The sequence below is a fragment of the Croceibacterium soli genome (assembly GCF_009828065.1).
Classification (GTDB): Bacteria; Pseudomonadota; Alphaproteobacteria; order Sphingomonadales; family Sphingomonadaceae; genus Croceibacterium_B; species Croceibacterium_B soli.
In genome coordinates this window covers 111,162-167,314 of record NZ_WTYK01000004.1, presented here as the reverse complement: position 1 = coordinate 167,314, position 56,153 = coordinate 111,162, and the positions used below count along the sequence as shown (strand labels likewise).

Below are 56,153 nucleotides of genomic sequence, written 5' to 3'. Positions count from 1 at the left end.
GGGCACGGCGGTGAACGGCGAGGACTTCATCGCGGCCGCGGTCAGCGGCGGCGCAGTCGCCGTCGTCGCCCGTCCGGAGGCGCAAGTGGAAGGGGCGGCGCACATCGCGGATGCCAATCCGCGCAAGGCCTTCGCGCGCCTGGCCGCGCAGTTCTTCCGCCCAGTGCCGGAAATGATCGTCGCCGTCACCGGCACCAACGGAAAGACCTCCACGGTCGAGATGACCCGGCAGATCTGGCGCATGTGCGGCGAACGCGCGGCCTCGATCGGCACGCTCGGCGTCACCACGCCGGACGAGAGCGTCTCCACCGGGCTGACCACACCCGACATCGTCACTTTCCTGGCAAACATGGCAGGGCTCGCGCGTGAAGGCGTGACTCACGTCGCCTACGAGGCTTCGAGCCACGGGCTCAGCCAGTACCGCAACGAAGGGCTGCCGGTCGCCGCAGGGGCGTTCACCAACCTCAGCCGCGATCACCTCGACTACCATTCCGACATGGAAGACTACTTCGCCGCCAAGATGCGGCTGTTCGGTGAAGTCGTGGGCGAGGGCGGCGCGGCCGTGGTTTGGGCCGACGATGCGTGGTCGGGCCGGGTGATCCAGGTCGTCCGCGAGCGGGGCCTGCAACTGGTCACCGTCGGCGAGCACGGAGACGACATCCGCTTGCTCGGCTGCGAGCCGGGCCAGCTTGGGCAGGAGCTCGAGATCGAGATCGGCGGGGAGAACTGCACGATCATGCTGCCGCTGATCGGCGCGTACCAGGTGGCCAATGCCCTTACCGCTGCCGGGCTTGTGCTCGCGACCGGCGGAGATCCGGCGCGGGTCGTCGACGCCATCGGCCGCCTGCAGCCGGTGCGCGGACGGCTCGAGCGGGCGGTCATCACCGCCGGCGGTGCGCCGGTTTATGTGGATTACGCGCACACGCCGGATGCCCTTGGCGCCGCGATCGCGGCATTGCGCCCGCATGTCGCCGGTCGCCTCATCACCGTGTTCGGCGCCGGCGGCGACCGCGACAAGGGCAAGCGCGGCCCGATGGGGCAGGTCGCGGCCGAGTATTCGGACATCGTGATCGTGACCGACGACAATCCGCGCGGCGAGGATCCGGCGGCGATCCGCGCCGCGGTCATGGAAGGCGCAGGCACGCGGGCACGCGAGATCGGCGACCGCCGGGCGGCCATCGCCGCCGCGATCGCCGAGGCCGGCAGCGAGGACATCGTCCTCATCGCCGGGAAGGGGCATGAACAAGGGCAGATCGTCGGCGCCGGGGAGGCGATGCGAGTCCTGCCGTTCGACGACGTTACGGTCGCGCGCGAATGCGCCGCCGCGGAAGGAGCCAAGTGATGAGTGCGCTCGAGAAGGTCCTCGCCTGGCCCGCGCGGCCGGCGGACAGCTACGGCCTGGCGCTGTGGACCGCGGCGGAGATCGCCGATGCGGTCGGCGGCACCGCGAGCGGACCGTTCCAGGTCTCGGGCGTGGAGATGGATTCGCGCGACGTGCGCCCCGGCGACTTGTTCGTCGCGTTGAAGGGCGAGAGCACCGACGGTCACGCGTTCCTCGACAAGGCTTTCGCCAAAGGCGCCGCCGCCGCGCTCGTGGAGCGCCCTGTCGACTGGCCGCACGTGCTGGTCGAGGACACGACGAAGGCGCTCGCCGCGCTGGCTGCCGCGGCGCGGGAGCGTTGCGCGGCGCGGGTGATCGGCGTCACCGGATCGGTCGGCAAGACCGGGGTGAAAGAAGCGATCTTCGTGGCGCTCGAGCGCTCCTCGCGCGGGGCGGCACACCGTTCGGTGCGGAGCTACAACAACCATGTCGGCGTGCCGCTGAGCCTGGCGCGCATGCCGGGCCGCGCGGCATACGGCGTGTTCGAGATGGGCATGAACCACGCCGGCGAGATCGCCGCGTTGACCGCGCAGGTCCGCCCGCATGTGGCCGTCATCACGACCATCGCGCCGGCGCATATCGAGAACCTCGGCAGCGAGGAGGCGATCGCCGACGCCAAGGCGGAGATCTTCGCCGGCCTCACGCCCGGCGGCACCGCCGTGATCCCTGCAGACAGCCCGCACAGCGGACGCTTGCGCAAGGCGGCCGAAGCTGTCGGCGCCAGGGTCCTCTCGTTCGGCAGGGCGGCCGACGCCGACGTGCGCCTGCTCGATGCGGTGCCGGTGGCGAACGGCGGATCGCTCGTGACCGCCGCACTCGGGGAGCGGCGGCTGTGCTACACGGTGGCGGAGCCGGGCGAGCACTGGATCGCCAACTCGCTGGCCGTGATGGGCGCAGTCTTCGCCGCCGGCGGCGACCTTGGCGCGGCCGGGCTAGCCCTCGCGGAGATGGGCGGGCTCAAGGGCCGCGGCGCGCGGCACAGGGTCGCCGTGCCCGGCGGCCATGCGCTGCTCATCGACGAAAGCTACAACGCCAACCCCGCCTCAATGCGCGCGACCCTGGCGCAGCTCGGGCATACGCCGGCCTCGCGCCGCATCGCGGTGCTCGGCAGCATGAAGGAACTGGGCGACTTCGCGCCCGCCTTCCACGGGCAGCTGGCGGAGCCGCTCGCGGAAGCCGGCGTCGATTATGCCGTGCTAGTGGGACCCGAGATGAGCGCGCTCGCGCGGGAACTGGGGAAAGCCGCACACAATCCGCTTGGCAAGGCGCTTGACTTTGACCATTGCGAAGGACCGGGCGAGGCCATCGCCGCGCTCGAGGAATTCGGCCTGGTTGGCGGTGACGCAGTGCTCGTCAAAGGCTCGAATTCCGTAGGTCTGGCGCGCCTGGTTTCTCACTTCGCCGCCAGGGAAGGCTGACGGGCACGAATGCTGTATCTGCTTGCGCAATGGCTTGAGTTCGAGGGGCTCTTCAACCTCGTCCGCTACCAGACATTCCGCTCCGGGGCGACGCTGCTGACGGCGCTGACGATCGGCCTCCTGATCGGCCCCAAATTCATCGCCATGCTGCGCGTGCGCCAGGGCAGGGGTCAGCCGATCCGCACCGACGGGCCGCAGACCCATCTCGCCAAAGTCGGCACGCCGACGATGGGCGGGCTGATGATCCTGAGCTCGCTGGTCCTGTCGATGCTGCTGTGGATGGATCCGCGCAGCCCGTTCGTGTGGGCGTGCCTGCTCGTGACGGTCGGCTTCGGGATGATCGGCTTCCTCGACGATTTCGACAAAGTGACCAAGCGCAGCCACAAGGGCGTGTCGGGCAAAGTCCGGCTGATGATGGAATTCGCCGTCGCCGCCGTGGCCACGTGGATGATCGTGGAGCCGACCGGGACGAACCTCTACGTCCCCTTCATGTCGGACCGTTACATCCCGCTCGGCCCGCTGTATTATGTGTTCGCGGCCACGGTGATCGTCGGCTTCGGCAATGCGGTGAACCTGACCGACGGGCTCGACGGACTGGCGACGATGCCGGTGGTCATTGCCGCCAGCGCGTTCCTGTTCATCTGCTATCTGGTGGGCCGCGTCGACTATTCGGCCTACCTGGGCATACCGCACGTCCCCGGCGCGGGCGAACTGGCGGTCCTGTGCGCGGCGATGATCGGCGGCGGGCTGGCGTTCCTGTGGTTCAACGCGCCGCCGGCGGCGGTGTTCATGGGCGACACCGGCAGCCTCGCACTCGGCGGGGCGCTCGGCGCGATCGCAGTGGCGACCAATCACGAGCTCGTACTGCTGATCATCGGCGGCCTGTTCGTGATGGAGACCGCCAGCGTGATCATCCAGGTCTTCTGGTTCAAGCGCACCGGCAAGCGGATCTTTCGCATGGCCCCGATCCACCATCACTTCGAGCAGCTCGGCTGGTCGGAAGCGACCGTCGTGATCCGCTTCTGGATCATCGCGATAGTGCTCGCCGTCCTCGGGCTGGCGACGCTCAAGCTGCGATGATCGTCTCGCCCATCTTCGCCGGCAAGCGCTACGCCGTTCTCGGCCTAGCCCGATCCGGCATGGCGACGGTCGAGGCGCTGGCCGCCAGCGGCGCCCAGGTCACCGCCTGGGACCGGCGGGAAGGCCCGCGCGAACAAGTGGCGGATAAGGCCGTGATCGCCGATCCGCTGGAGATCGATCTCGCCGGCTTCGACGGGGTAGTCGTCTCGCCGGGCGTGCCGCTCAACACCCATCCCATCACCGAGAAGGCGCGCGCAGCCGGCGTGCCGGTGATCGGCGATATCGAGCTGTTCGCGCTGGCCCGCCCCAGCCTGCCGGCGCACAAGGTCGTGGGCATCACCGGAACCAACGGCAAGTCGACTACGACCGCGCTGGTCCACCACCTGTTCGAACGCTCCGGCATACCCACCCGCATGGGCGGCAACATCGGCCTGCCGATCCTCGGCCAGGAGCCGCTGCCCGAAGGCGGGGTCTATGTGCTGGAGCTGTCGAGCTATCAGATCGACCTCACCCGCTCGCTCGCCTGCGAGGCGGCTGCGCTGACCAACATCACGCCCGACCATCTCGACCGCTACGACAGCTTCGCCGATTATGCCGCGTCGAAGGCGCGGCTATTCGCGATGCAGGAGGCCGGGCAGTTCGCCGTGTTCGGCTGCGACGACGCCCCCACGTGCGCCGTGTTCGAAGCGGAGACGGCGCGCCGGGCGGCCGGCCGGGCGGTCTGCGCCGAAACCGAGGCCATGGCTCAGCGCCAGACGGGCTGGCTCGGGCTGCAGGGCCCGCACAACCTGCAGAACGCCGCCATCGCCGAAGCGATCGCGCGCGAACTCGGCCTGCCGCAGGACGCCATCGAGGGCGGGCTAGCCGATTTCCGAGGCCTCCCGCACCGCATGGAAGTACTCGGCACGTTCGGCGGCGTGACGTTCGTCAACGACAGCAAGGCGACCAACCCGGCGTCGACCGCGCCGGCGCTGGCTGCCTATCCGCCGAATCCCGGAAGGCGGGTGCACTGGATCTGCGGCGGGCTGCCCAAGGGCGACGATCTCGACGATTGCGCTCCGGCCTTCGGCAATATCGTCGCCGCCTACACGATCGGGGAGGCCGGCCCGCGCTTCGCCGAGATCCTCGCGCCAGCCATGGCGGTCGAGCGCTGCGAGATGCTGTGCGAAGCCGTACCTCGGGCCATGGCCCGGGCGAAGCCGGGCGACGTGATCCTGCTGTCCCCTGCCTGCGCCAGCTTCGACCAGTTCAAGGACTACGAAGCGCGCGGCGAGGCTTTCCGCCAGATCGTCGCCGGTCTGACCGGCAGCGTAGCGCCGTCGCACGAGTTCGCGGCCAGGTCTGCCGCATGAGCGCCGCGCGCCCCTATATCCCCCGGCCCGGCGTGCGGGCGCCGGCCGCGCCGCGCTTCAGGCAGAACCGGAAGGCGGAGCTGCGGATCTGGTGGCGCGAAGTCGACCGGGTTCTGCTGGGGCTGGTGCTGGCGCTGATGGTGATCGGCTCGGTCGCGGTGGCGGCGGCATCCCCGGCGAGCGCCCGGCGGCTGTCCAGCTCTTCGGTGCGGCTCGACGATCTCTATTTTTACTGGGCGCACCTGCGCTGGCAGGTGGTCGGTCTGGCGGTCATGCTCGGCGCCTCGCTCCTCACGCGCGACACTGCGCGGCGGGGCGGGATCATCCTCGGTGCGGCGATGATTGCGGCGCTGGTGCTCGTGCCTGTCCTAGGTAGCGAAGTGAACGGCGCCAAGCGCTGGATCGATCTTGGGATCCGCTTCCAGCCGAGCGAGTTCCTGAAGCCCGCCTACGCGATCCTGCTCGCCTGGATCCTCTCGTGGAAACTGCGCGATCCGGACCTGCCGGTCATCCCTGCGACCATGGGCCTGATGGGCCTGGTCGGCCTGCTGCTGATGATGCAGCCGAACCTGGGTGACGCCATGCTGTTCGTCGGGGCCTGGCTGGCCGTGGCGATGCTGGCCGGGATGCCGATGCAGCGGATCATGATGGCCGGCGGCGCCGGCATGGCGGCGCTCGCGCTCGCTTACGTGTTCTACGACAACGCACGCCACCGCATCGACAGCTTCATCGGCGGCGGCACGGCCTTCGACCAGGTCGATCTCGCCAGCAAGGCCCTGCTAGGCGGCGGTTGGACCGGCGCCGGGCTGTGGCTCGGCCGCCGCAAGATGCAGCTGCCGGAAGCCCACACCGATTACATCTTCTCGGTGATCGGCGAGGAGTTCGGGCTGCTCATGTGCGGGCTCGTGGTGCTGCTTTACCTCGCCATCGTGCTGCGGGTGATCGTCCGGCTGCTGGAAGAAGAGAACGTTTTCGCCCTGCTGGCCGCTGCGGGCCTGGTGGTGCTGTTCGGCGGGCAGGCGTTCATCAACATCCTGGTGAACCTGCAGCTGTTTCCCTCCAAGGGTATGACCCTGCCGCTGATCAGCTACGGCGGATCCTCGACCATCGCCCAGTGCCTGACGATCGGGCTGCTGCTGGCGCTGACCCGGCGCAACCCGTTCCTCAGCCGCGATGGACTCGGCCTCAAGGCCGCCCTGGCGCGGCAGGAGAAGCTACGATGACCGGCCCTAGCCGCCACTTCGTCCTTGCCGCGGGCGGCACGGGCGGGCACCTGACGCCCGCCTTCGCGCTTGCCCATGCGCTGGAACGGCGGGGGCATCATGTCGCGCTGATCACCGACAAGCGCGGCGCGGCGATCCCGGGGAAGCCCGACTTCCTGACCGCGCACGTCCTTCCGGCGGGCCGCTTCGGCAAGAACCCGCTGCACTGGTTCAAGGGCGTTGCCGCGGTGCTCGAAGGGCGCCGCATGGCGCTGCGCCTGTTCGAAAGCTTCCAGCCGACCGCGGTCGTCGGGTTCGGCGGCTATCCGGCGCTCCCGGCGCTGCTCGCCGCGCGGGCGGCAGGCATAGCTTCGGTGATCCACGAACAGAATGCCGTGCTCGGCCGAGTCAACCGCCTGCTCGCCGGCCGGGTCGATGCGATCGCGACCGCCTATCCCGAAGTCGAGCGGCTGAAGCCGAGCTGGGCCGAGAAAGTCCACCTCGTCGGCAATCCGGTGCGGCCGCAAGTCCTGTCGCTGCGCGAGGAGCCGTTTCCCGCATTTACGCAGGACGGCCTCCTGCGCGTGCTGGTCACCGGCGGGAGCCAGGGGGCGCGCGTGCTGTCGGAAATCGTGCCCGATGGGCTCGCGATGCTCCAGCCGGCCTTGCGCAGCCGCCTGCAAGTCACCCAGCAGTGCCGCGCGGAAGACCTCGAAGCCGTGCGCCAGCGCTATGCCAACCACGGCATTCCTGCGGAGCTCGGGACCTATTTCGACGACATGGCCGGGCGGCTCGCCGATGCGCACTTGTTCATCGGCCGCGCAGGCGCTTCGACGATCGCGGAGTTGACCGCGGTCGGCCGTCCGGCGATCCTGGTGCCGCTGCCGATTGCCACCGACGATCACCAGGCTGCCAATACCCGCGAGATCGTCAAGGCCGGCGGCGCGCGGGCGATCCGCCAGCACAAGTTCACCGCCAAGGAGCTCGCTAAGCAGATCCAGGCCATGGCCCAGCACCCGGAAACCCTCGCCACCGCCGCCCATGCGGCCTGGAACTGCGGCCGGCCCAAAGCGGCCGAGGACCTGGCCGACCTGGTCGAGAGCTTCGGCGGCGCGCCGATCCAGGACGTGATCCGCGTCGGGCGCACCGCTCCGGCGGCCTCGGGCGCGACAGCTTCGGCAGGCACGGCACGGATGGAGGGCGATGAGACGGTCTTCGGCCCGCTCGCCCAGCATCTCGCCCAGTTCGCCGGTGGCCGCTCGTGAAGGGCGTCGGCACCGATATCGGCACGATCCACTTCGTCGGCATCGGCGGGATCGGCATGTCCGGCATCGCCGAGGTGATGCACAACCTCGGCTACACCGTGCAGGGCTCCGACATCGGTGAAAGCGCGACGGTCGAACGCTTGCGCAAGCGCGGGATTGCCGTGTTCATCGGCCACGATGCCGCGAACCTCGGCGATGCGGCCGTGGTCGTGACCTCGACGGCGGTGAAGCGCTCCAATCCCGAAGTCGCCACCGCGCTGGAGCGCCGCATCCCGGTGGTCCGCCGCGCCGAGATGCTGGCCGAGCTGATGCGGCTGAAGAAGACCGTCGCCGTCGCCGGCACGCACGGCAAGACCACGACGACCAGCATGGTCGCCGCCCTGCTCGATGCGGGCGGGATCGATCCGACGGTGATCAACGGCGGCATCATCGAAAGCTATGGCTCGAACGCCCGGCTCGGCGACAGCGAGTGGATGGTGGTCGAGGCGGACGAGAGCGACGGCAGCTTCCTGCGGCTCGACGGCACGATCGCGGTGGTCACCAACATCGACCCGGAACACCTCGACCATTACGGCTCTTTCGAAGCGGTGAAGCAGGCATTCGTCGAGTTCATCGAGAACGTGCCGTTCTACGGCGCGGCGGTGCTGTGCATCGACCATCCCGAGGTGCAGGGCGTCATCGGCAAAGTGCGCGACCGGCGCGTGATTACGTACGGGTTCTCCGCCCAGGCGGACTTGCGCGGCGAGAACATCCGCAGCCACGAAGGCGGCAACCTGTTCGACGCCGTCCTGCGCGAACGCGACGGCAGCACACGCCGCATCGCCGACATTTCGCTGCCGATGCCCGGTCGGCACAACATCCAGAACGCCCTCGCCGCCGCCGCCGTGGCGCTGGAGATGGGTTGCAGCGATGAGGTGATCCGTTCCGGCTTCGCGCAGTTCGGCGGGGTCCGGCGCCGCTTCACCCGCGTGGGCACCGTGGCCGGCGCTACCGTGATCGACGATTACGCGCACCACCCGGTGGAGATCCGCGCGGTCCTGTCGGCGGCGCGGGAAGCGGCGCGGGGCAGGGTGATCGCCGTGGTCCAGCCGCACCGCTACACCCGCCTGCGCGACCTGATGAGCGAGTTCCAGGCGGCCTTCAACGATGCCGACATCGTCTATGCCGCGCCGGTCTATCCCGCTGGCGAGCAGCCGATCGAGGGCGTGGATTCCGCGCGTTTGGTCGAAGGCATGCGCGCCGCCGGCCACCATTCGGTGAACGAAATCGCCGGGCCGGACGAGCTGGCGGCGGAACTCGCCGGCATCGTGCAGGCGGGCGACATGATCGTCTGCCTCGGCGCGGGCGACATTACCAAGTGGGCCGCCGGCCTGGCCTCCGCCATCGAGGCGCGGCGGGAGCGGGCGGCATGACCCGGCAGCAGGGCGACGACCTCCGGGCCTGGACCCGCGCTCCCGCCTCCGAAGACGCGAGCGCGCCCGCGGGCTTCGCCGGCGGCAAAGTGCGCGGCAAGCTGACCCGCGACGCGCCGCTGGCCAAGCTGGTCTGGTTCAAGAGCGGCGGCACGGCCGACTGGCTGTTCGAGCCGGAGGACCGCGAGGACCTGCTGGCCTTCCTTGCCGGGATCGATGAGGGGACGCCGCTCATGGCGCTCGGCCTCGGCTCCAACCTGATCGTCCGTGACGGCGGCGTACCCGGTGTCGTGGTGCGGCTCGGCAAGGCGTTCTCGCAAGTCGAGGTTCTCGGCGAATGCGAGCTGCGCTGCGGCGGCGGGGCGAGCGGCATCCTCGTCTCCTCGACCGCGCGCGACGCGGGGATCGCCGGGCTCGAGTTCCTGCGCGGAATCCCCGGCACTGTCGGCGGTTTCGTGCGCATGAACGGCGGCGCCTATGGGCGCGAGGTGGCGGACGTCCTGGTCGATTGCGAGGTGGCGATGCCCGGCGGCAACGTGGTGACGCTGCCGGCCCGCGAGCTGCAGTACACCTATCGCCATTCGGCGCTACCGGAAGGCGCGGTCGTGATCTCGGCGCGGCTGCGCGGAACGCCGGGCGATCCGCAGCAGATCGGCGCGGAGATGGACCGTATCGCCGCCGCGCGCGAGGCATCGCAGCCGCTGCGCACCAAGACCGGCGGATCGACATTCAAGAACCCTCCCGGTGACAAGGCCTGGCGCCTGGTCGACGCGGCGGGTTGCCGCGGGCTCGTGATGGGCGGCGCGCAAGTGAGTGAGAAACATGCCAATTTCCTCATCAACACCGGCGATGCGAGCAGCGCCGACATCGAAGGCCTGGGCGAGGAAGTGCGCCGCCGCGTGGCGGAGAGCCAGGGCGTGAACCTCGAATGGGAAATCCAGCGGGTGGGGCGGCCGTGAGTGCGCATTCCAAAATGCTCCCCCTCTGGGGGAGCTGGCAGCGCGAAGCGCTGACTGAGGGGGCTTGCCACGCACTGGCCCCCTCCACTACCGGCCTGCGGCCGGCGGTCCCCCTCCCCCAGGGGGGGAGGATCTTGTGAGCCGTCTCCCCAAACTCCACGTCGCCGTGCTGATGGGCGGCTGGGCGAGCGAGCGCCCGGTCTCGCTGATGAGCGGAGAAGGCGTGGCCGAGGCGCTGATCGAGCGCGGCCACCGCGTCACGCGCATCGACATGGACCGCCAGGTCGCGGCGCGGCTTGCCGATGCCGATCCCGACGTCGTGTTCAACGCGCTGCATGGCGTTCCCGGCGAGGACGGCACCGTACAGGGCATGATGGACCTGATGGGCGTGCCCTATACCCACTCGGGCCTCGCCACTTCGGTCATCGCGATCGACAAGGAGCTCACCAAGCACGCGCTGGTGCCGCATGGCATCCCGATGCCCGGCGGGCGCATCGTGCGGAGCGAGGACCTGTACCAGGGCGATCCGCTGCCGCGGCCTTACGTGCTGAAACCGGTAAACGAGGGATCGTCGGTCGGCGTGGCGATCGTCACCGAAGGGGGCAACTACGGCAATCCCATCAACCGGGACAGCAAAGGACCCTGGCAGGAGTTCCCCAGCCTGCTGGCCGAACCGTACATCCGTGGGCGCGAGCTGACCACGGCGGTACTGGGCGAACGTGCGCTGATGGTGACCGAACTCGTGCCCAAGAGCGGGTTCTACGACTTCGACGCGAAGTATACCGACGGGATGACGCAGCACGTCTGCCCAGCGGAAATCCCCGAGAACATCGCCCGCCTGTGCCTCGACTATGCGCTGCGCGCCCACCGCCTGCTCGGGTGCCGCGGCACGAGCCGCTCCGATTTCCGCTGGGACGACGAGCTGGGCGAGGAAGGGCTGTTCCTGCTCGAGACCAACACCCAGCCGGGCATGACCCCGCTGAGCCTGGTGCCCGAACAGGCGCGCTACTGCGGTATCGAATATGGCGAGCTGGTCGAGATCATCATCGAGGACGCGCTGCGCCACTTCGGCAGGCTGCCGGAGGGGCAGGGCTGATGGCCCAGACGATCCGCCGCAAGCCCACCGGCGTGCGCCGCCAGGCCCGGGCCCAGGGAACGCAGCAGCAGGTCCGCAAGGCGCGGGCGAAGACCAACTCGGCGGTCGACGCCCTGATGCGCGTGCTGCCGTTCACCGAGGAGCAGCTGCACCGCTTCTTCCTGATCGTGATCCTCGGCGCGGCGGCGGTGCTGGCATGGCTGGTCGCCAGCCTGGCCGGGCTGACAGCGCTGATCGATCACAAGATCGCGGTGGTCGCTGCCGATGCCGGCTTCGAGGTCAACCGGGTCGAAGTGCGCGGGGTCGAGCGGCTGAACGAGCTCAAGGTCTATGAGCGCGTGCTGGGCGAGCGGGACCGGGCGATGCCGCAAGTGGACCTCCACGCCCTGCGGGATTCGGTCATGGAGCTGAGCTGGGTCGAGGATGCCAGGGTGTCGCGCCAGCTGCCGGACCGGGTGGTCATCGACATCGTCGAACGCACGCCGCATGCCGTGCTGCGCAAGCCGGGCAAGCTGGTCCTGATCGACGCCGCGGGCCATGAACTGGAGCCGGTTTCCGCTGCCGAGGCCAAGGGCAAATTGCTGATTTCCGGCCCGGGCGCACAGGCGCAGGTGGGGGCGCTCTCGACGCTCCTCGACGCCGCGCCGGCGCTGCGCCCGCAAGTTACCGAAGCCGAATGGATCGGCAACCGGCGCTGGAACCTCACCTTCAAGACGGGCCAGGTGCTCGCGTTGCCGCAGGGCCCCGAAGTGGCGGCGGGCGCGCTGATCAACTTCGCGCGGCTCGACGGCCTGAACCGCCTGCTCGGCGGCAAAGTCGTGGCGTTCGACATGCGCACGCCGGAGCGGATCTACATGCGCTGCCCGGACTGCGCGGGACCGCCGCAGATCGCGGAGGGCACCTGATGGCCAGCCAGCCCCGCATCACGCGCGTATTCGGCGCGGTGAACATCGGCAGCTTCCGCGTTTCCGCGATGATCGCCGGGATGACCGAGAACGGCGAGATGACCGTACTCGGATCGGGCCACCGCGCGGCGCAGGGGATCAAGCGCGGCTATGTCACCGACATGGCCGCGGCCACTTACGCTGTGCGCGACGCGCTGGAGCGGGCCGAAAAGCTCGCCGGAACGAGCGTCACGGACGTATGGATCGGCGCGTCCGGCGCCGGCCTCGCCAGCCGCATCAGCCAGGTCGAGATCGAGATTGGCGGCCGGCGGATCGAGGAAGAGGATATCGAGCAGTTGCTCGCCGCCGCCCGCGATGCGCTCGAGCCCGATGGACGGATGGTGCTCCACGCGCAGCCGGCCTGCTATTTCCTCGACGGCGCGGATGGGGTCGCCAACCCGAAGGGTCTCCATGCCGAACGGCTCGGGGTCGATATCCACACGATGCTGGCAGACGGTGCGCCGATGCGCAACTTGCGGGAAGCTGTTGAGAACGCCCACCTCCATGTGGAAGCCATCGTCGCCTCGCCGCTCGCGACCGGTTATGCCTGCCTCACGGCTGAGGAACGCGATCTCGGCGTTGCGCTGGTGGAATTCGGCGGTGAGGTGACCAACGTCGCCGTGTTCGCCGCCGGCATGCTCGTGGGGCTGACCGCCATCCCCACCGGATCGGCGGACATCACCGACGCCATCGCAAGCACCCTGGGCATCCGCCGTTTCCAGGCGGAGCGCCTCAAGTGCGTCCACGGCTCGGCCATCGCCAGCCCGAACGATCACCGGGAACTGGTCGCCGTCGCCGGGCCGGGAGACGACCGCTCCGGGCCTATCGCCCGCGGCGCGGACGAGCAGAACCGCATCCCCCGTTCGGAGCTCATCTCGATCATCACCGGCGAGCTCGACCGCCTGGTCAGCGACATCGGCCGCGCGCTGGAGACACACGGCTTTTCCGCGGGCTTCGCAGGCGGCAGGTCCGGCTCGCGCAGCCGGCAGGTGGTCTTCACCGGCGGCGGCGCGGAACTGGCGGGCCTTGCTGACTATGCCCAGGCGGCGCTTGGCAAGCCGGTGCGGATCGGCCGCGCGCCGCAGCTGCGCGGGCTGCCCGAAGCCCATGCCGTGCCGGGTTTCGCCACGCTTGCCGGGCTCGTGCTCTACGCGGCGGAAGATCCGGTCGACGTGCGCACGGTGAACACCGGCCAGCAGATCACCGGCCAATTCGGCGCCACGGCGATGGCCCGGCGGCTGTGGCATGCGATGAAGGAGTACTTTTGAGGGCCTCTGACCCTCGGAAGGGCTCCAACCACGTTTGTGGATAAGGCCATTTACCTTTTGCACCCCTGAATCGCTTTGTGGCAGAAGCGATAAGGAACCTATTCAAACTCCTTCTGGAGACATCGGAATGAGCATCAACATCGGCCCGCCCTCGGTGGAAGAGCTGCGTCCTCGCATCACCGTGATCGGTGTCGGCGGAGCCGGCGGCAACGCCATCGCCAACATGATCCAGGCCGAGATCGAAGGCGTCGATTTCATCGTCGCCAATACGGACGCCCAGGCGCTCAACAACGCCATTGCCGAGCACCGCATCCAACTCGGGCCGGAAATTACCCAGGGCCTGGGTGCCGGATCGCGGCCGGAAGTCGGCCGCGCTGCGGCGGAGGAGACCGTCGCAGAGATCGAGCGCGCGCTGGAAGGCGTGAACATGGTCTTCATCGCCGCCGGCATGGGCGGTGGCACCGGAACCGGCGCCGCGCCGGTAATCGCCGAGATCGCGCGCCGCCGGGGCGTGCTGACCGTGGGCGTGGTGACCAAGCCGTTCCTGTTCGAAGGCACGCGCCGCATGCGTTCCGCCGAGGCGGGCATCGACGAGTTGCAGAAGCACGTCGACACGCTGATCGTCATTCCGAACCAGAACCTGTTCCTGGTGGCCAAGGCGGACACGACCTTCAAGGAAGCGTTCCAGCTGGCGGACGAAGTGCTGCAGCAGGGCGTCCGCTCGATCACCGACCTCATGGTCATGCCGGGCCTGATCAACCTCGACTTTGCCGACGTCCGCTCGGTGATGGGCGAGATGGGCAAGGCGATGATGGGCACGGGCGAGGGCGAGGGCGAGAACCGCGCGCTCGAGGCCGCCGAACGCGCTATCGCCAACCCGTTGCTCGATGGCGTGTCGATGCAGGGCGCCAAGGGCGTGATCATCTCGATCATCGGCGGCGAGGACATGAAGCTGCTCGAGATCGACGAAGCGGCGAACCACATCCGCGAACTGGTCGATCCCGAAGCCAACATCATCTGGGGCTCGGCGTTCAATCCGGACCTCGAAGGCAAGATCCGCGTGTCGGTCGTCGCCACGGGCATCGAGCAGAACGCCGAAATGGCGCAGCAGGCGCGCCAGCCGCTCAACCTTTCCGCCGCGCGCGGGCCGAAGAAGCCGGTCCTGCCGCTGCCGACCGAGGACGAGCTGGCCGAAGACGCCGCCGCCGCGGAGGAAGCCGCCGGCCTTTCGATGCAGCCGGACGACTGGGCCGCCGAGGAAGGCGCTAACGACGAGCGCATGCCGGAGCCCTATGTGCCGGACGAGTACGCCGCGGCCGCTGCCGATCTCGATGGCGAAGCCGAGGGCGCCGAGCAGACGCCGCCGGGCGGCTTCGCCTCGCTTGCCGGAACGCGCATCAGCCGCGACCCGGCCGATCCGGACGGATCGGGCGAGTGGGACGGCAACGAAGGCGACGAAGCGCTCGAGCTGACGACGGAAGCCGGCGAGCCGGCGTTCAGGCCGGCACAGCAGCAGGACGAACTCCTGCTCGGAGCCGACCCGCTGGATACGGACGAGCAGGCGCAGCCCGGGCGGCGCCGGCGCATGCTGGGCGGAGCGGCGGAAGCGGCTCAGCCCCAGGCTGCACCGGCGAGGCCCGCGAGCGGCGGCAGCACTCTGTTCGAGCGCATGGCCAATCTCTCGCGAGCGGGATCGGATCCTGCGGATGACGAGGAAGAGGACGATGAAGGCGCCTCGTCGCTGCGCATCCCCCGCTTCCTGGGCCGGCAGAACAACCAGTAACGTGCCATTCGCGCGCGGTTCAGACGCGCCGGGGTAGAGGCCAAGCCATGACACTTCGCAGGAAGCAGCGCTCGGCCGCGGGCTTGGCAGGTGTTGCCGCCTGCGCGGTCATAGCCGTGCTCGCCGGCGGGCTCAGTTCGCCGGCGGCAGCGCAGGGCGCATCACGCGCGGTGGTGCAGTCGATCCCGCCGGCCGATCTCGCCAACCTGAACGGCGCGCTGCGCGATCTGGCGCGCAATCCGAACGACGTGTTCGCGCTGATCCGCGCGGGCCGAGCGGCGATCGGGCTCAACGACACCGAAGCCGCCCTGGGGTACTTCCGTCGCGCCGAAGCAATCGCGCCGGCGGACGGCCGGGTGAAGGCCGGGCTGGCCTCCGTCATGGTGCGCACGGGTGATCCGCTCACGGCCGTGCAGCTGTTCGCGCAGGCGGAGGCGAGCGGCGCGCCGATGGCCGAATACGCCGCCGACCGCGGCTTGGCGCACGATCTGCTGGGCGAGAATGCGCGCGCGCAGCAACTCTACCGCCAGGCACTGGCGCGCGCCAACGATCCCGAAGTCGTGCGCAGGCTGGCGCTGAGCCAGGCGATCATGGGCGACCAGCGCGGGTCCGAAGCGTCCCTGCTGCCGCTGCTCCAGCGCCAGGATCTCGCCGCCTACCGTACGCGCGCTTTCGCTCTTGCGATCCTGGGCAAGAGCGAGGAGGCCGTATCGATCGCGGAAACGATGCTGCCGGACCGTCTGTCGAACCGGATGGCGCCTTATCTGCGCTACATGCCGCGGCTGACACGGGCGCAGCAGGCTGCAGCGGCCCACCTCGGGCGTTTCCCGCGCGCGTCGGAGATCGGCCGCGATAACGCGCAGATCGCCGCTTACGCCGGGGCAGCAGCACCGGCGCAAGCCGCCGCCGGCTCTTCGGATTCCCGCCTGATCCCGACGGGGGAGCCGCTCGGCGCCGCACGTCCCGCAGTGCAGAGCGCCGCCGCGGCGCCGCCTCCGCAGCGACAACCGGTGGTCGTGGCAGCGGCAGTGCCGCAGCGCGTCGCCGCCGCCGCGCCGCCGCCGGTTGAGGCCCAGCCTCAGTTCCAACTCCAGGCCCAGCCTCAGCCTCAGCCTCAGCCTCAGCCTCAGGCGCAGCCGGTGCTTGTGGCGAGCTTGGCTGCCCCGGCGCCGGCGACCGCGCCTTCAGCACCTCCGGTCGAAGAACCGCGCCCGTCGCTGTCCGTCGCCGCTCCGGCGGCAGAGCCGGCCGAGCCGGAAGTCAGCCTCAGCGAGGCGTTCGCGGCGTTCACGCTCGTACCCGACGCCCCGCCCCCTGCCGCACGTGGGGCGGTCGACATAACGGCGATCAAGCCGCCGCGCGAAAAGCCGAAGGTCGAAGAGCCGACGAGCGAGAAGCCGAAGGCGGAAGCGCCCAAGCCGAAGCCCAAGGCGGAACCGCCCAAGCCGCCCGCTCACCCGAGCCGGTTCTGGGTGCAAGTGGCGACCGGGCGCGATCTGGCCGCGCTCGCATTCGATTGGCGGCGGATCAAGCGCACCGCAGGCGATCTGCTGGCGAAGCGCGAGCCATTCACCGCCGATTGGGGTAAGACCAACCGCCTGGTCACGGGCCCCTACGCCAATGCTGCGGAGGCGCAGAAGGCCGTCAGCGCGCTTAAGGAAAAGGGCCTGGACTCCTTCACCTTCACCAGTGCCGCGGGCGAGGAAGTGGTGCCGCTCAAGTAGCCCGCGCCGCTGTGCTCCCCGGCTTCGGACCGTTGTGGAGAACAACTTTTGCACACTTTGTGAACAGGCTTGTCCGGTTTTGCACGGTGGCGTCAGGGCCTGCGATTGATCGTGGCCATGCCGGCAGCGCATTGCTGTGAGCGTTGGAACGGAACTGGAATTTCGATGATGAATATCGGCCGCGAGCCGCCTGCGAATGACGATGCCGCGCCGGTGGAGATGCTCGCGCAGCTCTTCGAAGCGCATGGCTGGCCGTGCGAGTTCGTCAGCGAGGACGAGATCAGCGGCGAGATCCAGGGCAGCTGGACCACTTACCAGATGCGCGGAATCTGGCGCGCGGAAGACCGCGTGCTGCAGCTCCTCTGCTTGCCGGAGATCCGCGTGCCCGACGCCAAGCGCGCCGACGCCTTCGAGCTGCTCGGGCTGATCAACGAGCAGCTTTGGATCGGCCACTTCGACATCTGGTCGCAGGGCGGCGTGCTGCTTTACCGCCACGGGATGATGCTCGGCGACGACGGCCTGCTAGGCCTGTCGATGGCGCAGGCTGCGGTCGAGACGGCGGTTTCGGAATGCGACCGGTTCTACCCTGCCTTCCAATTCGTGCTGTGGGGCGACAAGGCTCCGAAAGACGCGCTGCTAGCCGCAATGGTCGATGCTGCCGGCGAGGCTTGAGAGGTCCCCAACATGGCTGAACGCTTAGAGAAGATTCTCATGATCGGCTGCGGCAATATGGCCGGAGCCATGCTCGACGGGTGGCTCGCCGCCGGCCTCGATCCCGCGCGTTTCACCGTCGTGGAGCCCGGCGCGAAGGCATTGCCGGCGGGGATCGAACGGGACCGCTCGGTCCCGCCGAGCGGCGTTTTCGACGCGATCCTGCTTGGCGTGAAGCCGCAGATGCTGGGCGATGTGGCACCGCAGGTGGCGCCGCTGGCGGGCGAGGGCACGACGCTGCTCTCGCTGCTGGCCGGGGTCGAGCTGGAGACGCTGGCGGCGCGGTTTCCCGCCGCCAGGGGCCACGTGCGGGTCATGCCGAACCTAGCTGTGGCGCTCGGCAAGTCGCCGGTGGCCCTGGCGGAGCGCGGGCTCGACGACGGTGGCCGGGCCGAAGTGCTGGCGCTGATGGAGCCGCTCGGAGCTCCTGAGTGGGTGGGCGAGGCGGAGTTCGACCTTGTCACGGCGCTGACCGGTTCCGGCCCGGCGTTCGTGTTCCGCTTCATCGACGCGCTGGCGGCGGGCGCAGCCGAGCTTGGCCTGCCGCGCGAGCAGGCCGGCCGAATGGCGCTGGCCATGGTTGAAGGGGCCGCGGCGCTCGCCGCAGCCTCCCCTCACAGCCCGGGTGAGCTTGCCGATCGGGTCGCCAGCCCGGGCGGGATGACGCGCGAGGGTCTCGACGTGCTCGATGCCGACAAGGTCCTCGAGCGCTTGCTTACGGAGACCCTCCGTGCCGCGCGCGATCGCGGGGCGGAACTGGCCGCCGCGGCGCGCGGGTAGGGTGCTGCCGCCATTATCGGCATTCTATCCGGTTTTCCTTGAAAAGAGCCGGCGCATTGCCGATATTCGCCCATGAACCGGCCTGACGATGATGGCCGGAAAATGGAGTTAGGACAGAGATGGCAAACTGGAACGATCCCCGTACGACCCGACCCGGGTTGGGCGCGTCTCAGGGCTTCACTGGCGCATCGGTGCCGCGCACCGGCGAGGTTTTCGACGCCGGCCTGCGCAAGCACATGCTGTCGATCTACAACTACATGACCTCCGGCGTCCTGCTGACGGGCATCGTCGCCATGCTGTTCGCGCAGTCCGGCATGGCGGCGGATCTGTTCGTCAACGGCGGCCTGCTCTCGTGGGTGGTGATCCTGGCTCCGCTCGGCTTCGTGCTGGCGATGAGCTTCGGCGCCAACCGCTTCAGCAGGGGCGCGCTGCAGGCGATGTTCTGGGGCTTCGCTATCGCGATGGGCCTGTCGCTTTCGACCGTGTTCCTGGTCTACACCGGCAGCTCGATCGCGGCGACGTTCTTCGCCACCGCGGGCGCCTTCGCCGGCCTCAGCCTGTTCGGCTACACCACCAAGAAGGATCTGTCCGCCATGGGCACCTTCCTGGTCATGGGCGTAATCGGCCTGCTGATCGCCATGGTGGTGAACATGTTCCTGCAGTCCAGCGGCCTGGAGCTGGCGATCAGCTTCCTCGGCGTGCTGATCTTCGCCGGCCTGACCGCCTACGACACGCAGCGACTGAAGCGCGAGTACGCTCACCTGCGCGGCACGGAGTTCGCCGGCAAGGCGATCATCCTCGGCGCGCTCAGCCTCTACCTCGACTTCATCAACATGTTCCTTTTCCTGCTGCGCTTCATGGGCGCCAGCCGCGAATAACCGCGGCGCGGAATCGCTTCGTCGTGCCCGGGGAGCATAACTGCTTCCCGGGCATTTTCTTTGCCGTTCCTGCGGCTTAAGGTGGCCGCTTCATTGCCGGGCAAGGTGGGTGCTTCCATCCTGCCGGGGGACTCCGAGAGGCAGGTTTACCGATGCTTACCGTTCGTCGCATTCCGGTGCGCAGTTTCATGGCTGCAGGCGGCCTGGCCGTGCTTGCCGCTTGCGCCACTCCGCCTCCCCCGCCGCCGCCTCCTCCTCCGCCGCCTCCCGTGGTCGAGGCCGTGCCTTATCGCCCGATCCCGCCGGGCGGGGCATCCTACATAATGGCGATCCCGCCGGTCGGGCCCGACGGCAAGCGCGTGACGGTGAACACCGGCCTGACCGAGGACGAAACGCTGTGGCACCTGCGTTCGGCATGGAACGTGGCGGCGCTCAACTGCATGGATCCGATCCACGCCCCGATCCTCGAGGGCTATGGGACGTTCCTGAAGCAGCAGTCGCGCAAGCTGGCTGCCGCCAACACCGCGATCGACAAGGCATACCGGCAGGAGCACGGATCCCGGTCAGACGCGCTTAAGGCGCGCGAAGCGGAGATGACCCAGGTCTACAACTACTTCGCACTGCCGCCGACCCTGGGCAGCTTCTGCAACGCGGCCCTGCAGCTCGCCAACGAGTACATGCTGACCCCGCCGGAAGACCTGAACCTGTTCGCGGTCACCGGCATCCAGCGCTTCGAGGCGGTATTCGATCAGTTCTTCCGCGAGTACGAGCAGTACCGCATCGACTCCGCGGCCTGGGATGCGAAGTACGGCCAACAGTACGGCGCGTCGCAGCCCGGCTACGTCGCCGTGCACATGACGCCGCCTCCGGCCGATCCCAACCTCGCCAGCACGGGAGCGGTGCAAGTCGTCGGGGAAGTGGTGGACGAGGCGACCGGGGCACGCATTCCCGTGCTGTCCACGCCGGCCACCGACGTAGCGACACCCGTGGTGCAGCCGGTGGCGACTCCTGTCGTGCCGCCGGTGGCGGAGGGCGCGCAGTAGGCCTTGCGCCACTCGGGCCCCTGCGTCGCCGGCCACATTTGATCTTCCAACCGCGCGGGCTTTTCGCTAGGAGGCGCGCTCTTCGCCGGGCGTGTTCCGTGCGATGAAAACTGGACGGGGCCGTAGCTCAGTTGGGAGAGCGCGTCGTTCGCAATGACGAGGTCAGGGGTTCGATTCCCCTCGGCTCCACCAGTTTGGACCAGGGAAACAGCCGTCGACGCGACGGTTTCCCGCCGATTTTCGCGCAACAGCGAAGGCCAGGGTAGCAGCGGGCGCTGCGCTCGACTGGCGCTTTCTTCTCCCGCCGCCTATCTGGATCGCCATGCATTTCCTTGACCAAGCCAAGATCTATCTCCGCTCCGGCTCCGGCGGCCCCGGCGCGGTCAGCTTCCGGCGCGAGAAATACATCGAGTACGGCGGGCCCGATGGGGGCAACGGCGGGCGCGGGGGCGACATCGTGTTCGTCGCGGTGCCCGGCCTCAACACGCTGATCGACTTCCGCTACACGCAGCACTTCAAGGCCAAGCGCGGCGGCCACGGCATGGGCCAGAACCGCACCGGCAAGAGCGCCGACGACCTGGTGATCGAAGTCCCCGTCGGCACGCAGATCCTGGACGAGGACCGCGAGACGGTGATCGCCGATCTGGTGGAAGTGGGCCAGCGGGTCACGCTGCTGGAAGGCGGCATGGGCGGGCGCGGCAACGCCAGCTACAAGACGGCCACCAACCGTGCCCCCCGCCAGCACCAGCCGGGCGAAGCCGGGCAGGAGTTGTGGGTCTGGCTCCGGCTGAAGCTGCTGGCCGATGCCGGGCTCGTGGGCCTGCCAAACGCCGGCAAATCGACGTTCATCAACCAGGTCTCCAACGCCCAGGCGAAAGTCGGCGACTATGCCTTCACCACGCTGGTGCCCAAGCTGGGAGTGGTGCGCCACAAGGGCCGCGAGTTCGTGCTGGCCGACATTCCCGGGCTGATCGAAGGCGCGGCGGAAGGCGCCGGGATCGGCGACCGCTTCCTGGGCCACATCGAACGCTGCCGGGTGCTGATCCACCTGGTCGACATCACCGGTGCGGATCCCGCGGCGGCGATGCGGGTCGTGGAAGGCGAGCTCGAGGCTTATGGCGAGGCGCTGGACGACAAGCCGCGGCTCGTCGCGCTCAACAAGATCGACATGGCCGATGCCGAGCTGATCGCCGGGTTCGCTGCGGAGCTGAAAGAGGCGGGCGCCGACGAGGTATTTCCGATCTCCGGAGCCACCGGCGCGGGCGTCGAAGCCCTGCTCGATGCGGTGCTGAGCTACCTTCCGCAGCGGACCGCGACCGAACAGCCGCGCCAGGACCCTGACGACGAGGACGAGATCGGGGACTGGTCGCCTATCTGACTCCGGTCGTCCCGCGCCCGTATTCCCCAACGCCACTCTCTCGGGTAAGCCCCGCCGCCATGCCGATCGACCGCCTTGCAGACCTCGCCGACGCCGCGACCGCGCCCCGCCTGGTGGTGAAGGTGGGCTCCTCGCTGCTCGTCGGCCCGGGCGGCACGGTGCGCGGCGAATGGCTGGACAGCCTCGTGCGCGAACTGGCGCAGGCGCGCGCCCGGGGGCAGGAGGTGATCGTGGTCAGCTCCGGCGCGATCGCGCTTGGCGCGGCGCGGCTCGGGCTGGCGAAAGGCGGGCGCGGAAGCCTCGCCGATGCGCAAGCCGCGGCGGCCGTCGGCCAGATCGCGCTGGCTTCGCTGTGGGCCGAGCGGCTCGCCGCGCACGACATCCCCGCCGCGCAGCTCCTGGTGACGCTGGAGGATCTCGAGGACAGGCGCCGCTACCTCAACGCAGCGGCTACCCTGGCCCGGCTGCTGAAGGCCGGCGCGATACCGGTGATCAACGAGAACGATTCGGTGGCGACAGCGGAAATCCGCTTCGGCGACAACGATCGGCTTGCCGCGCGTGTGGCGCAGGCGGCATCGGCTCATGCCATCGTGCTGCTGTCCGACGTCGACGGGCTCTACGACCGCGATCCCAAGGACCCCGCCGCGCAGAGGCTGGCGAGGGTCGAAGGCGTCACGGACGAGGTCCACGCCATGGCGACGGGCGCAAGCAGCTCCGGCATGGGTTCGGGCGGGATGACCTCCAAGCTGCAGGCGGCCGAGATCGCCGAGCGCGCCGGCATTGCCCTGGCGATCGTCAACGGAACGCACACGGCGCCACTCGCGCGCGGCCTCTCCGGCGAGGGAATCGGCACGCTGTTCCTGCCGCGCCGCCGCGACGGGGCCCGCAAGGCCTGGCTCGGCGGGCGGCAGCGGATGCACGGCGTCCTGGTGGTCGATCCCGGCTGCGCCGCGGCCCTCGGCAGGGGCGGCAGCCTGCTCGCCACCGGGATCACGGCGGTCGAAGGCGATTTCGGCCGCGGCGATCCCGTGGCTGTCCGCGACGGCGACGGCCGCACTTTGGCGCAAGGCCTGGCCGAATACACCGCGGCCGAGATCGAGCGCATCAAGGGCCGCAGGAGCGAGGAAATCGAAGCGCTGCTCGGCTACGCCCCGCGCGCGGCGGTGATCCACCGCGACCAGCTGGTGCTGCTATGACGATAGCCGTGACCGGCGCGACCGGTTTCGTCGGCTGTGCTCTGCTCGAACTGGCTGCCGGCCAGGGGCAGGAGATACGGGCGCTCACGCGCCGCAGGCAGCCGAAGATGCCCGGCGTGGAATGGGTCCCGGGCGATCTCCACGACCGCAAGGCGCTCGTCCGCCTGGTCTCTAAGGCGGAGGCGGTGATCCACGTGGCCGGGGTGGTCAACACGCCGGACCCGACGGGCTTCCATCTCGGCAATATCGAAGGCACGATGGCCGTGGTCGAAGCGGCCGTGGCCGCGCGGGTGCCGCGCTTCGTGTTCGTCTCCTCGCTGGCGGCGCGGGAGCCGCAGCTGTCGGAGTACGGCGCGTCCAAGCGCCATGCCGAGAAGCTGGTCTCCGCCAGCGGCCTCGACTGGACCATCGTTCGCCCGCCGGCGATCTATGGCCCGCGCGACCGTGAGATGCTCGAGCTGTTCAAGCTGGCCAAGTGGGGTGTCGTGCCGATGCCGCCGCAAGGGCGCGCGTCGCTGATCCATGTGGAGGATCTCGCCCGGCTGCTGCTTGCGCTAGTACCATCCCGCGAGGACGTGACACGGCAGGTGTTCGAGCCCGACGACGGCAAGCATGACGGTTGGAGCCATCGCGAACTCGCCAAGGCGATCGGCTGGGCGCTGGGCCGTCGCCCGTGGGTACCGCACTTGTCCAAGCCGATGCTCGAACGGGTGGCGCGGCTCGACAAGGCGCTGCGCGGAGACAAGGCCAAGCTCACGCCGGATCGCGTCGGCTACATGACCCACCCCGACTGGGTCTGCACCCCGCGGATGCGGCCGCCGACCGGGTTATGGATGCCGGAGGTGGCGACCCTAGATGGGCTCCGCTCGACGGCGAAGTGGTACCGCGAGAAGGGCTGGCTTTAGGTCAACCCCTCCTCTTCAGAGGAGGGGCAGCGAGACTTGGTGAGCCGGGGGCGAACCTAGTCGCAGCGGGGCGGTGCTGGGGCGTGAGCAACGTTTCGCGCCTCCACCAGCCCCAACCCCCTCCTCTAAAGAGGAGGGGAATCTGGCTAAAACGCCGGTTCGAAGCCCGGGGGAAGCTCGTCTTCCTTGGTGTCGGTCTGGCCGGGCACATGGATGCCGCACTCGGTCTTGTCCCAGCCGCGCCAGCGGCCCGCGCGCGGGTCTTCGCCGGGAGCGACGGGGGACGTGCACGGCTGGCAGCCGACCGAGAGGAAGGCTTGGGACTCCAGCGGGTGTCGCGGGAGGTCGTGCTGCTGGAAATAGGCTTCCAGGTCGTCCTTGGTCCAGTCGCCCAGCGGGTTGATCTTGAGCCGGCCGTCTTCGATTTCGAAGCGCGGCAGGTTCTGCCGGGTGACCGACTGGAACGCCTTGCGGCCGGAAATCCAGGCGTCGAGGCCCTGCTTGGCGCGCTTGAGCGGCTCCACCTTGCGGATTTCGCAGCACCCGTCGGGGTCCCACGACCAGCGGAGGCCGTTCTCGTCCTTCGCGGCCAGCACGGCCGCGTCCGGCTGCACGACCGAGGAATTGGTCAGGCCGAGCCGCGAAACCAGCGTGTCGCGGTAATCGAGCGTTTCCTGGAACATCTTCAGCGTGTCGACGAAGATCACCGGCACCGTCGGGTCGGCCTGGGCGACGAGATGCAGCAGCACCGCGCTTTCGGTGCCGAACGAGGAGACGACCGCAACGCGGCCGAGCGAGCCCTCGGCAAACAGCTCGCGCAGCATCGTGCCGACTTCGACCCCAGCGAAGCGGGCGTTGAGCGCGTCCGCGTCGGCCTGGGTGAAGCTCGGGCCCGTGTCTATGACGTCTATCGGACGGCTAGCCATTGGCCAGGTCCGGGTGGCGCAGCTTCCAGATCGGCACCGCGTCGTCGGCGGCCGGCTGGTAGACGTAAGGGTAGCGGCTCATTGCGGCGTTCACGTCTTCGCGGTTGAACGGCACGTTCGGGGCGAAGCTGTCGAAGCCGCAGCGGCGCATGAAGTAGATCAGGTCCACCAGCACGTCGCCGGTGGCCTTGATCTCGCCGGTGTAGCCCATCTCGCGCAGGACTCGGGCGCTGGAGAAGCCGCGGCCGTCGCGGAAGCGGGGGAAATCCACTTCCACCAGGCGAAGGCGGTCGAGCACCGGGCCGAGCCGGCGCACGTCGTCGCCCGCTTCGAGGCGCACGGAACCGGCGTTCGACTGGTCGAGGAACGCATCGAGCGTCACCGCGGGTTCGTCGGGAGCTGGATCGTCGCGGAAGCGCAGCCAGTCCCTTTCGCCGCCAGGTGCCGGCTCGAGAGTTCCGGGACCGCCGCCTGGGCCGCCCGCAACGGGGTTACGATCAACCATAGATCGCCTCCTTGAACTGATCCATGCCGACACGGCGGTAAGTATCGATGAACCGCTCGCCCGGCTCGCGGATCGCGCGGTAGCGTTCGACGGTGCGTTCGATCGCGTCGACAATCCCGTTTTCGTCGAAGCCGGGGCCGGTGATCTTGGCCTGCGACGTCTCCTCGTCACCCGATCCGCCGAGCAGGAGCTGGTAGCTCTCGCTGCCCTTCTTATCGACACCGAGGATGCCGATGTTGCCGGCGTGGTGGTGCCCGCAGGCGTTGATGCAGCCGGAGATCTTGATCTTCAGCTCACCGAGGTCCTGCTGGCGCTGGCGGTCGGCGAAACGCTCGGCGATCTTCTGGGCCAGCGGGATCGAACGGGCATTGGCGAGGCTGCAGTAGTCGAGCCCAGGGCAGGCGATGATGTCGGTCACGAGGTCGAGGTTGACGTCGGCCAGCCCCGCTTCGGTCAGCGCCTGCCACACCGCGTAGAGATCCTGCTTGCGGACATGCGGCAGGACGAGGTTCTGCGCATGGGTCGCGCGGATCTCGTCGAAGCTGTAGCGCTCGGCCAGGTCGGCGACGAGGTCCATCTGGTCGGCCGAGATGTCGCCGGGGATGCCGCCGATCGGCTTCAGGCTGATGTTGGCGATCGCATAGCCCGGCGCCTTGTGGGCGACGGTCTGGCGGTCGACCCACAGCGCGAACTCGGGGTCGGAGCGGTCGATCTCGTCGCTCAGGCCCTGCTCGAACGGAGGCGGGGCGAAGTAGGCGGCGATGCGGTCGTACTCGGCCTGCGGGAAGTCTGTCGCCAGCGTCAGGAAGTGCTGGAACTCCTCCTCCACCTGGCGGGCGAACTCCTCCTCGCCCAGCTCGTGGACGAGGATCTTCATCCGCTGCTTGTGGATGTTGTCGCGCCGCGCGTTGCGGTTCCACACGCGCAGGACCGCCTGCAGGTAGCTGAAGATCTGGTCCGTCGGCAGGAAGTCGCGGATCTTGAAGGCGATGAACGGGGTGCGCCCCATGCCGCCGCCGGCATAGACCTCAAAGCCGATCTCGCCGGCGTCGTTCTTGACGATGCGCAGCGCGAAGTCGTGCCAGCGAAGGGCCGCGCGGTCGACCTTCGATGCGATCACCGCGATCTTGAACTTGCGCGGCAGGTAGCTGAATTCCGGCATGAACGTGGTCATCTGCCGGATCATCTCGCACCAGGGGCGGGGATCGATGATCTCGTCGGCCGCGGCGCCGGCATACTGGTCGGCAGAGATGTTGCGGACGGATTCGCCGCTCGTCTGGATGGCGTGCATCTCCACCGTGGCGAGCTCGCCCAGCAGGTCGGCCGCCTCTTCCAGCTTGATCCAGTTGTACTGGATGTTCTGCCGGGTGGTGAAGTGCCCGTAGCCGCGGTCGTACGTGCGGGCGATGTGCGCCAGCTTGCGCATCTGCCGCGAATCGAACGTGCCATAAGGGATCGCCACCCGCAGCATGTAGGCATGGAGCTGCAGGTAGAGACCGTTCTTCAAGCGCAGCGGCTTGAACTGGTCGTCGGTCAGATGGCCTTCGATGCGGCGGCGCGCCTGGTCGCGGAACTCTTCCACGCGCGCGTCGACCATGGCCTGGTCGTATTTGTCGTAGCGGTACATCAGATCACCCAGTTTCCGGCCTCGGGATCGGCCGGCTTGAGAGTAAGGTCGGGGCGGACGGTGGGGCCGTAGGCGCGGACGCGGTCCTTGATATGGGCCGGGCGCACGCCGTCGGCGGTCTTCTCGCCATCGATCGCGTAAGGATTGTTTACCCGGCAGGCCGCTTCCTCGCGGGCCATGATGCCGTCGGCGGCATCGCCCACGTCGACCGCGTCGTCGACGTAGATCGACCAGCCCTGGCCGTCCCACCAGACGACCGAGCCGGTCTTGAGATCGTTGCCGGTTAGTATCTTCATGCCGAAATCTCCGAGGCAATCCGCGCCAGCGCCGCGTCCTCGCGGGCGGTCACTTCGCCGATGATGATAAGTGCCGGGCTCTTCACCCGCTCCCGCTCCACGAGATCGGGCAGGCCCGCAAGTGAAGCGCGCAGCACGCGCATCTGCGGGCGCGCGCCGTTCTCGATCACCGCCACCGGCATGTCCGGGGCGAGGCCGTCGGCCATCAGCTTCTCGGCGATCTGCGGCGCGGTCTTCACGCCCATGTAGATCACCAGCGTGCGACCCTTGCCGGCAAGGCCGGCCCAGTCCTGCTCCGCCAGGCCCTTGCACTGGCCGGCGACGAAGCTGACGATGCTGGCCGCATCCCGGTGAGTCAGCGGGATCTGCGCCGCGGCGGCCGCGCCGTTGGCGGCGCTGATGCCGGGGACCACTTCGACCGGAACGCCGGCTGCGCGGCAGGCTTCCGCCTCTTCGCCCCCGCGGCCGAACACGAACGGATCGCCGCCCTTCAGGCGAACGACATCGCGCCCGGCGAGCGCTTCGCGCACGAGCAGCGCGTTGATTTCGGACTGGGGAAGGGTGTGGCGCGCACGGCTCTTCGCGACGGAGATCAGCTCTGCATCGGGGTGGGCCAGGGCCAGGACCGCGGGATCGACCAGCCCGTCATGCACGATCAAACGGGCGCGCTCGAGCAGGCGCGCGGCACGCAGAGTCAGCAGGTCCGGGTCGCCCGGTCCTGCGCCGACGAGAAAAACGGTGCCATGATGTGCCATGGCGCAGAAATGGCCACTGGGGCGGCAAGCCGCCAGCGAGAATGGGTATCGTGGTGGCTAGGTCAGCTTTAGGAGCTGGCTGCCCCGGCGTGAGCGAAGCTGGTGCGTTGTTGCGGGCGGCGAGCCCTCACCCAACTTCGGCTAGGCGGCAAGCCGCCAAGCCTTCGTATCCCTCTCCCACCAGTGGGAGAGGAAGTTGAAGCGCTGCATGCCCGGTAAACTCCTTCTCCCACTGGTGGGAGAAGGATAGCGGAGCTTGCCCGCGAAGCGGGCTAGCGGAGCTTGGATGAGGGCATTACGTCATTCGCCCCGCGCCATCCGCTGCGAGATCGCCGCGACAAGCTGCCGGAATTGTTCGTTGTCTCGGAAGTTGAGGTCACGCTGCGGGAAGGGGATCTCGATGCCGTTCTCCTGAAACAGCTTCCACAGCCGCTTGAGCACGTCGGAGCGGACGTTGCCGACGCCTTCCTCCGGGTCGACGATCCAGCACTGGATCACGAAGTTCACCGAACTGTCGCCGTAGGCGTCGAGCCAGACCGTCGGGGGCGGGGAGTCGAGCACGCGGGGCGTGGCTTTCGCCGCTTCGAGCATCAGCTGCTCCGCATGCTCGATGTCGCAGGTATAGGAGACGCCGACCGGCACCTGGATGCGGACGGTCTTGGTCGAATAGGACCAGTTCTCGACTTGGTTGATCATCAGCTGCTCGTTCGGGATCAGGTATTCGCGTTGGTCGCGGGTCACGACCGAGACCGCGCGGATGCCGATCTTGCGGATCTGGCCGAACGTCGAACTGCCCGCTTGGTCGGTGATCGCGATCACGTCGCCCGGCTTGATCGAACGGTCCATCAGCAGGATGATCCCCGAAATCAGGTTGCCGAAGGTCTTCTGCAGGCCGAAGCCGATGGCGAGGCCGAGGGCGCCGGAGAAGACCGCCAGCGCGGTAAGGTCGATCCCGAGGATGTCGATGCCGACGAGGATCGACACCGTCCAGATCATGATCGAGAGCAGCTTCTGGCTCAGCAGCCTCTGCGACGGGTCGAGGCCGGTCAGGCGCGTGAGCACGCTGTGCGCGAAGGCGGTGAGCAGGCGCGTGACCACGTAGATGCCGATCAGCACCATGATCATGAGCAGCACGGTCCACAGCGAGAAGCGCGTGTCCGCCACGGTGAAACCGAACGCATCGAGCTTCTCGATGACCTTGGCGACGGTCATGCTCTGTTCGGCCACGGCGTCCTTGATGGCGTCGGCGCCCTCGATCGCGCCGCCGTCCTCCGCCTGTTGCGCCTGCGCATCGCCCACTTGCCGAGCGGCACCGGTTCTAGCTGCGATCATTCGTCCCCCATTGCCGCAAGGCCGCGCTCGAGATCGGCGATCAGGTCCTGCGGATCCTCGAGCCCGATCGACAGCCTCACGCCCAGGCGGTCGGCGCTGTCCCATCCTTGCGGCGGCCAGGCCGTCGCGCTGCGCACGCGGGCGGGATCGAACGGGATCACCAGGCTCTCGTAGCCGCCCCAGCTGTAGCCGATGCCGAACAGCTCGAGCGCGTCGATCAGGCGCGCGCGGGCGGCGACGCTCCGACCCTTTAGGACGAAGCTGAACAGGCCGCAGCCGCCGGTGAAGTCGCGCTGCCAGAGTTCGTGTCTCGGCGCGCCGGGCAGCATCGGGCACAAGACGTAAGCGATCTCAGACCGTTGCGAGAGAAACTCGGCAACCTCGAGCGCGCTGGAGGTTGACCGTTCCAGCCGCAGCCCGAGCGTCCGCAGGCCGCGCGTTGCAAGGGCCGCATCGTCGGGTGCAGTGACCTGGCCGAGCGACTGCGCTTTGGCACGCAGCCTGCCGTAAAGCTCCTCGCCCGCGGCTACGGAGCCCATCATCAGGTCGGAATGGCCGCCGACATGCTTGGTGAGCGACATGATCGCCGCGTCGCAGCCGTGCCGCAGCGCCTGGAAGCCGAGCGGGCTGGCCCAGGTGTTGTCGAGCAGGCTCAGCGCGCCCTTTTCGCGGGCGATGGCGGCGAACGCGGGGACGTCGCAGACTTCCATCGTCAGGCTGCCGGGGCTCTCCAGCAGGACGGCGGCGGTGCGGTCGCAGAACGCCTGCGCGAAGGCGTCGATGTCGAGCGGATCGAAGAACCGGGTTTCTATGCCGAGCGGCGCGAGCAGGTTCCTGGCCATCGCCCGGCTCGGCTCATAGGCGTTGTCGGTCATCAGCAGCGCGTCGCCGGTTTTCAGCACGCCCAGCAGAGCCCCCGCGATCGCGGCGACACCGCTCGGGTAGAGCAGGGTGCCGTATGCGCCCGGCTCCAGCTCGGTGAGCGCCTCCGCGAGAGCCCACTGCGTCGGAGAACCGCGGCGGCCGTAGTAGAAGTGCCCGTCCGCGTTCGGCCGCCCTTCGGCGAGATCGGTGGAATCGGCGTAGAGATGCGTGCTGGCCCGCCACACCGGGGGATTGACCACTGCCCCGGTCCATTCGTTGCGGCGTCCAGCCTCGACCAGCCGGGTAGCGGTGCGGCGGGGCTTGCCGGGCCGAGTCATCGATCGCTCCGTCGTCCCGGGCTTGACCCGGGACCGCTGGCCTCGACGCGCCAACCGTGCAGGCTCGACCTGGCGGGCAGCGGTCCCGGCGTTCGCCGGGACGACGCGGGAGGGAAAGAGCTCAAAGCGCCGGTCCTGTTTCCTTGGGGGTTGCCGGATCGGCACCCCATTCGCTCCAGCTGCCGTCGTACAGCGCGACGTCGGTCTTGCCGAGCAGGTGAAGCGCGAACAGCAGCACCGCCGCGGTCACGCCCCCGCCACAGGTCGTCACCACCGGGCGATCGAGATCGACGCCGCATGACTCGAAGGCACGCCTCAGGTCCTTCGGGAGGGCGAAAGTTCCGTCATGCGCGAACAGCAGGTTGTAGGGCAGGTTGCGCGAGCCGGGGATGTGACCCGCGGCGATGCCCGGGCGGAAGTCCGGCTCTTCGCCGCTGAAACGCGCGCGGCCGCGCGCGTCGACGACCTGCTCGAACTTGCGCCCCAGATTGGCCAGCATCTCGGCCTTGAGCCGCACCGTTCCGGGACCGGCGGAAGCGGTGAACTGCCCGCACTCGATCGCCGGCTCGCCGCTCTCCAGCGCACGCTGTTCCATGCGCCATTTGCCGAGCCCGCCATCCAGGACCGCCACCGCGCGCACTCCGTGCATCCGGGCGATGAACCAGGCACGGGCGGACGTCTTCACCGCGCTGTCGTCGTAGATCACCAGCCGGTCGCCGTCGTTGACGCCGAGCGCCTGCATCCGCTCGGCGAACTGCGCCGCGGTCGGTACGGCGGAAGGAACCGGGCTTTCGGGATCGATCAGCGTGGCGAGATCGAGGAATCGCGCGCCGGGAATATGCGCCGCAGCGAATTCGCCGCGGGCATCACGCTTGGCGTCCGGCAAGTGGCTGGAGGCATCGAGCACGACGAGGCGGGGCTCCGCCAGGTGCTGCGCCAGCCAGTCGGTGGATACGAGGCTCTCCATAAGCCCCGGCCTACCGCCTAAAAGGCGCGTCCGGCAAGCCCGTCATAGATGCGCGGGCCGAGGTCGAGGCGAACGGGCTGAATCGTGGCCTCGTTGCGCGGGCTGGGCTGGCCGACCACCACGGTGAAGCAGCGCGGTTCCTGCCCGCGCGCGGCAACGCGGAAGCGTGCAAGCGGCACGAACAACGCCGCCTTGCCCTGGACGATCGGCCGGACCATGGCCAGCGGCAGCCGCAACTGGCCGGAGACCTCGCCGCTTTCGTCCGGCGCGAGGCCGGCGAGGCGGTGGCGCTCGGCGAGTTCGGTCAGCGGCCCCGCCAGCTGCTCCTCGCGCGAAAGGGCGGCATGAGCGCCGATCAGGTCGGCCGACACGACGAGGTCCTCCAGCGGCTCGGCTCCGCGATTGGTCAGCGTCAGGCGGTAGCTGAGCGTCGCGTTCATCAGCGTGAGGGACAGCTTGCCGGGCTCGATCGAGATGTGCAGCGGGTGCGGTGCGGCCGGGAGCGGTTCGCCGGCGGGTGCCGGCTCGGGGGCTTGCCGCACGGGTGGCAGCGGCGCGGGCGAGGGTGCGGGTTCGGGCTCCGCCGCGGCTTGGGGGCGGGCGGGAACGCGCGGCCGCTCGATCTCCGGGACCGCAACCGGCCCCGTCGGCCCGACCCGGCGGCGTACCCACAGGAAGGCGGCGAGAGCCCCGACCAGCAGGAGCAGCCCGGCTACCCATGGCCAGGAGCTGCCTTCGTCGCCCTCATCCGCGCTTACCGCAGCGGGAGCGGGCGGGGCGGCGGGAACGGTCTGCGGAAGCGGCAGCGGTGCCGGCGTTGCCTCGCCCGTGGGTTCGGCTTCGGGCGCTGCAATCGGTGCAGACGGGGTTGGCGTCGCCGCGGGCGCCGGCCGCGTGGCAGTGCTGCGAGGTGCCGGTGTCGGTGTCGGGCTCGGGTCCGGCAGCACTGGGACGGTGATGGTAGGCGTCGGAGCCGGCGTGGGACTCGGCGTCGGCGTCGCCACGCGCGGCGGGGGGAGGCTCGGGTCGACCGGCCCTTGCGCGCGCGGAGTCGGGGTAGGCGTCGGCACAGGCAGCCGGAAATCGGACACGGCGGCCCCTGCGGGTACGGCGAACATTGCGGCGATGCCGGCAAGGAGGAAAGCGCGATGTGTCATGTAAGGGCCTGGTCCCGCGCAAGACGGGGAGGGGGGTGAATAGCCCCTGAATTCGCCGCGTCAACGGACACCCTTGTGCCGCGGCGTAGGACCCGCCATCAGGCGCGGCATGTCAGACCCGGATTCCCCCGGCGCGCCGCGCCATCTCGGCCGGCAGAGCGCTCTGCCCGCTTCGCCGGAAGCGGCGCTGCTGGACTACGTGCCGAACCCGCGCGCCGGTGCGCTCTACTGCGTGCGCTTCGCTGCGCCCGAGTTCACCTCGCTCTGTCCGGTAACCGGCCAGCCCGATTTCGCCCACCTGGTGATCGACTACGCTCCGGGCGATACGATCGTCGAGAGCAAGAGCCTCAAGCTGTTCCTCGCCTCGTTCCGCAACCACTGCGGCTTCCACGAGGACGTCACCGTCGGCATCGGCCAGCGGCTGGCGGACGAAATGCAGCCGCGCTGGCTGCGGATCGGCGGGTACTGGTATCCGCGCGGCGGCATTCCGATCGACGTGTTCTGGCAGACCGGCCCCGCGCCGGAAGGGCTTTGGGTGCCGGATCAAGGCGTTGCGTCCTATCGCGGGCGCGGCTGACTTGCTTTCGCGGTTGCCGGTGGACTAGGCGCAACCGCCAACGTCGAAGATGATCCTTCCAATCAGCAGGGGAACGCGATGCGCATTGTGATGATCGGCACCGGGTACGTCGGGCTCGTGTCGGGCGCCTGCTTCGCGGATTTCGGGCACGAGGTGACTTGCGTCGACAAGGACGCGGGCAAAGTCGACGCGCTGCTCGGCGGGACGATCCCGATCTTCGAGCCGGGGCTTGAGGATCTGGTGGCCAGGAACGTCGCGGCGCGGCGGCTGCGCTTCACGCTTGACCTGACGGAAGCGGTGCCGAACGCGGATGCCGTGTTCATCGCCGTCGGCACGCCATCGCGCCGCGGCGACGGGCACGCCGACTTGTCCTATGTCCATGCCGCGGCCAAGGAGATGGCCGAGCACTTGCGCCCCGGCGCCGTGGTGGTGACCAAGTCGACCGTTCCGGTCGGCACCGGCGACGAGGTCGAGCGGATCATCCGCGAGGCGCGGCCGGACCTGGAGTTCTCCGTCGCCTCCAACCCGGAGTTCCTGCGCGAAGGCGCCGCGATCGAGGATTTCAAGCGACCCGACCGAATAGTGATCGGGGTGACCGACGATCACGCGCGCACCGTGCTGCAAGAAGTCTACCGCCCGCTCATCCGCAACGAGAGTCCGCTGCTGGTCATGGCCCGCCGGGCGGCCGAGCTGACCAAGTATGCCGGCAACGCGTTCCTGGCGACCAAGATCAGCTTCATCAACGAGATCGCCGATCTGTGCGAGCGGGTCGGGGCGGACGTGCAGGACGTGGCCAAGGGCATCGGCCTGGACGACCGCATCGGTCCCAAGTTCCTGATGGCGGGGCCGGGCTATGGCGGCTCGTGTTTCCCCAAGGACACGCTGGCCCTGCTCAAGACCAGCCACGACTACGAGGCGCCGCTACGGATCGTCGAGGCCGTGGTGCTGGCCAACGACAACCGCAAGCGGGCGATGGGCCGCAAGGTGGTGCAGGCGATCGGCGGCGACGCGCACGGCAAGACGGTCGGCCTGCTCGGCCTGACGTTCAAGGCCAATACTGACGACATGCGCGATTCGCCGGCGCTGGCCATCGTCCAGGCGCTGCAGGATGCCGGGGCGACGGTGCGTGCCTACGATCCCGAAGGGATGGAGCAGGCGGCCAAGCTGCTCGACGACGTGACTTACTGCGGCGACGCCTACGAGGCGCTGCAGGGTGCTCACGCGGCCGTCATCGTGACCGAGTGGGACACCTTCCGCGCGCTCGACTTCGACCGCATGAAAGGCCTGTTGGCAGAGAGCCTGCTGGTCGACCTGCGCAACCTCTACAACCGCGAGGAAGTGGAGCGCCACGGCTTCCGGTACGTGGCGGTCGGCAGGTGATGCCGACCGCTACGCGGGTCGGTCCGGATTAGGCCTTCGCGTCCAGATCGACCATCAGCTCGCGCTGCCAGTGACGGAGGGGAGCGCAGGCGGCGATGAACGCGGGCGCGTCGCCGGGAGCGGCGAGCGTTATGCAGGCCTCGTCCAGCTTGTCGCCGAGGCCCGCTGCGGTCATCAGATCGGCGCCGCCTTCCGACAAGCCGATGAACTTGCAGTGCACGAAGGCGTCGCTGACGAAGTCGCGCGAGGGGCCGTCGCCGGCCAGCAGCTGAGCCCCTTCGCTCGAGGGAATGACCGCGACCGCATCGAACAGCACCGATGGCCCACCATCGATCTTGTGCTTGGCAGCCAGGGCCGCACCGTCGGACAGCGTCACTCCCCCGATCTTCGGGGCCACGACTTCGAACACTCCGCCCGCCGCCGTAACGGCTTCGGTCAGGGCATCGAACAGATCCGCGTCGGTCCCGTCCGTGACCAAAATGCCGAGCTTGCGGCCTGCAAAACCTTGCGGACCGTTCTCGACGATGCTGAGCGCCGGCGAGGGATCGAGATCGTCGCGCGTCGGCATGGCGGCCTGCGCGGGTTGCGGCAGCGCCGCTCCCAGCCCGTCGGCGACGGTCTGGGCCAGATCCGCGTCGATATTGAGCAGGTGCGAGAGCATGCGGATGCGGATGTCCGGCCGCTCGACTTTGCTCAGTTCGAACACCAGCGCATCGCCGATGTGCTTCTGCTCGATCGGCGTCTGGCTGATAAAGAACTGGCGCGCCTGGCTGTAGTGGTCGGCGAAGCTTTCCGGGCGCAGGCGCTGCTTGGGCTCGGGGTTGGTCTCGGCGAAGCTGCGGAAGCCGCGCAGGGGATCTTCGCGCGGGCCGCCCATCTGCGGGCCCCAGCTGTTGGGCTCGTAGTTCACCCGGCCCTTGGGGTTGCGCATGGCCATGTGGCCGTCCTGCTGGAAGTGCGCCATCGGGCAGCGCGGCGCGTTGATCGGCAGGTGGGTGAAGTTCGGCGAGCCGAGCCGCTTGAGCTGCGTGTCGAGGTAGGAAAAGTTTCGCCCCTGCAGCAGCGGATCGTTGCTGAAGTCGATCCCCGGCGGCACGTTCTGGGTGCAGAACGCGACTTGCTCGGTCTCGGCGAAGAAGTTGTCGACCACCCGGTCGAGCACCAGGCGTCCGATCGTGCGGACGGGGAGGATCTCCTCCGGGATGATCTTGGTCGGATCGAGCACGTCGAAATCGAACTGGTCGGCGAACTCCTGGTTGAACAGCTGCACGCCCAGGTCCCAGGCGGGGAAGTCGCCGCCCTCGATCGCATCCCATAGATCGCGGCGGTGGAAGTCCGGGTCGGCGCCGTTGATCTTGACGGCTTCGTTCCAGACCACCGACTGCAGGCGCAGTTGCGGCTTCCAGTGGAACTTCACGAACGTCGAGTTCCCCTCGGCATCGAGCAGCCGGAAGGTGTGGACGCCGAAGCCTTCCATGAACCGGTAGGAGCGCGGGATCGTCCGGTCCGACATGATCCACATGACCATGTGCATGCTCTCGGGCGTCAGGCTGATGAAGTCCCAGAAGTTGTCGTGCGCGGTCTGCGCCTGGGGGAAGGCCCGGTCCGGCTCCGGCTTGGCGGCGTGGACCATGTCGGGAAACTTGATCGGGTCCTGGATGAAGAACACCGGGATGTTGTTGCCGACGAGGTCCCAGTTGCCTTCGTTGGTGTAGAGCTTGACCGCGAAGCCGCGCACGTCGCGGGCGAGATCGAACGATCCCTTGCTGCCGGCCACGGTCGAGAATCGCACGAAGGCGGGCACGCGCTCCCCGACCCGCTGGAACACGTCGGCGCGGGTCACGTCGGCGAGCGATTCCGTCAGCTCGAAGAAGCCGTGCGCGCCGTAGCCGCGGGCGTGGACGACGCGTTCGGGGATCCGCTCGTGGTCGAAGTGGAAGATCTTCTCGCGGTAGTGGAAGTCCTCCATCAGGATCGGCCCACGGGCGCCCTGCTTCAGCGAGTTCTGGTCGTCGGCGACCGGGATGCCCTGCTGCGTGGTGAGCGTCGCGACGCCGCCGCCGGCGACCTGGTGAGTCTCGCCGCCGGTGCCTTGCGGCTCGCCATAGCTTTCGCTGAGCTGGACGCCCGGCGGCACTTTGGGCGCCTTGCGCGGCGTTTCGCCGCTCTTGATAGGCGGCGGGGTCATGCTCTTGGGTTTGCGGGCCACGGCAGGCCTCCGATCGTGTTCGAGGTCAGGAAAGTGCGAGGATGGGATTGGAGACCAGGAAGCCCGCCATCAGCTCCTGCTTGCGCAAGGCCATGATTGCGCCGAGCGCGTCGAGGTCCATCTTGCTGCGGCGGCACTGCGGGAAGATCTCTTCCTCTTCCTCGGTCACATGGTGATCGACGTATTCGGCGAGGACTTTCACCCGCGCGTCGTAGAACGCCTCGCCCGGCGCGCCGGTTTCGATCTGCGCGATGAGATCCTTGGCGCTGGCGTGCTCGACCTGGGCTTCCTCGATCAGGCTCTTGTCGCCCAGCACTGCGTAGGCGGCCGGATAGAAGAGCTCTTCCTCCAGCCGGGCATGGACTTTCAGGGCGACGCAGATGGCGTTCGCCAGATCGCGCTTGTTGGCGTCGCCTTCGGCCGCCTCGAACTTGTCGAACAGCCGTTCGACTTCCCGGTGGTCGGCTTCGAGGATGGCGATCGCGTCGGCGGCAGGATCGGCGCGCGGCGCGACTTTGCCTTCCTTGCTCGATTTGTTCGGCTTGGCAGCGGCTTTCTTAGCCGAGGAAGAGCCCTTCGGCGGCGCTTTAGCAGATCGGGACATTGGGGATGATCCTCCTGCCGCCTAGAACAGAGCGGCATCCCACAAGTTCCCGAACTTTACCGAGTACTTCGATTTACATCCGCGACTTGGATTTGCCGCGCTTCTGTTAAACGTAAGACTCTGTAGAGACTTTCAATTCCTGTTTGATGCGGCGCCGGCGATTGGTACCGGCCGCGACCGCCCGGGACTGCTTCTCGGCGTGCAACGCCTCTCGTCCCGGAGCGTCGAGAAGCTCTTCGACAATCGCATAAGTGCGGTCGTTATCGACGTCGATCGCCTGGCTGCCGTCTTCGAGCACCACCGGGGCGATCGACAGACCCATTCGGCGCGAGATGAGCGCGATGCCGCCGCTGAGGGAGACGATCCGGAAGCGCAGGAGGAGAAGGTTGACGATGCCGAACGCGGAAACGATCCGCGCGGCGTTCTTCGCGAATTGGCCGCCGCCACGGAAGATCTCCGCCGCCTCGAGCGCGCCTCGCCCGGCCAGGCCGTAGAGATTGCAGTTGGAGTAGCCGCCGTCGCGGAACTCGTAGAAGCGCCGCTGGCCTTGCGGATGGGCAGCAAGCACCGCCTCCCGAGGGCACATGGCGATCGCCGCCGCATGGCTCTGCAGGGCCACTGCGAGCGCGTCGAGCGAGCGGCCGTCGAGCAGCGCGTGATCGGCGGTCGTGATTACCAGCGGCCCGCCGTGATCTCCAGCAGCGGCGATGACGCTGTCGGCCAGATTGTCGGCCGCGGGGACACACTCGATGGGCAGGCCGGGGGGCAGCAACCGCACGACATCGTCAATCGCCGCGAACGCCTCCGGCTCCACCGAAATGGCGATGCTGGCCACGCGCGGATGCGAGCGAAGAGTGCCCAGCACATGGGCGATCAGCGGCTGGCCCTTCAGCGGGATCAGGCACTTGTGCGAGACCCCGAAACGTTCCGCCAGCGGATTGGCCACTCCCCGGCGCTGCGCTGCCAGGACGACGACATGCAAGGACCTGGTCACGCGGCGATGCTTTGGCGGCTGGCGAGCAGGCCTTGCCGTGCCAGGCTGCCGCAGAGGATCGTCTCGATCAGGTCGGCGTGGCTCCAGCCGAGCAGTTCGGCCGATTTGCCGAAGACCTTCTGCGACCAGAGATTGCAGTTGAGGTTCACCTCGAGGAAGTGGATCGCGCCGGTCCGGGGGTCGAGGCGGAACTCGAAGCGGCCGTAATCGAACGGGAAGAACACCTGCGCCATCCGCCGGGTGTAATCGGCGATCAGGCCCGTCTGTTCGCCGTCCGCGAACGGGACGAGACGGTACTGGTCTGCCCGCTCCACCAGATCGCGCTTCTCCTGATAGGTGCGCAGATGGCCGGGGTCAGCCTGTTCGAACAGCATGAGCGGCATGATTGCCGGCTCGCCTTCGCAAGTGATCACCGGAACCTCGACATCGCTGCCGTTGAGGAACGGCTCTACGATCGCGTCGTGGCCTTCTGCGTGGATCTCGTCGACCGCGCGCAGGGTCCCCGCCCAATCCCCGGCTTCGCGCACGCCCCAGCTTGCGGAGGAGGCGTTCGGCTTGATGACCAGGCGCTCGGCGCGCGGGCAGGCATTCGGGTCCGGCGCCGCTCCGCGGCGGTACACGGTCCACGGCGCCGTCGGCACCCCGCGGGCCTGCGCTTCCAGCTTGGTCAGGTGCTTGTCGTCGGAAAGGCCGCGCAGGATCGGGCTGGCGCCCAAGAACGGAATGCCGAGGCGCGTCGCCAGAAGTGGCAGCAGCATCTCCGAATTGAGAAACCCCCCGCGGTTGAGCAGCGGGAAGATGAAATCGCACCCGGGGTCGGCGAACAGCGCTTCGTAACTGTCGGCGAGCATGAGCTTTATCCCGAGACGGGAAAGCACCTCGCGCATCTCACGGTGATAGACGGCGTGGTTGCCGTCCTCGTGGTGCAGGCCGCCTTGCCAGAAGACGTGCTTGGCGATGAACAGGACCCGCAGACGTTCGCGCGCCTCATAAGGAAGGCGGGCGAGGGCAGGGGCCACGAATTGGGCGCTGTGCATGGCCCGGGCAATCGCCCGCTTGTGTTACGCCGTTGTGAAGCCTGTCACGGAAAAGACGCCGTACCCGTCTAGGTCCATGGCATCGGACCGGGAGACGGACCATTCACGGATCGAATTTCATCTCGCAGATGCTCACTTCGGGCGGGGACCGCCGGATCTGGGTCCGTCCGGGCGAGAACACCAACCAGTACGGGGCTTCGCCGTTCGCGCGGTCCACGCTGGGTTATGCCTCGTCCACGGCCAACGACATTTCGCTGGCCGCGTTCCAGCATCTGGAACGGATCGTCGCGGCCTGGCCATCGGGCTTCCTGCTCGACCAGGCCGCTTATCGCGACCGACTGGACCACGCGCGGTCGCGGATGCGGGCGGCCTGGGACCTTCGCGCCGATACGGACATCGTCTTCGCTCCTTCCGGAACCGATCTCGAATATGTGGCGCTGGCGCTCGCCGGCGCGCGTGCCAGGGGTCCGGTCACCGGCATCCTGCTGGGTAAGGACGAAGTCGGCAGCGGCTGCGTCCATTCGGCGGCAGGGCGCTACTTCGCCGGCGAGACCGCGCTTCGCAAGCGCGTTGCCGCCGGCACGCCGATCGAAGGTCTTGCGCAGACCACCCTGCGCGACCTGCCGATCCGCGACGAGCAAGGGATACCCCTGTCCAGCCGGGCCGTGGCGGCAGGCATAGCGCGGATCGCCGGCGAGGAGATCGCAGCAGGCCGCCATCCCCTGGTGCACGTCGTCTACGGATCCAAGACCGGCCTGGTGCTGCCGGATCTGAAGCAGCTCGAGGAACTCGTCTCCGCGTTTGGGCCCCGCGCGACTTTCGTCGTCGACGCCTGCCAGGTGCGCATCGAAGGCGCGCGCCTGCGCCGGCTGATCGCGCTCGGCTGCATCGTCATGCTGACCGGTTCGAAGTTCATCGGCGGACCGCCGTTCTCCGGCTTCGCTCTCGTGCCGGCGGAGCTGGCGCCGGCGCAGCGCCTGCCCGCGGGGCTGGCGACCGTGTTCCGGCGCGCCGAGTGGCCCACGCACTGGCATGGCTGCGAGCACCTGCCGGCCACCGTCAACCCGGGCCTTCTGCTCCGTATCGAGGCCGCACTGTTCGAGCTGGAACGCTTCACAGCGATCGCGCCCAACGCCAGGGAGCGGGTGATCGCGGCTTTCGGCGCTGCCGTGCACGGCTTGGCCGAACGGCTCGGCGCCCGGCTGGTCGCGCCGAGCTTCGGAGGGCCGGAACTGCACCTCTCCACACTGGCCACGCTCGACCTCTCGCCGCTTCCGACCTCGCCCGATCTCGCCCTGGCCCGGCGCTGGCACCGCGTGCTGGCCGCGCGCGGCCTGCGGCTGGGGCAGCCGGTCAAATGCGTCCACCGCGCCGACGGCGAATGGGCAGGCACTTTGCGGATCGGGCTCTCGATGCCGCTGATCGCGGAACTTGCGGGCCTGCCGCCCGGCACGCTCGAGACGCGGCTGCAAGGCGACATGCTGCAGGTCAGCGAAGTGATAGAGGCGGCGCAGAGGCCAGTCGTCGCCTGACCGCCCAGCCGTCCGCATGAAACGTATCCTCCGCAATATCGGCTGGCTGCTCGGCAGCCGGGGCGTCAATGCCGCCTTCAGCCTGGTCTATCTCGCGCTTGCCACGCGCGTGCTCGGGCTCGAAGGCTTCGGGCGCTTCGCCCTGCTGATCGTCCTGGCGCAAGGCATCGCCGGGCTCGCCAGCTTCAACACCTGGCAGGCGGTGGTCCGCTGGGGTGCCGAGGATGGCCGGGCGGCAACCGCCACCGGTTTCGCGCTTGCGCTCGACCTGGCGAGTGTCGCCTTCGGCAGTGTCCTGGCGCTCGCCGCCGCCTGGACCGCGCCGTACTGGCTGCCCCTGCCGGCGGAGCTGCGGCCGCTCATCTTCCTGCTGTGCATGGCTCACCTGCTGGCGATCCGCAGCACCCCGACGGGCGTGCTGCGCCTTCACGACCGCTACGACCTGGCGATGCTGGCGGAAGCCGCGCTTCCGGCGACCCGCGCCGCCGGCGCGGCGATCGCTGCCTTCGCCGGCCTCGGCATTGCCGGTTTCGTCGCCGCCTGGGCAGTCGCGGAACTGGCCTGCGCCGCCGCGCACTGGCTGCTCGCCCGCAAGTTCGCCCCCTTCCGCATGTCCGATATCAGCCTCAAGCGCCTCCCGGCCGAGCGGGAGCGGGTCTGGCGGTTCGTTTTCGCAACCGGTTTCTCGCGCAGCCTGGCGGTCACGGGCAAGCAAGTGCTGATGCTGCTGGTCGGCGCGCTCGGCGGAGCGGCGCTGGCCGGCGGCTACCGCGTGGCGGTGCAGTTCGGCCATGCCCTGGTCCAGCTCGGGGAGGCGTCCGCGCGGGCGCTCTACCCCGAACTGGTAAGGGTGAGCCACGCGGCCCACGGGCTGGCCGGGAGAATGACGCTGCTGGCGTTTGGGGCAGGGCTGATCTCCGTCGCAGCAGCGGTCCTAGCCGGGCGCTGGGCCATCGCGGCGATCGTCGGTCCGGAGTTCGTCTTCGCCTACACCACGCTCGTCCTCCTGGCCCTGGCCGGAGCGGTCGAGCTGCTCGGGTCGAGTTGGGAGGCGCTGCTGGTCTCCAAGGGCAGGGCCGAGCTGGCCTTCGGCCTGCGCGCCGGCCCGTTGGCCCTGGCCATGGGTCTGTTACCGGCGGCGATCGGGGCGTGGGGGCTTCCGGGCGTCGGCGCCTGCGTGGTGCTGGCGAGTTCGGCGACGGTGGCGGGGTTCGGCTACGCCGCGTCGCGCTTGCCGCGGGTCGCGGAGCTGCCCTGCGGCACGACCCGATAGTGGATCATAAAGCCCATGTGATCGGATAGCGCCGATCCGCCCGCTTCCGTGCCGAACGGGATCGCCGCGCCGACCGGCTTCAGCGACCGATCCTCGCCATCGAAGATGAACTGCATGTCGCGGGCGCTGTCGCGGATCGACAGTGCGTCGGGCGAGCGGCCGATCCCCGCCTTGTCCGCGGTCATCGTCGCCCGCAGGCCCTCGGCCGGCGCACGCTCGCCCGATACGGTCGCCAGCGCCTTCGGCAGGGTCGCCATGCGGAACGGCCGCCGGCCTACGTTGAAGTCCCCCGCCAGGACCAGCGGCGTGCCGGCGCGCCATTCACGCTTGAGGAACGCGGCGAGGAACTGCGATTGCGCCGCGAAGGCGTGGGCCGTCGCCGGCCCGGGTGCGAGCGAGGCGCCGCGGCTGTTGAAATGCGTCGTGGCGACCGCAACCGGGCCTTTCCCTGGCACCTCGATCGTGACGAGCACGACCCCCTTGGCCGCCAGGCAATCGAACCCGGCGCAGGCGTCCGTCGGGAAGGCGGCGCTGGCCATGTCCGTGATCGGGAAGTCGGACAGGATCAGCAGCCCGCTGTCGAGCTGCTTCCCCTGGGTCTCCCCCAGGTACCAGCGGCGCTCTATGCCCGGGTGCGCGGAAGCCACGCTGTCGCGCGGCCCGAACACGCGGTAGCGGTAACCGGCGCGTTCGCCGATCGCCTTGGCTTCGCCGATGAAGGCTTCCTGCAGCACGACTACGCTCGGCTGCTGTCCCGCGGCGCGCATATGCGCCAGCCGGTCGCCGATCCGCTGCAATGCCGCTCCGCGCCCCAGCGCCACCGGCCACGGCAGCCCTTTGACGTTGTAGGTCAGGACCGAGAAATCCCCCCGATCCGCCGGCGGGGCCGGGAAGGATGCCGGATCCGGCGGAACCCCGCCTCCGCCGCTCATCGATGCACCGCCGAGGAGCAGCCCGGCTCCCGCCAGCAGAAGCAGCCGGGGCCGACGGCGAAGCGCCTTCACCGCTGCACCCCGCTTGCAGGTATGCGGCTGGCGATGACGCTGCGGCTGTCCCGATCGATCGACCAGAGGAGTGCGGGATCGTGCGGATCGAAGTCGATCGCCTGGCCGAACGACGCGACGGCGTAAGTCTCCTCGTGGCGCAGCACGTCGCCTTCGGGCGGAACCGTCATGGCATAGACCTCCGGTTTGTCGTGTCCGCTGACGTAGAGCCTGCCGTCGGCTCCCCAAGCCGCGCCGGACACGCTGCGGGGGGAGATGCGGTCGAGCACGCTTTGCGGGAACGCGAAGCGCCGCACGGCGCGGAACTGCGCGTTGAGTTCGGCCAGCATCGTGGCGCGGTGATCCCGCCCGGGAACGCCGCCCTTGCCGTCGTAATGCGCGAACACCGCCCACCAGCGGCCGTCGCGGCGAGTGAGCGCCGTCAACGAGCCGGGGTTGTCGGGCAGCGCGACCGACCGGAGATGGGCGAGCGTTTCGGGGTCGAAGAACTCGATCGTCCCGCGGTGCGGCGTCGCCGGGTAATTGGAAGCTGCGCAGACGAGCTCGCGCTCGGCGAGAGTACAGCTGTTGAGATGCGGAAATGCCTCCGGGTCGCCGGCGAACGCAGCGATCCTGGCACCGTCCGGTGCGTATTTGCCGATGTTGCTGTTGTCGATGGCGTAGATCGCCTCGCCGCTCGACGCGACGCCCTGGCGCGCTTCGGGCGCCACGAAACGGCGCTCCGGCACAAGGTAGCGGGGGTTGTCGCCCGGCCCTGCGGCCAGCAGAGGCACCGCGAAGCATGAAAGGACCACGCAGGAGCCTGCCAGGAAACGCGCGAGACTTGCAGCTGACCCCGGCTTGATCATGGCGGCATGATAAGCCCGCTATGCTACCGCGGTATGATATTCCTGCGACGTTCCGATGAAGTCGGCGGCGATACCGTCATACGATTGCAGCGATCGGCCCGGGGGAACCTGTCCCGCCGGCAGCCATTACCTGAGCTTCCAGGCCGGCGCGTCCGAACGGCATTCGGCACCCACGCCGCCACCGGCTGCGGCCAGCTTCAGGAGACGATCGTGACAGACATCGAAGGCAAGGTCGTTGTGATCACCGGCGCTTCCTCCGGCCTCGGCGAAGCGACCGCCCGGCTGCTCGCCTCCCGCGGCGCGAAAGTGTTCCTCGGCGCCCGGCGAGAGGAGAACCTCAAGCGCATCGTCGGGGAGATCGGCGAGAACGCCGGCTATGCCGTGGTCGACGTCACCAGCCAGGCCGGAGTGCAGGCTTTCGTGGAGGCGGCGCGCGAGCGGTTCGGGCGGATCGACGTGCTGGTCAACAACGCGGGGCTGATGGCGATCGCGCCCATGTCGGCCACCCAGGTCGACGAGTGGGACCGGATGATCGACATCAACATCAAGGGGGTGCTTTACGGCATCGCCGCGGCGCTGCCGATCTTCGAGGAGCAGGGCTCCGGCCACTTCATCAACATCTCGTCGGTCGCCGGCGTGAAGGTCTTCAGCCCGGGCGGAACGGTCTACTCCGGCACCAAGTTCGCGGTACGGGCGATCTCCGAAGGGCTGCGGCACGAAGTCGGCGGGGCCATCCGGGTGACGACGATCTCGCCCGGAGCGGTCGACACCGAACTGAAGCAGGGCACTTCGCACGCCGAAGCGGCGCAAGGCGTCAACGCGTTCTACGAAATCGCCATCCCGTCCGACTCGGTGGCCCGCGCGATCGCCTTCGCCATTGCCGAACCGGCCGATGTGGACGTCAACGAGATCGTCCTTCGGCCCACCGTGCAGGATTTCTAGCGGCTCGGGATTGCTTCACTCGACTATCAACTCGCCCGATCCGCCGATCTCCACCGGCATATCGCTGAACTTCGGCAACCCGTCCCGCACCGGCATCACCCGCGCGGCGTAGTTCAGGTGCGAGCGTGGCGTGAACGTCACGCTCGGGAGGATCCCGGCGCGGATGTCGGTCAGCCCGAGGTGCGGGTGACGCAGCAGCAGGTGCCCGCCGCAGCGCGAGCAGAACACGCGCTCGCTCGTCCCGGCTTTGTCGTAGCTGCCGACGTGCCCGGTGACCTCCACTCGATCTTCCGGCCAGATCGTGAAGGCCACGAAGGGCGCTCCCGAATAGGCCCGGCAGGAACCGCAGTGGCAGTAACCCATGTCGATCGGCTCTCCCGAGGCGCTCACTTCGACAGCGCCGCAGAAGCACGTGCCGCGATGTTGATCCGCCATCGGGCGAGCTCCTCAGGCCGCCTGAAGGGAGCGGGATGCCGAGGGGCGGAGCGCGATCCGCTCGAGCTCCTCAACGACCGGGGAATGCTCCGCATCGGCCGCCACCCTGTCGCCCAGTGCCCTTGCCGCAGCTCCGAAGCCGGGTTCGGAGAGCACCTGCTGGATCGCGGCCGCGAACTCTTCCGCCGAGCTCTGCGCGCCGAGCACGAGGCCGGCCCCGCGCGCGGCGACCCGGGCGGCATTGTCGTTCTGGTCGCGCCCATGGGGCACGACGATCAGCGGCTTGCGGTGCATCAGCGCGCGGGTGACGGTGCCATGCCCGCCATGGGTTATGACGAGCGAGGCCTGCGGCATCACCATGTTGTGGGGCGCAGCCTCGACCAAGCGGCTATTGGCTGCCGCGCGAAGTTGGCTCGGGGCGATCGTCGCGCCGAGCGTCACTAGCAGGCGGACCGGCAGGTCGGCCGCGGCGTCGGCGATCCGCTGCAGCACCGCGGCATGATCCTGGAAGCTCGTGCTGAAGGAGACCAGCACCAGCGGCCGCCGGTCGTCCTCGCCCCATGGCGATTGCCAGTCCGGGGCCCATGCGGGATCGTCGAGCTGTGGGCCGACATAGCGGATGTGCGGCGGGATTGCCTCGGGGGCGAAGTCGAAGGCCTGGCTCGTGCCCAGCAGCATACGCTCGGCGGAGGCGAACTGTTCTTCGATGTTCGCCAGCGGCCGCAGACCGAACTCGGCTCTTGCCGCGTTGACCGGGGGCAGGGCGCGCTCGAACAACTGGCGGTTCGCCCGGGTGATCTCCTCGTGCAGCGCCTCCTCCTCCGGGGACTTCGCGGGCAGCAGCCCGGGCCCGAGCGGCGGCACTCCGGGGGTCGGGAACAGGTTGATGTTGGCGGTGAGCAGGGCATGCTTTTGACCGATCGCCTCGCAGCCGATCATCACGCCGAACAGCATCTCGCTCGAGACCACCAGATCCACAGGGTTCCGCTGCAGTTCCTCGATGATGTCCTGGGCATAGGCCAGCGCCGGCCCGGCCATGATCCGGTCGATCACGCGCCCGATCTGCTCCGGCGGGGTTTCGGCTTCCCAGTCGCGGAACACGTCGCTGTCCTTGCTGCGATCGGGCCTGCTCGGGGCCCGGGACCACGGCACGAACTCGGCGCCGGCCGCCAGGGCCTCGGGTTCATTGCACCGGTCACTCATCACACGGATCCTGTGGCCGTGCTGTCGCAGCTTGCGTGCGACGGTCATGGCCGGTCCGACCGAACCGCCGCCTTCCCAGGTGGTGAGGAGAAAACTGAGCACACGTTCACAGGTCATCACGCGTCTCCCGACTCCGTGTCGTTGAACAATTGCTTATGTGGGATGCCCACCGCGGCGGCGCACATGCGCTGCACCAGCGCGCGATACTCGGCGATCGGCCGCTGCATGTCCTTGCGGATCAGCTTCCACACGTAGATGTCTCCCGCGACCACCAGCGCATCCACTGCCTTCCGCCGCTCGCCTTCGGAAAGCGGGTCGAGCCACGGCTTGAACGCGATGCTCATCCATTCGCGGTGCATCTTGCGGCCGATGTCGGTCATTGCCTTTACCGGGGCATAGCGCTCCTCCTGGGCGAGCGATCGCAACACCAGTTCGCCGACCGCCTCGTAATCCGTCGCCAGCGCGGACACCGCACCCGCTGCATCGCCGGCGGGCACTTCGCGCCGCTGGCGGATCTGCCAGCCCAGGCGGTCGTGCACCGCTTCCAGTAGCCCTTCCTTGCCGCCGAAGCGCCGGATGACGGTTTGCACCGTGACGCCGGCTTCGGACGCGACGTCCTCCAGCTTGATCTCGTCGAACCAGCTTTCGCTCAGCCGCGCGGCGAACACGTCGAGGATACGCTCCCCGGTTGCTTCCGCGGCGCGAGCCCGAGCCGATTGCCGATAAGGCCGCTTCTTGGTGACATCATCTTTCATGCGACTCGGCTTAACACGAAAGTCGCGTAAAGGAAATCCGCGTTAGTCGAAGTGACATCAAAAGCGGACAAGCCGCTGCCGCAGCCTCCGTGCGGTTGTGCAATATTGGAGAGGTAGCAGCGGCGGCTAGGAGGAGGCGCCGGCCTACAGACCGGGGTCGGCGTTCGGTACCGGAGTGGTGAAGCGGCAGCGCAAGCCGTCTGCGGCGTACTCGATCTCCGCTTTGCCGCCGAGTTCGGCCTCCAGCATGCGGCCCAGCAGGATCGATCCGAACCCCGTGCGCGAAGGCGGTGAAACGGCTGGTCCGCCGATCTCGCGCCACTCGAACACGAACTGATCCCCTTGGTCCGAGCGGCCCCAGTTGAGCTGCACCACGCCCTCGGGCGAGGAGAGCGAACCGTACTTCACCGAATTCGTGCACAGCTCGTGCACCGCCAGCACGATCGGCGTGGCGTAGCTGCCCGGGACCGGAGTGTTCCTGCCGTCGATGCTGAACCGTTCGAGCGCGCTGCCGGAACCCTTGATCGCCCCTTCCACGACGTCGCGCAGGCCGACCTCGCGCAAGTCCGAAGCGAGCAGCAGGTCATGCGCCTTGGCCAGAGCCGCGAGGCGGCCGAGAAACGCAGTCAGAGCGGCTTCGGGCGAGGGGTTCCAGCGGAACGTCTGCCGGGCGACCGACTGCACCACCATCAGCAGGTTCTTCACCCGGTGATTGAGTTCATCGACGAGCAGAGCCTCACGGTCCTGCCGGCGGCGGCGCTCGAACACCCGGCCGACCTGTTCGCCCAGGGTGCGGACCGTCAGCAGGAGTTCGGGATTGGGTTTCTCGGGAGACCTGGAGAAGAACTCCAGGATGGCGATGACCCGCCCCTCGCAGGTCAGCGGGAAGCCGAACCCGGCGCGGAAGCCTGCCGTCTTGCGGAAGAAGTTGAGCTCGTGGTCGGTATCGGTCAGCCACAGCGGCTCGCCGGTGCGCAGGATCGTGCCAGGCAGCCCCACGCCGATGTCCCAGGCGACCGCCTCGGTCGCTTCGCGCATCGCCTCGGCCGCCCCCGGTTCGGCCTCGTGCCAGATGTCGGTCGATATCAGCCTGCCGGGATCCTGTCCGAGCACGGTAAACGCGTGCCCGACCGGCCAGCCCGACAGGCGGCAGATCGCCGCCAAGCCTTCCGCGAGCGCCTCCTCGAACGATTCCGCCTGCGTCGCCATCGTCGCCAGGTCGAACATCAGCCGGGATTCGATCGACTGCCGGCGCAGCACCTCCTCGGCCAGCTTGCGCTGGGTGATGTCGCGCAGGAACCCGACGAACACGGGCCCGCCGGAAGTGTTTACCGAGGTGATCGACAGCTCGACCGGGAACTCCGATCCGTCGGCCCGCAACGCGGATATTTCGATCCGCCGGTTGAGCACGCGCGGCGGCGCGCCGGCGATCAGGCGCTTGATGCCCTGGTCGTGCGCTTCCCGGTGCTGCGGCGGGATGATGAGATCGGAAAGGGCGCGGCCCAGGGCCTCCCGCGCAGGCCAGCCGAAGATCTCCTCGGCAACCGTGTTCCAGCCGATGACCCGCCCCTCGATCGTGACCACGACCACGGCGTCGAGCACGGTTTCCAGGATCGGCGACAGCTCGGGCGGGAGGAGCACATGATCTGCCGGATCCATAGCCAACGGTAACCTCAACTGCGTTCCTTCGTCCAGCGGAGAGGACGAAGTGCGCCGATCGTCTGCTCTGCCTCTACTTCTTGCGCTTCTTCCGTGCGGCATAGCGCGCGTCGCGCGCAGCCTTGAGCTCCGCTTCGGTGCGAACCGGTGCCGCGGCCTTGAGCCGCTCCTGCTCCGCCGCGAGCTCCTGCTCCTTCTTCGCCTGCAGCGCTTGCTCGCGCTCCAGGCGCTGGGCCTCTTGCTTGGCCTCGCGCTTGGCGGCTGCCTTCGCCTCGCGCTCCGCGGCGCGGGCGGCTCGCTCGGCCAGCTGGGCCTCGTCCAGCTTGGGTGCCGACTTGAGCTTTTCCAGTGCGGTGGTCTTGGCCCGGGCCGAAGCGGCCGCCCTGTCCTGGAAACTCGGCTCCTTGAAACCCTTCATCTATCCTTGCTCCTTAAGTCGTTGAACGATCCTGGGCCCAACTCGGTCCGCGGCGATCGCTAGCTTGAAATTCATGTCCACGAACTTGGTGTGGGGCCTCTCCGGCTGCACGGGTTGCAGGCGCGATAGCTCGCACACCGGCGAGTGGGTGGCCCCATGTATCGCGAATGCGGCGGCGTCCAGCCCGGCTGTCGCGTCGATTGCCGATGGGGCGGCGGCGATACCGCCGATCCGTTGGCGAACGGCGCCCGTCAGGCGACCGCGAGAACGAGCTGATCGTCGGCCTGCGGAACCGTGTCCTGGAACCCGGCTATGGGCTCGAACTGCTTCCGCGTCACCGTGACGTCGCTCAGACCCGCCAGCTTGAAGTAACCGAGCCGCGGGCTTTCGTCGGAGCGCCAGGTCTTGTCGAGGTTGAGAGCGCCGGCGTACATCTCGCCGTGCCGCAGGATCAGCGTGTGCGGGGCCAGCGTCATCTCCCGCCCGTTGTAAGTCGCCGTAACCAGCAGCTTGCCCGCGACCGCTTCCATCATAGCCAGCCTGACCGCGTCGCTGGGTAGCGGAGCGCGTTCGCTTCCATCTTTGTGTTGCATCGCAGCAATGTGGGCGATGCCGGTGCAAATTGGAAGGTCTGATCGGACCGATAGGCTCCGAAGCACGACGATTTCCTGGAGGGTAGGGGAGGGGCGCTCGCTCGCGATCTGCGCCTGAACCGTCGTCAACTCGCCGTACCGCTTTCCTTGTTCCGCTGCGCGCGCAGCAGCCGGAAACGCACGGTGGCGTCGCGGACAAGGGCGCCTGGCAGCTCCGTCGCGGCGCGCAGGCCGGCCACGCTCGAAGCGTTCCGCGCCGTCCGGCGGGCCCGCGCCAGGACTTCCTCGACCAGCGCGGTATGATGAATTTCGCCCTCCTCCTTCACCAGGCTGAGATGGTGGATCGCATAAAGGCCGATCAGTCCGGACAGCAGGAAATAGAAGTCCCAGTGGCTCAGAGTCAGCGGCAGCGCCAGGTTCGCGCTCGGGCTGGTCCAGCGCACGATCAACTCGATCTTCCGCGCCGCAAAGAAATCCGCCAGCAGCCCGCCGACGATCGGCGCCAGGCCCGCAGCCGCCGACGTCGCCAGCGCGTTCGTGGCGAGGTAGGCGGTGGCCGAGCCTTTCGGCGAAAGCTTGAGCGCGATGTTGGTGGAAGCGAGCGTGACCCCGGCAACCGAGGCGCCCATCAGCACGTGCAGCACGGTCAGCCAGGTCACCACGAAAGTCTCGTTGCTCGACTGCGAAGCGCCGATCATCGCGACGATGCCGAAGATGTAGGCCGGCGCCGCGACCCTGAGCACGGACTTGTTGGAGAACCTGTCGCTCAGCTGGCCCCAGGTCCTGAGCGCCACGAGGTTGGCAAGCTGGCTGACCGCGCCGAGCACCATCACCAGGCTAACGTCGAAGCCCAGCCGCCTGACGATGAACACGGTGAAGAACGGCGTCGCGAAGTTCACCGCGAACTGCCAGGTCATCACGAAGATCATCAGCCGCTTGAAGTTGTTGTCCGACATCGGCGCACGCAGCAGGCTGGTCAGGCTCAGCCGCTCGCTCGGCGCGGGCATGACCGGCTCCGGCATCCGCGCGACGATGTGTGCGCTCAGCAGACCGGTTACGCAGCCGACCACGAACATCGCGGCGAAGGCCATGCTGCGCTCGGTCGATCCTTCCGGGGTTCCTTCCATGATCAGGGCGGCGGCGATCCCGGTGAACAGGCTCACGGCGGCGCTCCACGCGGTCCTGCGCGCGAACACCCGGCCGAGCCGCTCTTCCGGTGCCAGATCCCGCAGCCAGCCGTTCCAGGCACAGCCGCCGACCGCGCCCAGGCCGCACAGGAAGTACTGTGCCAGTAGGAAGACCAGCAGCGGGCCGAACCCGGTGTAGAATGCCGTGGCTGCCATCGGCAGGAGCATGAGCCGGCTGATCACGCTGGTGACCACGCAGAGGCGCTTGCGCTGGCGCAGGCGCTCCACCACCAGGATGGCGGGCACCTGGATCAGCTGCGTCAGGAACGGGGCGCTCGCCAGCAGGCCGACCCACAGGTTGGAAGCGCCGAGATGAAGCGCGAAGGCGGTCAGGATCACGCCGCTGGTTAGCGCGACACCACCGCTGGAATACGCGGCTTCCCGGACGAGGAGCTTGATCCCGCGTTCCCGCTCTTCGTCGGTTATGGTCGCTTGCGGCGCGAGGCTTATCATTCCGTCGGCCCCGGGATCAGGGCATCAAAGGTGGGCGGCACTGCGGAAGCGGACCGATCAGTGGTGATCCCCCGCCGCGAAAGTCAGCGTGTGCGGTTCGGTGAAAGCCAGGATGCCGTCGAGCCCCAGTTCACGCCCGACGCCGCTCATCCGGAAGCCGCCGAACGGGGCGCGGTCGTCCTGTGTCACCGCATTGGCGTTGTTGATCCAGGTCGTGCCGGTGCGCAGGCGGCGGCCGATCTCGGCGGCCCGCTCCACGTCCGCGCTCCAGACGGACGAGCATAGGCCCGACCAGTGGTTGTTCACGCTTTCGACCAGCGGCTCGACATCATCGAACGGCAGGATCGGCATGATCGGGCCGAACTGCTCCTGGTCGACGACGCCCAGGGCCGGGTCGGGGGCGAGGACCAGCGACGGCTTCAGGTAGTAGCCGTTGCCGCCCGCCGCTTCGTCCGACAGCTTTCCGAATTCGCGAACCTCGTGCCCTGCGGCCTCGGCTTCGCGGCGCAGCTGCTGCACGTAATCGCGCTGGGCCTTGCTGTTGAGCGGCCCCATCGTGGTCTGCGGGTCGAGCCCATGGCCGATCCTGTAGGTGGAAAGCACCGCCGACATGCCTTCGACCAGCTCGTCGAAGCGGGACCGATGCACGTATATCCGCTTGGCCGCCATGCACACCTGCCCAGTGGTGAGGAAGCCCGCCGTCACCAGCCTTCCGAAGGCGGCGTCGTTCAGCTCGACGTCCTCCAGCAGGATCGCCGGATCGTTGCCGCCGAGCTCCAGGGTCACCCGGGCGAGATTGCCGGAGCACATCTCCATGATCCGCTTGCCCGCGCCGGTGCTGCCGGTGAAGACCACCTTGCGCACCCGCGGGTCGACGATCAGCGGCTGCACCGCCTCGTTGCTGCCGCTCACGACGTTGAGAACGCCGCGGGGCAGCTTGCTCGCCAGCTTCGCCAGGGTCAGCGTGGTGGCGATCGGAGTCGTGGGCGGCGGCTTCACGATCACGGTGTTGCCGGCGACGAGAGCGTAAGGGAGGCTCGCGGCCAGGATCGCCAGCGGCCAGTTGAACGGCACGATGATCGTGACCACTCCCACCGGCATCCGGCTGATCTCCGAGACGTAGGGGATCGTCGGCCGCGCCCGCTCGATGCCGCCTTCGACCGTCGGCTCTAGCCGGAGGCCTCGTTCCGGCGAGAGATGGACGACCCGTGACACCTCGGCCGCCAGCTCTGCCGCCAGCCGGCACCGGTTCTCGAACACCGACATCTCGATGGTCGCCTCCATCCGTACTTTGCCGTTCTCCCGCACCAGCAGTTCGATCCGCTCGTCGAGCCCGTCCTGCAGCGCGCCGAGCGCGTCGATCAGCAGCTCGGCCCGCTGTTCCGGCGCGAGCAGGGCCCAGTCGCGAAACGCCCGGTCCGCTGCGGCGACGGCGTCCAAGGCATCGGCTTCGGTGGCCGAAGCCGCATGACCGACGACGTCCTCCGGACGGCCCGGGTCGAAGACCTGGAACGTCTCCGCGGTCTGGCGCTCCTCACCCTCGATAAACAGGGGGACGGTACCGAATTCCGCGCGATTGGTTTCGACCTTATCGGCGAAGCTCGCGCCTTCCTGGCCCGCTTCGGCAGCCTTCTCCTGAGCGCCGCTGGAAGTGAGTGGCTGCTGTTCATGAGAAGTCATCGCTGTCTCCGTCGCTCTCGAAGCATGGTGGTCGGTGGAGGTTTGATCCCGCTGGGACAAGCGCACCACCGCCCGGTTCGGTTCCGCGCCCCACCCGCCTAGCTACTTCTACTCACTTATTGAGAATAGCTTGCATTAGCCGAACCTATCTGCAAGTGACTCGCAATAGAGCAATGATTCGTTGCCATCAGGGGACAGCGTGAGGAAATTTTCAACAGTGCGCATCTGTGCGTTCGCGATCGCTGGCGCCGGCTTCCCGGCAGCCGCTTTGGGGGCGCCGGTAGAGACGATCCCGACCGATCTTTCGGTGGGGAGCATGTTCGCCGAAGCCGATTGGGTCGTGAAGCTGGTGATGATCGGCTTGATCGTCGCTTCGATCGTTAGCTGGACGGTGTTCGTCGCCAAGACGCTGGAACTGCGCAAGGCCACGCTCCTGGCCAATCAGGTGCGCCAGGATGCGGACGCGCTGCGCTCGCTGGCTGAAGCAGGCGACAAGCCGGCCCTGGCCGGATCGGCGATGGTTCAGGGCGCCAACGCTGAGCTACTCCTCTCGGCCGACGCTCTGCACGATCCGGAAGGCGTGAAGGAGCGCGTGGCATCCCGCTTCGACCGGCACGAGGCGCAGGTCGCCCGCACGATGACCAGGGGCGTCAATGTTCTCGCGACGATCGGCGCCACGGCGCCGTTCGTCGGCCTGTTCGGGACCGTCTGGGGCATCATGAACAGCTTTATCGGCATTGCCGAGAAGCAGACCACCAACCTCGCCGTCGTCGCTCCGGGTATCGCCGAAGCGCTGCTGGCGACCGCGCTGGGCCTTGTCGCCGCCATCCCCGCAGTGGTCATCTACAACCACTTCGCCCGGCAGATCGCCGCCCATCGCGCGGTGGTGGCGGATACCGCCGCAGCGCTCCTGCGCGTCGTCTCGCGCGATCTCAGCCGCGGCACGATCGCGGCGGCGAGGGGCTGAGCCGGTGGCGATGCGGCTCGGAAGCAGCAGCAGCAGCGGCGAGGACGACCTGGCCGTGGCGCATGAGATCAACGTGACGCCGTTCATCGACGTCATGCTGGTCCTGCTGATCATCTTCATGGTCGCAGCCCCGCTGGCTACGGTGGACGTCGATGTCGATCTGCCCGTCGCCAGCGCCGAGCCTGCGCCGCGCCCGGAAACGCCGGTCTATCTCTCGATCCGCGCCGGCGGTGCGATGGTGGTCAACGAAACGCCCGTCAGCGCCGGGGGGCTCGGGCAGGCGATCGAGGCCGCGACCGGCGGCGACCGCGAGCAGCGCGTGTTCCTGCGCGCAGACAAGGCCGTGCCCTACGGCACGATCATGGAGGCGATGAACGGCCTGCGCGCGTCCGGTTATCTCCACGTCGGCCTGGTCGGGGTCGAGGCGGCGCCGGGCCGATGATCGCGCGGGCGGCCTCCTCGCCTGAAGCGGTGCGCTGGGGCGGCGCGGCGGCGGCGGTGTTTGCTGCTCACGCTGCCGTGGTTGCGCTGGCGCTGACCTGGGCCCGCGCGCCTGAGGTCCGCGAGCCGGAGCCGGTGGTGATGCTCGAGCTTCCGCCGCTGGCCGCCGCCGAAGCGGCGAGCGAGCCGCAGCCCACTGCCGACCCGGTGGAACCGGCTGTCCAGCCGACGCAGCAGCCTTCGCCGATCGACCTGCCGCAGCCGCGCGCCCCGCTCCCGCAGGACGCGGTCCGCCTCCCACCACCTGCGCCTGCACCCGTCGCGCCGCGCCCTGCGCCGCAGACCGTCGCGGCCGCCGCCCCCGCACAGCCGGCCGCCCAGGCCCCGGCCCGCGCGCAAGCCAGCGAGGGGCAGGAAGACAGTCCGGGCGATTCCGCCCAGGCGAAGCGGCAGCAGCAGGACTATTACGCCAAGGTCATGGCTCACCTTGCGAAGCGCAAGGTCTACCCGCCCGAAGCCAAGAAGGCGCGGCAGCAAGGGGTCGTGACCGTCCGCTTCACCGTGGACCGAAACGGCGGCATCTCCGGCGCCAGCGTCCGAAAAAGCAGCGGTTACGAACTGCTCGACGGCGTCACGCTAGAGCTTCTGTCCCGCGCCGCGCCGCTGCCGCGCATGCCCTCCTCCATGCGGCAGGACAGCGTCACTCTATCCCTGCCCATCGAATACTCGCTCAGAACAGATTAAAAACAGGAAGGACACGACAATGCGTAACCAGCACACGGGCGTAGTGCGCCCGGCCAGCCTGCGCCGGCCGACTACGGCGATGGCGCTCGGCCTTACCGCCGCCCTCATGGCCAACCCGGCCGCCGCCCAGGATGCGGAGAGCGCGGAAGCCGAGGAAGTCGAACTCGGCACGCTGCGGATCGAGGACCGCACGGCCGACGTGAACCCCTACACGCAGGAAGGCGCGCCCTACAAAGCGCGCGTGTCCGGCGATCCGCGCCGGGTGAAGCCGCTGTCGGAGACGCCGGCGACGATCACCGTGCTGACCGAGACCCAAATCGAGGAATCCGGCGCGAGCGACTTGCGCGACATCCTCGACGGAACGCCGGGCGTAACCGTCGGCACGGGCGAGAACGGCAATGCTTTCGGCGACCGCTACATCATCCGCGGCGAGGAAGTGCGCAGCGACGTGTTCGTCGACGGCCTGCGCGATCCCGGCATGACCACGCGCGAAAGCTTTGCGGTGGAGCAGATCGAGATCACCAAAGGGCCGAGCGGCACTTTCGGCGGCCGCGGCACCAGCGGCGGCGCGGTGAACTCCATCACAAAGCAGGCGAGCACCGACTACAACTTCAACAAGGTCGAGCTGGGCGCGGGCACGGACGAGTACTGGCGTGCGGCGCTCGACAGCAACTTC

The 56,153-nt window shown here is 68.6% G+C and carries 52 protein-coding genes and 1 tRNA gene (2 of these 53 cut by a window edge); 30 read left to right on the top strand and 23 right to left on the bottom strand.

Annotated elements, in window-relative coordinates; genetic code table 11:
• The 21 genes from GRI75_RS08485 to GRI75_RS08385 all read left to right on the top strand — a co-directional run.
• Positions 1-1,342 carry the 3' portion of a UDP-N-acetylmuramoyl-L-alanyl-D-glutamate--2,6-diaminopimelate ligase gene (locus GRI75_RS08485; protein WP_160746532.1) on the top strand. Its footprint begins 125 nt before the window's first position, so 1,342 of the gene's 1,467 nt are visible here — the last part of the coding sequence; its start codon lies off the left edge, out of view; its stop codon occupies positions 1,340-1,342.
• On the top strand, positions 1,342-2,799 hold the full coding sequence (locus tag GRI75_RS08480; RefSeq protein ID WP_160746531.1) for a UDP-N-acetylmuramoyl-tripeptide--D-alanyl-D-alanine ligase: 1,458 nt from the start codon (positions 1,342-1,344) through the stop codon (positions 2,797-2,799). Before GRI75_RS08485 ends, GRI75_RS08480 begins: the two co-directional genes overlap by 1 nt.
• 9 nt (positions 2,800-2,808) lie before the next feature.
• Complete coding sequence (gene mraY / locus GRI75_RS08475; protein WP_160746530.1) at positions 2,809-3,879, top strand: phospho-N-acetylmuramoyl-pentapeptide-transferase; 1,071 nt, start codon at positions 2,809-2,811, stop codon at positions 3,877-3,879.
• A complete protein-coding gene (murD, locus tag GRI75_RS08470; protein WP_160746529.1) occupies positions 3,876-5,231 on the top strand; it encodes a UDP-N-acetylmuramoyl-L-alanine--D-glutamate ligase in 1,356 nt (451 codons plus the stop codon). Before mraY ends, murD begins: the two co-directional genes overlap by 4 nt.
• Entirely contained in the window at positions 5,228-6,454 is a 1,227-nt protein-coding gene (locus tag GRI75_RS08465) for an FtsW/RodA/SpoVE family cell cycle protein (RefSeq protein ID WP_160746528.1), read from the top strand. Before murD ends, GRI75_RS08465 begins: the two co-directional genes overlap by 4 nt.
• Positions 6,451-7,698 carry an undecaprenyldiphospho-muramoylpentapeptide beta-N-acetylglucosaminyltransferase gene (gene murG, locus GRI75_RS08460; RefSeq protein WP_160746527.1) on the top strand — a complete coding sequence of 416 codons (1,248 nt, stop codon included), beginning with the start codon at positions 6,451-6,453 and terminating at the stop codon, positions 7,696-7,698. Before GRI75_RS08465 ends, murG begins: the two co-directional genes overlap by 4 nt.
• Positions 7,695-9,110 carry a UDP-N-acetylmuramate--L-alanine ligase gene (murC, locus tag GRI75_RS08455; protein ID WP_160746526.1) on the top strand — a complete coding sequence of 472 codons (1,416 nt, stop codon included), beginning with the start codon at positions 7,695-7,697 and terminating at the stop codon, positions 9,108-9,110. The genes murG and murC overlap by 4 nt, the downstream gene beginning before the upstream one ends.
• Positions 9,107-10,069 (top strand): UDP-N-acetylmuramate dehydrogenase, encoded by a 963-nt coding sequence (gene murB / locus GRI75_RS08450; protein WP_160746525.1) that lies wholly within the window; start codon positions 9,107-9,109, stop codon positions 10,067-10,069. Before murC ends, murB begins: the two co-directional genes overlap by 4 nt.
• A gap of 136 nt (positions 10,070-10,205) precedes the next feature.
• A complete protein-coding gene (locus GRI75_RS08445) occupies positions 10,206-11,165 on the top strand; it encodes a D-alanine--D-alanine ligase (protein WP_160746524.1) in 960 nt (319 codons plus the stop codon).
• On the top strand, positions 11,165-12,070 hold the full coding sequence (locus GRI75_RS08440; RefSeq protein WP_160746523.1) for a cell division protein FtsQ/DivIB: 906 nt from the start codon (positions 11,165-11,167) through the stop codon (positions 12,068-12,070). Before GRI75_RS08445 ends, GRI75_RS08440 begins: the two co-directional genes overlap by 1 nt.
• On the top strand, positions 12,070-13,377 hold the full coding sequence (gene ftsA / locus GRI75_RS08435; RefSeq protein ID WP_160746522.1) for a cell division protein FtsA: 1,308 nt from the start codon (positions 12,070-12,072) through the stop codon (positions 13,375-13,377). Before GRI75_RS08440 ends, ftsA begins: the two co-directional genes overlap by 1 nt.
• Before the next feature lie 127 nt (positions 13,378-13,504).
• Positions 13,505-15,160: a cell division protein FtsZ gene (gene ftsZ, locus GRI75_RS08430; RefSeq protein ID WP_160746521.1), complete on the top strand. Its 1,656-nt coding sequence runs from the start codon at positions 13,505-13,507 to the stop codon at positions 15,158-15,160.
• Between the two features lie 83 nt (positions 15,161-15,243).
• Positions 15,244-16,884 (top strand): SPOR domain-containing protein, encoded by a 1,641-nt coding sequence (locus GRI75_RS08425; RefSeq protein ID WP_235911422.1) that lies wholly within the window; start codon positions 15,244-15,246, stop codon positions 16,882-16,884.
• 165 nt (positions 16,885-17,049) lie between these two features.
• Positions 17,050-17,556 (top strand): type III secretion system chaperone family protein, encoded by a 507-nt coding sequence (locus GRI75_RS08420; RefSeq protein ID WP_235911421.1) that lies wholly within the window; start codon positions 17,050-17,052, stop codon positions 17,554-17,556.
• A 12-nt stretch (positions 17,557-17,568) separates the two neighbouring features.
• Positions 17,569-18,375: a pyrroline-5-carboxylate reductase gene (gene proC / locus GRI75_RS08415; RefSeq protein ID WP_160746519.1), complete on the top strand. Its 807-nt coding sequence runs from the start codon at positions 17,569-17,571 to the stop codon at positions 18,373-18,375.
• A gap of 119 nt (positions 18,376-18,494) precedes the next feature.
• Entirely contained in the window at positions 18,495-19,253 is a 759-nt protein-coding gene (locus GRI75_RS08410; protein ID WP_160746518.1) for a Bax inhibitor-1/YccA family protein, read from the top strand.
• Positions 19,254-19,405: 152 nt separating this feature from the next.
• Positions 19,406-20,296 carry a hypothetical protein gene (locus GRI75_RS08405; protein WP_160746517.1) on the top strand — a complete coding sequence of 297 codons (891 nt, stop codon included), beginning with the start codon at positions 19,406-19,408 and terminating at the stop codon, positions 20,294-20,296.
• A 116-nt stretch (positions 20,297-20,412) separates the two neighbouring features.
• Positions 20,413-20,488 (top strand) — tRNA-Ala (locus GRI75_RS08400).
• Between the two features lie 130 nt (positions 20,489-20,618).
• Positions 20,619-21,674, top strand: coding sequence for a GTPase ObgE (gene obgE, locus GRI75_RS08395; RefSeq protein WP_160746516.1), 1,056 nt, complete (start codon positions 20,619-20,621; stop codon positions 21,672-21,674).
• Positions 21,675-21,733: 59 nt separating this feature from the next.
• Positions 21,734-22,870, top strand: a complete 1,137-nt coding sequence (gene proB / locus GRI75_RS08390) for a glutamate 5-kinase (RefSeq protein ID WP_160746515.1) — start codon at positions 21,734-21,736, stop codon at positions 22,868-22,870.
• The gene (locus tag GRI75_RS08385; RefSeq protein WP_160746514.1) at positions 22,867-23,775 is read left to right on the top strand and encodes an NAD-dependent epimerase/dehydratase family protein; all 909 of its coding nucleotides are present in this window, start codon (positions 22,867-22,869) and stop codon (positions 23,773-23,775) included. Before proB ends, GRI75_RS08385 begins: the two co-directional genes overlap by 4 nt.
• 146 nt (positions 23,776-23,921) lie before the next feature.
• Here GRI75_RS08385 and GRI75_RS08380 read toward each other — a convergent pair whose 3' ends face one another.
• From GRI75_RS08380 to GRI75_RS14435, 9 genes are all read right to left on the bottom strand, one after another.
• A complete protein-coding gene (locus tag GRI75_RS08380; protein ID WP_160746513.1) occupies positions 23,922-24,701 on the bottom strand; it encodes a phosphoadenylyl-sulfate reductase in 780 nt (259 codons plus the stop codon).
• Entirely contained in the window at positions 24,694-25,206 is a 513-nt protein-coding gene (locus GRI75_RS08375; protein WP_160746512.1) for a DUF934 domain-containing protein, read from the bottom strand. Before GRI75_RS08375 ends, GRI75_RS08380 begins: the two co-directional genes overlap by 8 nt.
• Complete coding sequence (locus tag GRI75_RS08370; RefSeq protein WP_160746511.1) at positions 25,199-26,833, bottom strand: nitrite/sulfite reductase; 1,635 nt, start codon at positions 26,831-26,833, stop codon at positions 25,199-25,201. The genes GRI75_RS08375 and GRI75_RS08370 overlap by 8 nt, the downstream gene beginning before the upstream one ends.
• Positions 26,833-27,129 (bottom strand): DUF2849 domain-containing protein, encoded by a 297-nt coding sequence (locus GRI75_RS08365; RefSeq protein ID WP_160746510.1) that lies wholly within the window; start codon positions 27,127-27,129, stop codon positions 26,833-26,835. The genes GRI75_RS08370 and GRI75_RS08365 overlap by 1 nt, the downstream gene beginning before the upstream one ends.
• Positions 27,126-27,884, bottom strand: coding sequence for a uroporphyrinogen-III C-methyltransferase (cobA, locus tag GRI75_RS08360; protein WP_160746509.1), 759 nt, complete (start codon positions 27,882-27,884; stop codon positions 27,126-27,128). The genes GRI75_RS08365 and cobA overlap by 4 nt, the downstream gene beginning before the upstream one ends.
• Positions 27,885-28,184: 300 nt before the next feature.
• Positions 28,185-29,216, bottom strand: coding sequence for a mechanosensitive ion channel family protein (locus GRI75_RS08355; protein WP_160746508.1), 1,032 nt, complete (start codon positions 29,214-29,216; stop codon positions 28,185-28,187).
• Positions 29,213-30,418, bottom strand: coding sequence for a cystathionine beta-lyase (metC, locus tag GRI75_RS08350; RefSeq protein WP_160746507.1), 1,206 nt, complete (start codon positions 30,416-30,418; stop codon positions 29,213-29,215). Before metC ends, GRI75_RS08355 begins: the two co-directional genes overlap by 4 nt.
• 121 nt (positions 30,419-30,539) lie before the next feature.
• The gene (gene sseA, locus GRI75_RS08345; RefSeq protein ID WP_160746506.1) at positions 30,540-31,385 is read right to left on the bottom strand and encodes a 3-mercaptopyruvate sulfurtransferase; all 846 of its coding nucleotides are present in this window, start codon (positions 31,383-31,385) and stop codon (positions 30,540-30,542) included.
• A gap of 17 nt (positions 31,386-31,402) precedes the next feature.
• Positions 31,403-32,542 (bottom strand): hypothetical protein, encoded by a 1,140-nt coding sequence (locus GRI75_RS14435; protein ID WP_202389663.1) that lies wholly within the window; start codon positions 32,540-32,542, stop codon positions 31,403-31,405.
• A 109-nt stretch (positions 32,543-32,651) separates the two neighbouring features.
• Here GRI75_RS14435 and queF point away from each other — a divergent pair, with 109 nt between their 5' ends.
• Complete coding sequence (gene queF, locus GRI75_RS08335; protein ID WP_160746505.1) at positions 32,652-33,119, top strand: preQ(1) synthase; 468 nt, start codon at positions 32,652-32,654, stop codon at positions 33,117-33,119.
• Between the two features lie 78 nt (positions 33,120-33,197).
• A complete protein-coding gene (locus GRI75_RS08330; protein WP_160746504.1) occupies positions 33,198-34,499 on the top strand; it encodes a UDP-glucose dehydrogenase family protein in 1,302 nt (433 codons plus the stop codon).
• 28 nt (positions 34,500-34,527) lie between these two features.
• Here the strand turns inward: GRI75_RS08330 and katE are convergent, their stop codons facing one another.
• The 4 genes from katE to GRI75_RS08310 form a co-directional block, all read right to left on the bottom strand.
• The gene (gene katE, locus GRI75_RS08325; protein WP_160746734.1) at positions 34,528-36,687 is read right to left on the bottom strand and encodes a catalase; all 2,160 of its coding nucleotides are present in this window, start codon (positions 36,685-36,687) and stop codon (positions 34,528-34,530) included.
• Between the two features lie 46 nt (positions 36,688-36,733).
• Positions 36,734-37,312 carry a hemerythrin domain-containing protein gene (locus GRI75_RS08320; RefSeq protein ID WP_160746503.1) on the bottom strand — a complete coding sequence of 193 codons (579 nt, stop codon included), beginning with the start codon at positions 37,310-37,312 and terminating at the stop codon, positions 36,734-36,736.
• Between the two features lie 106 nt (positions 37,313-37,418).
• Positions 37,419-38,306, bottom strand: a complete 888-nt coding sequence (locus GRI75_RS08315) for an NTP transferase domain-containing protein (RefSeq protein ID WP_160746502.1) — start codon at positions 38,304-38,306, stop codon at positions 37,419-37,421.
• Positions 38,303-39,343 carry a D-alanine--D-alanine ligase family protein gene (locus GRI75_RS08310; RefSeq protein WP_160746501.1) on the bottom strand — a complete coding sequence of 347 codons (1,041 nt, stop codon included), beginning with the start codon at positions 39,341-39,343 and terminating at the stop codon, positions 38,303-38,305. Before GRI75_RS08310 ends, GRI75_RS08315 begins: the two co-directional genes overlap by 4 nt.
• A gap of 128 nt (positions 39,344-39,471) precedes the next feature.
• Between GRI75_RS08310 and GRI75_RS08305 the strand changes: the two genes are divergently transcribed.
• Together GRI75_RS08305 and GRI75_RS08300 are read left to right on the top strand one after the other, a co-directional pair.
• Positions 39,472-40,875 (top strand): hypothetical protein, encoded by a 1,404-nt coding sequence (locus GRI75_RS08305; protein ID WP_160746500.1) that lies wholly within the window; start codon positions 39,472-39,474, stop codon positions 40,873-40,875.
• Between the two features lie 16 nt (positions 40,876-40,891).
• Positions 40,892-42,148 (top strand): lipopolysaccharide biosynthesis protein, encoded by a 1,257-nt coding sequence (locus tag GRI75_RS08300; RefSeq protein ID WP_160746499.1) that lies wholly within the window; start codon positions 40,892-40,894, stop codon positions 42,146-42,148.
• Here the strand turns inward: GRI75_RS08300 and GRI75_RS08295 are convergent.
• Both GRI75_RS08295 and GRI75_RS08290 read right to left on the bottom strand, forming a co-directional pair.
• Positions 42,091-43,152, bottom strand: a complete 1,062-nt coding sequence (locus tag GRI75_RS08295; protein WP_160746498.1) for an endonuclease/exonuclease/phosphatase family protein — start codon at positions 43,150-43,152, stop codon at positions 42,091-42,093. The two genes, GRI75_RS08300 and GRI75_RS08295, sit on opposite strands and share 58 nt — an antisense overlap.
• Entirely contained in the window at positions 43,149-43,925 is a 777-nt protein-coding gene (locus GRI75_RS08290; RefSeq protein WP_328597951.1) for a hypothetical protein, read from the bottom strand. The genes GRI75_RS08295 and GRI75_RS08290 overlap by 4 nt, the downstream gene beginning before the upstream one ends.
• Positions 43,926-44,207: 282 nt before the next feature.
• On the opposite strand from GRI75_RS08290, the gene GRI75_RS08285 reads away from it, so the two are divergent.
• Entirely contained in the window at positions 44,208-44,942 is a 735-nt protein-coding gene (locus GRI75_RS08285; RefSeq protein WP_407925140.1) for an SDR family oxidoreductase, read from the top strand.
• Positions 44,943-44,957: 15 nt separating this feature from the next.
• On the opposite strand, the gene GRI75_RS08280 is transcribed toward GRI75_RS08285, so the two are convergent.
• The 8 genes from GRI75_RS08280 to GRI75_RS08245 form a co-directional block, all read right to left on the bottom strand.
• Complete coding sequence (locus tag GRI75_RS08280) at positions 44,958-45,377, bottom strand: GFA family protein (protein WP_160746495.1); 420 nt, start codon at positions 45,375-45,377, stop codon at positions 44,958-44,960.
• A gap of 12 nt (positions 45,378-45,389) precedes the next feature.
• On the bottom strand, positions 45,390-46,697 hold the full coding sequence (locus GRI75_RS08275) for a nucleotide disphospho-sugar-binding domain-containing protein (RefSeq protein ID WP_160746494.1): 1,308 nt from the start codon (positions 46,695-46,697) through the stop codon (positions 45,390-45,392).
• The gene (locus GRI75_RS08270) at positions 46,697-47,335 is read right to left on the bottom strand and encodes a TetR/AcrR family transcriptional regulator (RefSeq protein WP_160746493.1); all 639 of its coding nucleotides are present in this window, start codon (positions 47,333-47,335) and stop codon (positions 46,697-46,699) included. The genes GRI75_RS08275 and GRI75_RS08270 overlap by 1 nt, the downstream gene beginning before the upstream one ends.
• A gap of 144 nt (positions 47,336-47,479) precedes the next feature.
• Positions 47,480-48,994: a sensor histidine kinase gene (locus tag GRI75_RS08265; RefSeq protein WP_160746492.1), complete on the bottom strand. Its 1,515-nt coding sequence runs from the start codon at positions 48,992-48,994 to the stop codon at positions 47,480-47,482.
• A 73-nt stretch (positions 48,995-49,067) separates the two neighbouring features.
• Positions 49,068-49,412, bottom strand: coding sequence for a DUF6481 family protein (locus tag GRI75_RS08260; protein ID WP_160746491.1), 345 nt, complete (start codon positions 49,410-49,412; stop codon positions 49,068-49,070).
• Between the two features lie 251 nt (positions 49,413-49,663).
• On the bottom strand, positions 49,664-50,005 hold the full coding sequence (locus GRI75_RS08255; protein ID WP_235911420.1) for a WYL domain-containing protein: 342 nt from the start codon (positions 50,003-50,005) through the stop codon (positions 49,664-49,666).
• A 125-nt stretch (positions 50,006-50,130) separates the two neighbouring features.
• Positions 50,131-51,645: an MFS transporter gene (locus GRI75_RS08250; RefSeq protein WP_160746490.1), complete on the bottom strand. Its 1,515-nt coding sequence runs from the start codon at positions 51,643-51,645 to the stop codon at positions 50,131-50,133.
• Between the two features lie 57 nt (positions 51,646-51,702).
• Positions 51,703-53,325, bottom strand: coding sequence for an aldehyde dehydrogenase family protein (locus GRI75_RS08245; protein ID WP_160746489.1), 1,623 nt, complete (start codon positions 53,323-53,325; stop codon positions 51,703-51,705).
• A 217-nt stretch (positions 53,326-53,542) separates the two neighbouring features.
• Here GRI75_RS08245 and exbB point away from each other — a divergent pair, with 217 nt between their 5' ends.
• The 4 genes in view from exbB to GRI75_RS08225 are tightly spaced (at most 19 nt apart) and all read left to right on the top strand, a layout consistent with a single transcriptional unit that may run on beyond the window.
• Positions 53,543-54,292, top strand: coding sequence for a tonB-system energizer ExbB (gene exbB / locus GRI75_RS08240; protein ID WP_202389661.1), 750 nt, complete (start codon positions 53,543-53,545; stop codon positions 54,290-54,292).
• A gap of 10 nt (positions 54,293-54,302) precedes the next feature.
• On the top strand, positions 54,303-54,734 hold the full coding sequence (exbD, locus tag GRI75_RS08235) for a TonB system transport protein ExbD (protein WP_160746731.1): 432 nt from the start codon (positions 54,303-54,305) through the stop codon (positions 54,732-54,734).
• A complete protein-coding gene (locus GRI75_RS08230; RefSeq protein WP_160746488.1) occupies positions 54,731-55,477 on the top strand; it encodes an energy transducer TonB in 747 nt (248 codons plus the stop codon). Before exbD ends, GRI75_RS08230 begins: the two co-directional genes overlap by 4 nt.
• 19 nt (positions 55,478-55,496) lie before the next feature.
• A protein-coding gene (locus tag GRI75_RS08225) for a TonB-dependent receptor (RefSeq protein ID WP_160746487.1) crosses the window boundary here: on the top strand, positions 55,497-56,153 show its start. The gene runs 1,722 nt beyond the window's last position; the window shows 657 of its 2,379 coding nt (coding positions 1-657); its start codon is at positions 55,497-55,499; its stop codon lies beyond the right edge, outside the window.

Bases quoted from the DNA above. Each gene is read 5' to 3' on its own strand.
- GRI75_RS08480 (WP_160746531.1), top strand. From the start codon at position 1,342: ATGAGTGCGCTCGAGAAGGTCCTCGCCTGGCCCGCGCGGCCGGCGGAC.
- mraY (WP_160746530.1), top strand. From the start codon at position 2,809: ATGCTGTATCTGCTTGCGCAATGGCTTGAGTTCGAGGGGCTCTTCAAC.
- murD (WP_160746529.1), top strand. From the start codon at position 3,876: ATGATCGTCTCGCCCATCTTCGCCGGCAAGCGCTACGCCGTTCTCGGC.
- GRI75_RS08465 (WP_160746528.1), top strand. From the start codon at position 5,228: ATGAGCGCCGCGCGCCCCTATATCCCCCGGCCCGGCGTGCGGGCGCCG.
- murG (WP_160746527.1), top strand. From the start codon at position 6,451: ATGACCGGCCCTAGCCGCCACTTCGTCCTTGCCGCGGGCGGCACGGGC.
- murB (WP_160746525.1), top strand. From the start codon at position 9,107: ATGACCCGGCAGCAGGGCGACGACCTCCGGGCCTGGACCCGCGCTCCC.
- GRI75_RS08440 (WP_160746523.1), top strand. From the start codon at position 11,165: ATGGCCCAGACGATCCGCCGCAAGCCCACCGGCGTGCGCCGCCAGGCC.
- ftsA (WP_160746522.1), top strand. From the start codon at position 12,070: ATGGCCAGCCAGCCCCGCATCACGCGCGTATTCGGCGCGGTGAACATC.
- ftsZ (WP_160746521.1), top strand. From the start codon at position 13,505: ATGAGCATCAACATCGGCCCGCCCTCGGTGGAAGAGCTGCGTCCTCGC.
- GRI75_RS08420 (WP_235911421.1), top strand. From the start codon at position 17,050: ATGATGAATATCGGCCGCGAGCCGCCTGCGAATGACGATGCCGCGCCG.
- proC (WP_160746519.1), top strand. From the start codon at position 17,569: ATGGCTGAACGCTTAGAGAAGATTCTCATGATCGGCTGCGGCAATATG.
- GRI75_RS08410 (WP_160746518.1), top strand. From the start codon at position 18,495: ATGGCAAACTGGAACGATCCCCGTACGACCCGACCCGGGTTGGGCGCG.
- GRI75_RS08405 (WP_160746517.1), top strand. From the start codon at position 19,406: ATGCTTACCGTTCGTCGCATTCCGGTGCGCAGTTTCATGGCTGCAGGC.
- obgE (WP_160746516.1), top strand. From the start codon at position 20,619: ATGCATTTCCTTGACCAAGCCAAGATCTATCTCCGCTCCGGCTCCGGC.
- proB (WP_160746515.1), top strand. From the start codon at position 21,734: ATGCCGATCGACCGCCTTGCAGACCTCGCCGACGCCGCGACCGCGCCC.
- GRI75_RS08385 (WP_160746514.1), top strand. From the start codon at position 22,867: ATGACGATAGCCGTGACCGGCGCGACCGGTTTCGTCGGCTGTGCTCTG.
- GRI75_RS08380 (WP_160746513.1), bottom strand. From the start codon at position 24,701: ATGGCTAGCCGTCCGATAGACGTCATAGACACGGGCCCGAGCTTCACC.
- GRI75_RS08375 (WP_160746512.1), bottom strand. From the start codon at position 25,206: ATGGTTGATCGTAACCCCGTTGCGGGCGGCCCAGGCGGCGGTCCCGGA.
- GRI75_RS08370 (WP_160746511.1), bottom strand. From the start codon at position 26,833: ATGTACCGCTACGACAAATACGACCAGGCCATGGTCGACGCGCGCGTG.
- GRI75_RS08365 (WP_160746510.1), bottom strand. From the start codon at position 27,129: ATGAAGATACTAACCGGCAACGATCTCAAGACCGGCTCGGTCGTCTGG.
- cobA (WP_160746509.1), bottom strand. From the start codon at position 27,884: ATGGCACATCATGGCACCGTTTTTCTCGTCGGCGCAGGACCGGGCGAC.
- GRI75_RS08355 (WP_160746508.1), bottom strand. From the start codon at position 29,216: ATGATCGCAGCTAGAACCGGTGCCGCTCGGCAAGTGGGCGATGCGCAG.
- metC (WP_160746507.1), bottom strand. From the start codon at position 30,418: ATGACTCGGCCCGGCAAGCCCCGCCGCACCGCTACCCGGCTGGTCGAG.
- sseA (WP_160746506.1), bottom strand. From the start codon at position 31,385: ATGGAGAGCCTCGTATCCACCGACTGGCTGGCGCAGCACCTGGCGGAG.
- GRI75_RS14435 (WP_202389663.1), bottom strand. From the start codon at position 32,542: ATGACACATCGCGCTTTCCTCCTTGCCGGCATCGCCGCAATGTTCGCC.
- queF (WP_160746505.1), top strand. From the start codon at position 32,652: ATGTCAGACCCGGATTCCCCCGGCGCGCCGCGCCATCTCGGCCGGCAG.
- GRI75_RS08330 (WP_160746504.1), top strand. From the start codon at position 33,198: ATGCGCATTGTGATGATCGGCACCGGGTACGTCGGGCTCGTGTCGGGC.
- katE (WP_160746734.1), bottom strand. From the start codon at position 36,687: ATGACCCCGCCGCCTATCAAGAGCGGCGAAACGCCGCGCAAGGCGCCC.
- GRI75_RS08320 (WP_160746503.1), bottom strand. From the start codon at position 37,312: ATGTCCCGATCTGCTAAAGCGCCGCCGAAGGGCTCTTCCTCGGCTAAG.
- GRI75_RS08310 (WP_160746501.1), bottom strand. From the start codon at position 39,343: ATGCACAGCGCCCAATTCGTGGCCCCTGCCCTCGCCCGCCTTCCTTAT.
- GRI75_RS08305 (WP_160746500.1), top strand. From the start codon at position 39,472: ATGCTCACTTCGGGCGGGGACCGCCGGATCTGGGTCCGTCCGGGCGAG.
- GRI75_RS08300 (WP_160746499.1), top strand. From the start codon at position 40,892: ATGAAACGTATCCTCCGCAATATCGGCTGGCTGCTCGGCAGCCGGGGC.
- GRI75_RS08280 (WP_160746495.1), bottom strand. From the start codon at position 45,377: ATGGCGGATCAACATCGCGGCACGTGCTTCTGCGGCGCTGTCGAAGTG.
- GRI75_RS08275 (WP_160746494.1), bottom strand. From the start codon at position 46,697: ATGACCTGTGAACGTGTGCTCAGTTTTCTCCTCACCACCTGGGAAGGC.
- GRI75_RS08270 (WP_160746493.1), bottom strand. From the start codon at position 47,335: ATGAAAGATGATGTCACCAAGAAGCGGCCTTATCGGCAATCGGCTCGG.
- GRI75_RS08265 (WP_160746492.1), bottom strand. From the start codon at position 48,994: ATGGATCCGGCAGATCATGTGCTCCTCCCGCCCGAGCTGTCGCCGATC.
- GRI75_RS08260 (WP_160746491.1), bottom strand. From the start codon at position 49,412: ATGAAGGGTTTCAAGGAGCCGAGTTTCCAGGACAGGGCGGCCGCTTCG.
- GRI75_RS08255 (WP_235911420.1), bottom strand. From the start codon at position 50,005: ATGCAACACAAAGATGGAAGCGAACGCGCTCCGCTACCCAGCGACGCG.
- GRI75_RS08250 (WP_160746490.1), bottom strand. From the start codon at position 51,645: ATGATAAGCCTCGCGCCGCAAGCGACCATAACCGACGAAGAGCGGGAA.
- GRI75_RS08245 (WP_160746489.1), bottom strand. From the start codon at position 53,325: ATGACTTCTCATGAACAGCAGCCACTCACTTCCAGCGGCGCTCAGGAG.
- exbD (WP_160746731.1), top strand. From the start codon at position 54,303: ATGCGGCTCGGAAGCAGCAGCAGCAGCGGCGAGGACGACCTGGCCGTG.
- GRI75_RS08230 (WP_160746488.1), top strand. From the start codon at position 54,731: ATGATCGCGCGGGCGGCCTCCTCGCCTGAAGCGGTGCGCTGGGGCGGC.